The following is a 56,881-nucleotide window of genomic DNA, read 5'->3' on the forward strand; positions in this document are numbered from 1 at the left end:
TTCCTTAAAGTCCTGCAAACGCTACTACTCCACCGGAACAATTAGCCTTTTACCGCCGACCCCACTGTCATCGCCCGCTCCACCTGCTCACTAAGCAGCAGATAGACTAGCACCATCGGAACCGAAGCAATCGTCATCACCGCCCCCATCGCTCCCCAGTCCGTGCTGTAGGAGCCCTGGAAGAAGAGCAGGCCGAGCGGCAGTGTTTTCATATTTTCATCGGAAATAAGAATATAGGCCAAGGTGAACTCGTTCCAGTTGTTCAGGAATTGGAAAATCGCAATCGTAGCAATCGCCGGCAGTGCCAGCGGCAGGATGACCTGGCCGAACAGCCGGTAAATGCTCGCTCCGTCGATGCAGGCGGCCTCTTCTATTTCCCGGGGAATGCTTACCAGGAACCCATAGAACACCATTGTTGAGAACGGAAGACCGATAGCTATGTAGGGGATGATAAGCGCCCCATAGGTATTGGTAAGGTGGAAATCACGCACCAGAATGGCCAAAGGAATCATAATAACCTGCAGCGGCATGAACATTCCCACAATCATATACGTTCTTACCGCCGAGCGGAACTTCCACTGCATCCGGGCTACGGCAAAAGCGAACATCAGCGCCAGCAGCAGAATGCATAGTGTAGATATAATAGAAACGATGAAGCTGTTCATAAAATAGCGCGGAATATTAAACTGTGTCCAGGCATTAACATAGTTCTCAAACCGGAAATGGGTCGGGAACCCAAACGGGTTAGTGACGAAGATTTCGTCATTATTTTTCAGTGAATAGGAAATCATCCAGAACAGCGGGTACACCGATACGATAAAATACAGCCACAGCGGAATTTGCAGCAGAAAGCTGCCGATGGACCGGAATGTTATTGTTTTTGAATTCATGTGGTGCTCCTTTCCATTAGGCGTGCTGTCCGCGGTCGAATACTTTGTTGATTACAACCGTCGCCACAAGCGAGATCATGACGAGCAGAACCGATACGGCGCAGGCATAACCATAGTTACTCTCCATAAAAGCATACCGGTAAATCATAAAGGTCAGCGTATAGTTGGTCGTACCCGGGCCGCCGTTGGTCATGATCAGCATCTGCACGAACGCACCGATCCCGGAGGTAATAGCGATGGTGAAGCAGAATTTAAATGTCTCGCGCATCAGCGGAAGGGTTACATGCCAGTGTGCCCGCCATTTACCGCAGCCGTCAATCGTCGCAGCCTCGAAGTAATCCTCTGGTACAGCTTTAACACCCGCGTATAACAGCGAGAACTGATAGCCCATGAACTGCCAGGCGTTGACAAAAGCGATCGCAATAATCGACTGTGTCGGCGAAACCAGCCAGTTCTGCTGATACGGAATGCCCAGTACATCGAACAGCTTGTTCACAAGCCCGTTCGTCGGGTCGTACATGGCAATCCACAGCTGGCAGACAACGGTAACCGACAGGACCACGGGGATAAAATACGCCGTTTTGAGCAGCTTGCGTCCGCGAACCCGCGGATTCGCGCACACAAGCGCCAGAATGGTGCCGAGTCCGATCTGAAACACAGCCAGTACCAGGGCAAACAAAGCCCCGTTCTTAAGCGAAGTGCCAAGCAGAGGATCACTGAACAGCTCGCGGTAATTCGCCAGGCCAGCAAAGGTAGCAGTACTCAGACCGTCCCAGTCATAAAAGCTGCGGAATACGGTCTGCAGTACCGGATAGATCAGGATAACACTGTATAATAACAGGGCAGGGAGCAGAAAGAGCGCCAATGCCGGTTTATTTCCCAAGTACTTATTCATGCGGTTGGTTCCCTCCTTCTTCCGTTACAGCCAGACCCCGGGGCATGGGCCACAGGGTCGGGACTGCATAAGAATGACTAAATTACTGATTTTCTTTGCTAAGCACCCGGTTCAGGTTGGTGATAAAATCATCTGCGGTAAATCCGTCTACCAGCATATTCTGAGTGTTGTCATTAACTGCATTCTGGATTTGGGTGTTGCTCAGCAGCTTCGCATATTCTTTGGCATTTGGCAGCAGCTCATCAGCAATGCGCTGCATCATAACCGGCACATCGGACGCGATCGGCTTGTCGGTTTTCGGCGAAACGATCGGGCTGCCCAGCTGGGTATATTTATACTCTGCCGATTTGGCTGCCAGGAAGGCGGCTACCTTAACTGCGGTTTCCTTGTTTTCGCTTGCCGGAGATACCGCATAGCCCTGCGGGGATCCCGCTCCGGCAATGTTGTACTTAGAAGCCTCGTAGGTTGCTTCGTCCTTGGCCGGCCAGTACATCCAGTCTACCTGGTCACCGAGCTTCTCGGCCGAGCTGTAGATTTCCCATTGGCCGTTGACGAACATTCCCGCACGCCCCTGATAAAATTGGGAGGAAGCCTGGTCATAGTTGGTATTCGTTGCGTTAGCGTCGAATAATCCGGCCTGCTGCAGCTTTTCCATCTGCTCTGCTGCGGTTACGAATGCCTGCGGCAGCTCGGTCAGCCCCTGCTGATCCAATGCGCCAAATCCGGCCGCATCCTCACGGGTTACGAGACCGTTGTAGAACGCGGAGGTAATCCATTTTTCTTTTGCAAAAATCGACATCGGCACATAGCCCGCTGCCTTCAACTTACCGGCTGCAGCAGCCAGCTCATCGTAGGTCTTAATTGGAGTGGCAATGCCTACTTCATCAAAAATAGTTTTGTTGTAGTAGATCACCTGGAACTCGATACCTGTGTCAGGATACGCGTATACATGTCCGTCCGGGGCAATCAGGCGCGATTCTACGCCCGGGTTCAGGCTGTTTTTGTATTCGGTGGTGGCTTCGTAATCATCCAGTACTTCTACATTTTGGGATTTGGCAAAAGTCTGCAGTGTCGCCCAGTCTGTGAAGTAAATATCAGGCATGTTGCCGGTTGCCGCATACGTCTTCAGCTTCTGGTTGCCGTCCTGCACCGCCGGATCCAGCTCGATCTCAACCTCCGGCATTTCTTTCTTCAGCTCTGCTACTGCATAGTCAAACGGACCCTTTGTATCATCGTCAAAATGCTGGGCGTATACCTTCAGTTTTATTGTGCCGCCCTCAGCCGGTGTATTGGCAGCCGCACTGTCGTCGGAAGCTGCATTATTGCCGCCGCAGGCTGAAAGCACCAGTGCCATGGAAAGCGTTATCATTAGTGCACTTAAGCCTTTGCGCTGATTGTTCATTGTTGAATCCCCCTCATGCGATTATATGTCTTGAGGCTATGCTGTCCTTGCCACATTCACATTATAGCCCCGGACCCCGGCCGATCTTAAGGCACTAAACGGGCCTAACCCGTAAAAAACGGGACAAAAAAAGAAAGTCACCCCTGTGAGGGGTGACAAGATGCAAAGCTTCTAAAGGTTTGCTGCACATACACTGTCTCTCATTCCGCCCATTTGGCCGCTTCCGGCGAAATCAAAGGCATTTGTGTCTCTCATTCCGCCCATTTGCCCGTTATCGTCGAAATCAAAGACATTTTTGACTCTCATTCCGCCCACTTGCCCGTTATCGGCGAAATCAAAGGCATTTGTGCCTCTCATTCCGCCAACTTACGCGCTTCCGGCGAAATCAAGGCATTTTTGTCTCTCATTTCGCCCTTTGCCAGTGGCCACTGGCCACTGACAATACGCTCCACTATCACTTCATCCCTGTCACAGCTCCGGCAGGATTCGGAGATCCCGTTTGCCTCCCGGTTTCCGTGCCTGCTCGCCGGGCATCTGCCCTCCAGCACCCGCTAGTAGGTGCAGCCGCCGCCCCGTACCCGGCTATTTCCGCACCAGCTGCTCATATTCAGTCGGCGTCACGCCGAAGCGCTTTTTGAAGCTTTTGCTGAAATAGTTAGGGTCCGCGTAGCCGACACTCTCGGAGATATCGGCCAACCGGCGGTTGCCTTCCAGCAGCAGGGCACGTGCTTTTTTCATACGGATATGGGTAATATGGTCAACAATGGAGTGGCCCGATTCCTTGCGGAAGATGCGGCGCAGGTAGCTGGAATCGACATAGACGCCGCCCGCCACCTGTTCGGCTGATAAGTCTGCATCCGCATAATGCTGCTCGATGTACCGGATAGCGGCGCTGAACAGGCTGGACGCCTTGGTCGGTTTCACATCCTCCGTCAGCTGGATCACCCTGCGGTACAAGGCGATCAGCCACTCCTCTGCCTCGTCCCAGGTTGCACAGGCCTTCAGCCTGTCATACGGCGCCTTGTCCTCCCCGCTGTCCCACACCCGGCTGTACGCAAAGCCGCGTTCCCCCGCAAACGTCAACGCCAGCGACAGCAGCCCCATCATCATTGCATCCGCATATTCGTCTCCCCAGGCGCTGCTGCGCAGCCGGCCTACGGCTTTGCGCACCTCATCCAGCACGTCGGCGTCCTTCATGCGCAGCCCGAGCACGATCGCATCACGTACCGCACCGAGCTCCAGCGCCTCCTGTCCGGAACGGTCATCCCCCGCAGACCCGCCGTCCTGCGCCGCTTGCGGATCCGCCTCACGGCCGCCGGACAAGCGCGGCAGCTTCGGCCGGATGCGCTCCAGCATCTCGGTCATCTCCGCTTCGTTGAACGGCTTGAGCAGATAATCCTGCACGCCGGTGCGTACCGCCTTCTGCACATACTCAAACTCATTGTGCCCGGAAATGAACACAATGACGATCCGCTCAAAGCGGTCCTTCAGCTTGACCGCCAGCTCAATACCGTCCATAAACGGCATATTGATATCCACCAGCGCCAGATGCGGCTGATGCTTCTCCGCTTCCGCCAGAGCCTCCTGCCCATTCCTTGCTTCGCAGCATACGTGGAAGCCGTGGTGCTGCCAGTCCATTTTGAGCCTGAGAAAATCGCGGAACAGCGGCTCGTCATCAACAATCATCACCTTGTACATCATGCACATCCCTCTTTTCGTTTCCAAGCAGCGGCAGCGACAGCTCCACCACTGTTCCTTCACCCGCAGCGCTACGCACCGTCAGTCCGTACTCCTCGCCGAAATACAGGCTCAGCCGCTGCCTTACGCTGTAAGTTCCGATCGACCGGGTCTCTTCTTCTGGAGAATGCCCGGACATGATCGCCTCAATCCGCTCTTCATTCATGCCCACCCCGTTGTCTGTTACCTGAACTACCACTTTCCCTCCGGCAACACCGGCCTGAATCCGGATGAAGCCTTTGCTGCCTTTCTTTTTCAGCCCGTGATAGATCGCATTCTCCACCAGCGGCTGCAGCGACAGCTTCGGAACCGGCGTGCCTGACAGCTCGGGCGGAATATCGATTTCATAGCGGAATACGTCAGGGTAGCGGATCTGCATAATCGCCAGATAATCGTCAGTGATCTGGGCCTCTTTTTCCAGAATAATCAGCTCTCTGCCCTTGTTAAGCACCATCCGGTAAAAATCCGCCAGCGCCTTGGTCGTATCCCGCGCCTCCTCGTTGCGGTCCAGCTCATTCAGCACGTAGATGGTATCCAGGGTGTTATATAAAAAATGCGGCTTAATCTGCGCGCTGATCAGCGCCAGCTCATACTCCCGCTTGCGGTTCTGCTCCTCCGTCACCGTGACCAGCAGCTCGCCGACCCGGCCGACCATAAAATTAAACGCCTCGGCAATCGTCCCGATTTCATCCTCTGTTCTCGCTGCAGCAACCGGCCGCAGATCACCGCTCACCACCTGCCGCATAGCCCGGGTCAGCCGCTCCAGCGGTCCAGCCACCATCCGGGAGAGCAAATTGGCCCCGAACAGGGAGATAATCAGACAAAGGGCGCCGACCAGCGCAGTCAGCCGTACATTCTGCTGCACATCTGCCGTCAGCAGCTTCAGCGATACAACGTTGATCAGCTCCCAGTCCATCCGGCCGTAAGGACTGACTGTAACCAGATTGCCGCCCTCCTGATAGGAAAAGCTCGCTTCCCCGGCCGAACCGCCGGCTTCTGCGATTTTGGCAGCCACTGCAGGCTCTGCCGGCTGTAGCAGGCTGTCCTTTTCCGCCGCGGCCACGATGCGCCCGCGCTCATCCACGAAGTAATAGGCTTTGGGTGCTGCCGGATCACTCGACTGCAAATAGGCTGACAGCTGCTCCTCCCTGATCATTAAAAAAAGAGTGCCCAGCGTTTCGCCGCTGTCAATATTAATGACCATTTTGCCAAGGGTCAGGACCGGAGCCTCCGGGTCGGGAGTCAGATAATTCCGCTGTTCCATCCCGAACCAGCGGGACACGCCGTAGCTGCCGGAAGCCTCTACCTTCTCCAGCATACCGCTTGCGGCAATGCCTGCCTCCTCCCCTCCCGAAGCATAGGACGGGTAGATCGTACCGTTCTTGCCGACGAAGACCGCGGCATCCACCTCCCGGAAAATGGACAGGTCTGTGGACAGCCGGCTCTGCATCAGATTCGCAAAGCGCACCTCCTCCAGCGGAAGCGTCCGGTCAGCGGGATTGGATTCATACAGCCGGTTGATATTCGTGACCATAATATTGGCCGCAGTCTCTGCACTGCGCAAAATATAATCCGTACGTGAAAGGATCAGCTGGGACTCGTCCGCAACATTGCGCGTCGTCCGCTCAATCAGCGAGCGGCTGAATAAATGGCTGGACAATACGCCCAGAATAAGCAGAGACAAGATCAGCAGGGGCAGAAAAATCGCAATCACCTTACTTTTAAAGCGGAGCCGTCCAAACCAATTACCGATAAATACTGGAATTTTCAAGCCAGTTCTCCTCCGCCCTCCAATGAATATTCAACATGGTAACATAATCCCCCAGGCTTTAGAAGCTGTCCGCGTAAGCAGGCCTGTCCCCCCATTCTCCGCAAAAAGCGGGCTTGAAAGTTCATCGTCCGGGTGGTAGGATAAAAGCGTAATCATTTTAGTAAATTTATTAACTAAACTTAAAAGGCGGGAGCAGCTTGGCAACGATTAAAGATATCGCCCGTGAAGCCGGAGTATCCGCAGCTACTGTATCGCGGGTGTTAAATAACGACCTGACCCTGGCGGTCAGCGAAGATACGCGGACCCGGATCTTTGCCGTCGCGGAGCAGCTTGACTACAAGCCCGCCCGGCTGAGGCAACTGAAGAGAGAGACCGGGCTCGGCGGCAAAACCGTTTCCCTCCTGCTCTGGTGCTCCCCCGAGGAAGAACGGGATGACCCGTATTACGGCTCTATCCGCCGCGGAGTGGAGCTGCGCTGCGAGGAGCTGGGCATCCGGCTCGGCCAGACGCTGCGCGGCCGTGCGCCGCAGCATCTGCTCCAGTCCGGCGACGGCCTTATCGTTGTCGGCGGCTTCGCTCTCAAAGACATCGAAGGGCTGCATTCCGATCCTGACACTATAGTGCTTGTCGACCAGTACCAGGAACGCTCTGACTATGATTCGGTGCGGACGCATTTCCGGCAGGCAGTGGACCAGGCGCTCGGCCATCTGTTTGCCCTCGGCCACAAGGATATTGCCTTTATCGGCGGGGGTGACAGCGGGGAACGCCGGGCTCATCATTTCGAGCGGATAATGCAGCAGCAGGGCTGCTACGATCCTTCGCTGGTCCGCACCGGCAGCTGGAGCAGCGCCGACGGCTACCGGATGATGGACGAGCTGCTGGCGGGCACAAAGCGGCCGACTGCCTGCTTCGCAGCCAGCGATCCGCTTGCGGTCGGCGCCCTGCGCGCCCTGCATGAGCACGGGGTCCAGGTGCCGCAGGAAATGGCCATCGTCGGCTTCGACGATATCGAGATGGCAGCTTATGTCCAGCCGCCGCTGACCACAATCCGCGCTTATCCCGAGCAGATGGGCAAGGCTGCCGTTCAGCTGCTTGCCGAACGGTTTGAAGGTCGCGAAGCACCGTCGCATACGATTATCGGCACAAAGCTGATCGTCCGTGGAACCTGCGGAGCATCAGCGGATTAATCTTACATTGACAAGGAGAGAATTAAGGTATGAGCATGAACATTTACGTCGACGAATCGCTTGGCCTGTTCCATCTTCAATCCAAAGGTACCAGCTATATTATCCAGCTCGTCGAAGGCTATCCTTCCCACGTATACTGGGGATCACGCCTCCGCCATGACAGCACGCTGGCTGATGCGCTCCAGATCCGCGAGCGTTCATCGTTTTCCCCGAATCCGGTGCCCGGCAAACCGTCCCTTTCCCTGGATGCCCTGCCTCAGGAGTATCCGCAGTACGGCACAAGTGATTTCCGCCGTCCCGCTTACCAGGCCCAGCTTGCCGACGGCAGTCGGATCACAGAGCTGAAATATGTTGGATATGCTATTACTTCCGGCAAGCCGGTTCTTGAAGGACTTCCCGCTGTCTATACTGAGAGCGATGATGAAGCACAGACGCTGGAGCTCACACTGAAGGATGACTACGCAGGGCTTACTGTTAAGCTGCTGTACACCGTTTTCGCTGATCACAGCGCGATTACCCGCTCCGTACACTTCGAGCATGGCGGCACAGAGCCGCTTCGGCTGGAGCAGGCGCTGAGCGCCTCGGTTGATTTTGCCGACTCCGCCTATGATACCCTTCACCTCAGCGGGGCCTGGGTAAGAGAGCGCCACATCCAGCGCCGTGCGCTTGTGCCGGGTGCCGCAGTAGCACTCGAGAGCCGCCGCGGCTCAAGCAGCCATCAGGTTAACCCGTTTATGGCCCTGCTGCAGCGCGGCGCGGATGAAGACCACGGCGATGTATACGGCTTCAGCCTGGTCTACAGCGGCAGCTTTGCTGCTGTTGCCGAGGTTGAGCAGTTCGGAACAACCCGTGTGAACATCGGGATTAACCCGTTTGATTTCTCCTGGCTGCTGGAGCCGGGCCAGACCTTCCAGACTCCGGAAGCGGTACTGGTCTATTCCGGCGAAGGGCTTGGCGGTATGTCGCGCACCTATCACCGCCTGTACCGGACCCGTCTGAGCCGCGGTGTTCACCGCGACAAAGCCCGTCCGATCCTGGTCAACAACTGGGAAGCCACTTATTTTAACTTTGACGCCGACAAAATCACCGCCATCGCCAAAGAAGCCGGTCCGCTCGGCATCGAGCTGTTCGTGCTTGACGACGGCTGGTTCGGCAAGCGTGACAACGACGACAGCTCCCTCGGCGACTGGTTCGAACACAGCCGCAAGCTGCCGGGCGGTCTTGCTGACCTGGCCGGCCGCGTAAACGCTGAAGGCCTGCAGTTTGGCCTCTGGGTGGAGCCGGAGATGGTCTCGCCGGACAGCGAGCTGTACCGCAAGCACCCGGACTGGTGTCTGCATGCTGAAGGGCGCCGCCGTACCGAAGCGCGCAACCAGCTGATCCTTGATCTTTCACGTCCGGAGGTCTGCGAATACCTGTATGAAACCTTGAGCGCAGTCTTCGCCAGCGCACCGATTACGTATGTCAAGTGGGATATGAACCGCAACATGACCGAGATTGTCTCTGCTGCGGCAGCTCCTGAGCGGCAGAAGGAAACCGCCCACCGCTATATGCTCGGTCTCTATAATCTGATGGAGCGCCTGACTTCGCGCTTCCCTGATATCCTGTTCGAGAGCTGCTCCGGCGGCGGCGGCCGGTTCGATCCGGGCATGCTGTTCTACATGCCGCAGACCTGGACCAGTGACGACACCGATGCCATCGAGCGTCTGGCGATCCAGTACGGCACAAGCATTGTGTATCCGGCCAGCAGCATGGGCGCACATGTCTCCGCTGTGCCGAACCATCAGGTTGAGCGCACAACCTCGCTTGCGATCCGCGGCGACGTGGCGATGAGCGGCAACTTCGGCTACGAGCTGGATCTGACAGCCTTCACCGAAGCAGAAAAGAACCTGGCTGCCAAGCAGATCGCCCAATATAAAGAGATCCGTACACTTGTCCAACAAGGGGATATGTACCGGCTGCTAAGCCCGTTCGAGGGCAGCGGCGATACGGCCTGGATGTTTGTCAGCGAAGACAAGACAGAAGCATTCGTAGCGTACTTCCGTGTACTCGCTAAGCCTAATGCTCCAATTGCACGGCTTGTGCTCAAGGGGCTTGATCCGGCGCTCGACTATGTGCTGGAGAACGGCGCAGCCGATAATACGGACAGCGCAGCCCCGTTCCAGCCGGCCTTCGGCGGAACGCCTTACGGCGGCGACCGCCTGATGCGCATCGGACTCGTCGTCTCCGATCTGCGCGGTGATTTCGCCAGCTGCACCTACCGTCTGAGAGCGGTAAGACGCTAAGTTTGCTCCAGCACTCAGTCAGCTGATTACAGCAATAGCAATGCAGCAAAAAAGGGTATTTATCTCCGCCCGGAGATGAATACCCTTTTCTCTATTTTACCAATACAAAAGTCCCGGAATTCTCCCCTATCTGCTCAACAAACGGCTGTAATCTGTCGATATATATTTTGTTAAAATAATTGACATTATAGAGAAACAAAGGGGACATCCTGTATGAGACTGTTAAAAAACCTGGGTATTGCAAAAAAGCTTATGATTCTCATCCTGGTGAGTGCAGCTTCTCTTCTTACCATCGGAACAATCGGGCAGGTCTACACCAATATAATGGCCGATAAATCTACAGTAATGTACGAGGAGAATCTTATCCCGCTCAAAACCGTCATGCAGATGCGGATAAACGCCAGAGCAAGTGATGCCTATACGCTTGAGCTGCTGACAACCAAAAATGCCGACCGTATAAAAGAGTTAAATGAGGAAATTATTTCAGCATGGGCGGAAATTGACGACATGATCGGAGAGATTGAAGCGACACATCTCCGGGAAGAGGAACGTCAGCTTATAGCCCGGTATCATGAGCAGGCCGCTGTACTGGAAGCTTCGAGACTTCAGGTCATTGAATTGGCCTCACAGAATAAAAATGAGCTGGCCTATATAGTCTATACAGAAGAAGTGGAATCCCAGCGCAAGCTGGTCAATGACACGCTAAAAGCCCTGCAGCAATCCAAGGTTGAAGGCGCCGGGGAAATTAATTCACAGAATCAGAGCCGGGTCACCCGAATTACGATTATTGCCTCATCCGTCATGATGGCTACACTCCTGCTGCTCGTCTTCCTCGGCCTGCTGATCTCGCGCATGATTGTCCGGCCGGTCAAGGAGGTAAGAAGCCTGCTGCTGCAGGCTGAGCATGGTGACTTCACCGTGAAAAGCAGCTATGTCTCCAAAGACGAGATCGGCGGACTGTCCGCTTCCTTTAATGAAATGACCGGCAAGCTGCAGTCGATCTTCAGCACCGTCCAGGAATCCTCGCATTTCGTTGCCTCCACCTCCGAGGAGCTTAGCGCAAGCGCTGAGCAGAACAGCCATGCTAGCGGGCATATTGCCGAAACCGTACAGGAGCTTGCCACCGGGACGGAAAAGCAGGTTCATCTCGTCGAAGGCAGCTCGGCCTCCATCACGGAGATAAACGGCTATACGCAGACCATTGCCGGCAATACAGAGCGGATGAAGCAGGACGCGCTGCATGCTTCCCGGCTGTCTGCGGAAGGCAACCAGGCCATTACCGAAGTAACAGCCCAGATGAATTCAATCTCCTCCAATGTGCATAGCCTGTTTGAAGCAGTCACCAGCCTGAATCACCGCTCCGCCGAAATTGGACAGATCATCAGTGTGATCTCCGGCATTTCTGCACAGACCAACCTCCTTGCGCTGAATGCCTCTATTGAAGCAGCCAGAGCCGGGGAGCACGGGCGGGGATTTGCTGTTGTCGCCGGGGAGGTCAGAAAACTGGCAGAGCAGTCGGACCGGTCAGCAGAGCAGATCACGCAGCTGATCGGGCTGATTCAGCAGGATACGGAAGTTACCCTGTCCACAATGGACAAAACCTCACAGGAAGTGGAGTCGGGGTTAAGCATTGTCAATCACGCAGGCCGTTCCTTCCATAACATTGAAGAAGCCGTGAGCCGTTTTGTGGATCAGATTGCAGACATTGCCGAAGCTATACAGATGCTGGCCGAAGGGACATCGGGCATCGATGATTCAATCGGCGCGGTCAGCGCTGTAGCCCGGGATTCCGCCTCCATCACCCAGAATATTTCTGCCGCAACCGAAGAGCAGCTGGCCTCCATGCAGGAAATCTCCTCTTCCGCCCAGGCGCTGGCCAGCCTTGCTGATGATCTTCAGAAAATTTTGAACCAGTTCAAAATCTGAACTACAGCCTACAGATATATGAAAAAAAGGAGCTCCGCTTTTGCAGCGGGGCTCCTTATCCATTCAGGGTCCGTACTATTCCAGCTCAACCGTCTGATTGAGGTTCGAATCTTCTGTGTCCTGATTAGTTATTCTTTTGAACATATAGCTCGCCTTCTCGGCCAGGTTGCCGCTCTTCCAGTATTCCGCTGCTTCGGCATGGACCTGGATCAGGATGACTTCCGGATCATCATAGCTGGTCTTCAAAAAGGCTTCATAGCCCGGATTCCAGTATTCCTTCTTCTTGGCCACATCATCCACAATTCTCGCCACACCGCGGATCGAGACATAGGATTTATCGGCATAAACCACATTCACCCGCGGGTCGTGCAGGATCTCGTCGAACTTGCTGGTATCCTTTTTGGTCAAAAACCACAAGTCTCCGTCAAATTCAACCTCCTGCGTCTTCATCGGCCGGGACACCAGACCTTCAGGTGAAATCGTGGTGAACATCGCCGTATCAATGCCCTTGATCAGCTTGCGGACCGTCTCGACGGCCTCCTGGTGGCTATTGTTCAAAGTTGACATGCTTATCGCCTCATTTCTTCCATGTTAGGGTAATAGGTTATCCAAACGCCTATCTTTTATTTACCCTAAATCGCGGGCGATTATCGGCGGGCATTGTTCCGGGTTGCTATTCCTTACGGTAATAAGGCAGCCGGCCGTTATGACGGAACCGCGATGCCGCAGAAGCCAGGCCTGTTTCGCTGGTCTATATACTGTATAAATATGGAATAATATCCACTGGGAGTCGATGATATACATCGCTGCGCTGACGGGAATCGATCAGGAGCAGTATGAAGCCTCCCGGATCGACGGGGCCAGCAAGCTGAAGCAGATGCTGTATACCACGCGCCAGCTCTGACCTGTTCAGTTAAAAAAAGCCCCCGGGACAAATCCCGGGGGCTTACATACCTACACTTTAGAATTTGATAATTCCCGACGTGTGCAGCAGCACCAGGAATACAAGCACTGGAGCCACATAACGCAGGGTGAACAGCCAGATGCGGAACCAGCGGGCATTCAGTCCTGCCGCATCAGCTGCACCTTTCCAGAAGTAGCCCGCAAATATGGTAATCAGCAGGCCGCCGAGCGGCAGCATGATGTTGGAGGTGATAAAGTCCATCCAGTCAAACAGCGCTTTTCCGCCGAACGTAAGCTCAGGGAACATGCCCAGCGACATGGCTGACGGAATACCGACCAGGAAGCAGGCTAGTGACAGAATCCAGACGGCACGCGGACGGCTCCAGTTCCAGCGCTCCATAGCGTAGGATACCGGAACTTCTAGCAGCGATACCGCCGATGTCAGAGCGGCAATCGCCAGCAGAATGAAGAACAGTCCGCCGAAGAAGGCGCCGAAAGGCATCGCCGAGAAAGCCGCCGGCAGCGCGATAAAGATCAGCGAAGGCCCCTGGTCAGGAGCAATGCCGAACGAGAACGTGGTCGGGAAAATAATCAGACCGGCGATGAACGCATAGAGCAGATCGCCTGCGCCGATAGCCAGTGTGGCAGTGCCGAGTGACTGGTTTTTGTCCACATAGGAACCGTAAGTCAGCAAGATCCCCATCCCGAGTGACAGGGAGAAGAAGGCATGTCCCAGAGCGACCAGCGCGGATTCCGCTGTCAGCACCGAGAAGTCCGGTTTAAGGAAAAAGGATACGCCGGCAGAAGAACCGGGCAGTGTAACGGCACGGATCATCAGTACGATCAGCAGCACGACCAGACCGGGAATCAGCACCTTGTTGAATTTTTCGATCCCGCCGGATACGCCGAGAATTACGACCGCAGCCGTGATCAGCATGGCTACGCCCTGCCAGACAATCGGCATATAACCGGAGATAAAGGAACCGAACTCACCTGCATAATCGGTATTGCTGAACAGCTGTCCGTTAAAAGAAACCACCGCGTATTGCAGTGTCCAGCCGGCAACGATGACGTAGAACGAGAGGATCAGAAAGGGTGCAATGACCTGGAGGATACCGGCAGCCTTCCAGCCTTTACCGCCTCCTGCACGGATGAATGAGGTTGCGGCGCTTCCGCGTCCGCTCCGTCCGATAGCCAGCTCAGCCAGTAAGACCGGCAACCCAATCAGCACCAGGCAGACAATAAAGAGCAGGAAAAAGGCCGCTCCCCCGTTTTCCCCTGTAATATAAGGGAACTTCCACATATTCCCCAGACCCACCGAGCTCCCGATGGCTGCAAGAATGAAGCCGCTATTCGAGAAACGTTCCTTTTTCTCCGTCAGCAGGCTTTGTTGACCTTTGTTTTGATTCATGTACTGACCCCATTTATTTGTTTTTTATGCCCCATTATAGCTTATGTAACGCATTTGTGTCATATATTTTTTTAATTCATTGACGCGTTAAAATCTGGCAGAGTGAATTCATTCCATTAATGATTTAAAATTTATTTATAACATTTTTAGGTTAATGGTCCGATAAATGCTTTATATCTTTAATACATACCCTCGCTAAAGGAGGCAGGCGAGCTTAACCTTTAAATAAAGTGCTTCCAACAACTAAAACCAACATCAAGGGAGATGAACTCACTGAAGACCAAATCATTATTCTCCAAGCTTTCTGTACTGTTTTTGGCTGCAGCAATGCTTATCAATCTTACCGGACTTACAGCCTATACTTCGGCAGCCGAAGCGCCCGATCTGCTCCATAAGGCTTATATTACCAGCTTTAACACAGGCGTAGTGGATGTTGTCAATCTGGAAAACAATACAGTGGAAAAAGGGAAGATAAAGGTCGGGAGCTCGCCTAACAGCGCAGGCTTCAATCCTAACGGCAAACAGATTTATGTTACAAACCGCAGCAGCTCAAGTGTATCCGTTATTGATCCGGCTACCGACACTGTAATCAGCACAATTCCCGTAGGTGCATCACCGCATGGTGTTGCTTTTAATGCCAGCGGCAGTAAGGCGTATGTCGCTAACCGCAGCAGCGGAACAATCAGTGTCATTGATACCGCAACGCTGGAAGTGACGAATACCATTAATGTAGCGGCCACACCGACTGTTATTGTCGTTGTGGGGAGTAAGCTGTTCGTCACCACCCAAACCGCTAACTCGGTTACGGTTGTAGATCTGGCCCAGGAAAAGATGGTATCCAGCATCGCTGTTCCTAACGGTCCATATGGACTATCCGTCAACCCGGCAGGTACCAAGCTGTATACGGCAAATCAGAATGGCAGCTCAGTAACAGTCATCAATGTTGCTGACAACACAGTTGAAGCAACTATTACAGTCGGCAGTGCTCCTCATGCTACAGAGTCTTCTCCCGATGGCAGCCGTGTTTATGTTGCGAATGCCTCGTCCAACAATGTGTCCGTTATTGACACTGCGACGAACACAGTAATCAAGACCGTACCTGTCGGCGGCAGTCCTTATGTTGTCGGGGCCTCTGCGGACGGAAAACATGCATATACCATTAACTACACAGGCAGCAGCATGAGTGTCATCGATACGGACACCCTGACTGTAACGGCTACGATTTCGCTCAGCAACGGGCCGTTTATGGTCGGTACATTCATGGTATCTACGGCCGCTGCAGCCAACCCGGTCACTCCACAAGTTGCGGCTCCTGAGGCTAACCCTGCAGCAGGCGCTGTTCCTTCCGGCACAGAAGTCACTTTAACAACAGCAACGGAAGATGCGTCGATCTACTACACAACGGATGGCAGCAATCCTACTTCCGGCAGCCAGCTCTATACCGGACCGGTCGCCATAACGCAGGCGTTGACGCTGAAAGCCATTGCCGTTAAGGCAGACATGAAGGACAGTGAAATTTTGAGTCAGGACTACACACTGACTGCTCCTGAGAACAGCATCATCGAGCCGGACACAGCTGTCTTTGACAAACGCACCGGTGCGCAGGCTGATATAGCTGTAAGCATGAATCTGAAGGGCAACACCCTGACAAGCATTGAATACGCAGGTACACCGCTGGCGGAGGGAACCGACTACACCGTTTCCGGTACTACAGTCACCCTCTCTGCTGCTTATCTGGCGAAACAGCCGCTCGGAACGCTGCAGCTCACCTTTATTTTCAGTGCCGGAGCACCGCAGGCTCTGACAGTTGCAGTGTCCGATACGACGCAGATCCCGGGCGCTCCGGTTCTGCAATCGGCTGTTCCCGGCAATGGGCAGGTTCAATTGTCCTGGACTCCTGTTGAAGAGGCTGCCGCCTACAAGATCTATCAGAGTGTAAGCTCGGCAACCTACGGGGAGGAATTGGCTACAGTCTCTTCTTCCGTATACACCTACACTGCTTCAGGCCTGACTAACGGCACAGCCTATTATTATGCAGTCCAGGCCGTCAACTCTGCGGGAGACAGTCCGATATCCAACCAGGCAAGCGCAACGCCAATTACAGTACCGGGTGCACCGCTGGCAGTAAGTGCAGCTGCAGGTGACAAAACAGCTGTCATTCAGTTCGCCGCGCCGGCAGACAACGGAGGCAGTCCGGTTACAGGCTATGAGATCAGCTCGGCTGAGGGCGGCATCAAGGTAAGCGCCGCTTCAAGTCCGGTAGTCATCACAGGACTGCAGAACGGAACCACCTATACGTTCACTATAAAAGCCATTAATGCCGCAGGTACAGGTGCCGCCGCTACTACAAATGCTGTAACTCCTGCCCCTGCTGTGATTACAGCTCCGGCTCCGACAGCAACCCCGGCGCCAGCTGCTACAGGCACAGCAGTGCTTGTCAACGGACAGCTGCAGACGATCGGACAGTCTACGGTAACACAGTCCGGCGGCCAGAAGGTTACCACTCTGACCCTTGATGAAACCAAGCTTCAGGAACAGCTGAATGCCGCAGGCAACGGTGCCGTCATTACACTGCCATTCACAGAAGCTTCCGATGTATTCGTAGGTGAGCTGAACGGGCAGATGGTGAGCAGCCTGGAACAGAAGCAGGGTGTGATCAAAATCCAGACCCCGCAGGCCAGCTACACACTGCCTGCCGGCCTTCTGCGGATAAGCAGCCTCTCGCAGCAGCTGGAGCAGACTTCAGCGCTGCAGCAGATTGCACTGCAAATCCGGATTGCAGCACCGGCCGCAACCCAGCTGCAAATTATTAACAATGCTGCGACTTCCGGCAACTTCACCCTGGCAGCCGCACCGCTGGAATTCACGATTACAGCAACAAGCGGCGGTAAAACAATCGATGTAAATACCTTCAACACCTACGTTGAAAGAAGTATCAAGCTGCCAAGCGGCACAGATGCAAGCAGAATCACAACCGCGCTTGTTATTGAACCTGACGGTTCCGTCCGCCATGTACCGACTAAGGTTATTACCGAGGACGGCGGACAGGTTGCCCGGATCAACAGCTTGACCAACAGCACTTATGCCCTTGTGTATCACCCGGTTACTTTTACAGATGTGGCGGGCAACTGGTCCCAGTCTGTAGCTAATGATCTCGCATCACGTATGGTCTTAAACGGAACCGAGGATGGTGCATTCCATCCCGGCCAGGATATGACCCGCGCCGAATTCGCTGCAACGCTCGTAAGAGCGCTGGGACTTAAGCTGGAAAGCGGCACATCCTCCTTCACGGATGTCCAGTCTTCCGCATGGTACAGCCAGGCTGTCCAGACAGCAGTAAGCCATAATCTGATTCAAGGCTTTGAAGATCAGACCTTCCGGCCGCTGGAGCAGATCACCCGTGAGCAGGCGATGACCATCATTGCCAAAGCTCTTGCCTACAGTCCTGCTGTACAGGCAGACGGAAGCCAGGCCGCCGCACTCAGCTCCTTCAAAGATGCCGGACAGGTATCCGCCTGGGCAGCTGCAGGTGTCAGTGAAGCACTGAAATCCGGTATTGTTTCCGGCCGTAATGAGAGCACGCTGGCTCCAAAAGCCAACGTCACCCGTGCTGAGGTAGCCGCCTTGATCCACCGCTTCCTCGAAAAATCCGGTCTGATCTAAATCATCCACGCAACAAAAAAACTCCCCGGTCGGCGGGATTTTTTGTTGCATTACATCATCTACTATGATCCGGTTACCAGCTCATACACATCGCTGCAGACCCTCATTTTCAGCTATAACCCTGTATTATTGCACTGTCAATGTCTTCGTCTGCGTTCCGGAGAATGGCACCGGGATGTAGGCTACGCGTGAAACCTGAGTCAGCTTCGCCTTCATCACTCAGCATCTCACATGCCGGCGCTTGAACCCGAGCTTCTGCCCTTTTTCCATCGCCTTCTCAATATTCGCATAGGCATGAATGTGCTTGCTCTTTCCCTTGCCGTCCCCGACTTCTACCGGTCCTACCTCTTTGGCTGTTGCGACAGCCTGCTCATGAAGCGGCACATAAGATATGCTCACTGTGTAGAGGAAGTTATTCATCGAATATCGGGTCCGTTCGGGCGCATCGTGAATGGTATTCTTCACCAGCTCCAGCATGCCGGCCAGCTTGTCTGCATCGAATTCCGCGTCCTTCCGGTTGCCGAGCAGCCAGCAGTAACAGCTCCAGCCCGCCGACATCCGCAGGTCCTCACCGCTGGCAATCCATTTATCAGCCACCTGCTGGGCAATATCCGCCTCCGCAAGCGTCACCGCCACCACAAAATCGGACAGCATATAAAAGTAGGCATCATCCATCCACCGGTCATAATCAGCTTCGGTCATGCCATTCGGATCAGCAATAATCCCGGCAAAATACATCGCGTCATAGTTGCCTGTAGCATACAGCTGTTCAGCCAGCTCCTGATTAATCCCGGTCTGCTTGAAAATTGGCTTCATCGCTCCGGTCGCCACGCCGAACAGAGGCTCCTGTGCACCGTTCGAGCAGTACATTTTCTTCGTGCGTTCCTTGCCGAGGGCTTCGAGCTCCTGCATTACCGTTTCTGCATTCATCCATAACACGTCCTTAGCTTTAGATACTGAAAGTGTACTTCACAGCTGCCCTTGCCGCAAGTGAGGCTGTTAGCGGAGCGGCCGTTGTCTGTTGTCTGCTGGCGGAGGAATTCCTACGTGGGCCCACCTACAATTAGTTGGATTTTCGGCACCTAATTCCGTCATTCTCCATGATTTTTGATATTTAGTTGGAAAATCGCCACTTAGTTTTGGTTAAAAGGCTCCTTTGGAGCAAATACGGCAAGATTAAGTTACCTTTTTCCACCTGATTATCTTTTCCCGGTAATTTGTCCGGAAATAGATGGCTATTTTCCACTTAGTTTAGCTTTCGCTTAGTTGCACAAGACACATCCAGCACTCTCAGTACTCCAGCACTTTCAGCAACCTCACCCCTCAAGCTGCACACGGATTACAATATCCTGGTCGTGATTGCCGAACCCGGCTCCATACAGTGTCAGTCCGCCGACATGGGCGGCCTGTTCTTCAACCGCAAAACGCAGCGTCCAGAACGGCTCCTGCAGCCTGACGTCATGAACGGTCACCGCCGACATCTGCTCCCCGTCGATCCAGGTGCCTGAAGCATCGATGCGGATCGTCTTGAGCAGCCCGTACTGGTTCACATTGCGGTGCCACCAGGATGGCGTGTATTTGCCGCGGGCGGCCCGGCCGAAGTCGGCCGGGCTGGTCCAGATGCCGAGCTGGATACCGTTGAAGGTGAAGCTGATATCAGACGGCCAGTCATCCTTCAGTCCGGGTGCCTCCGAAGCCAGCTCCACCGAAATTTCAAGCGCTTCGACCTTCTGGCCGGGGAGCAGATAATTCGGCGTTTTATACTCCACATACCCTTTGCCGAACCACAGGATTGCCGCATTCACCCGCTCGGGATCATAGAAGTAACGTGGATCATCCCACACTCCGATCTCCATCTCACGGGTGCCCAGCCCGCAGGTCGGATGTACCTCAAAGGAGGTATAGTGGCCGACGGAAATACTCTGCTCCCTGATTCTCGCATTACGGTATGCCGACGGCAATTCAACCTCGATGTGCTTTTCCATGAGAAAACACAGCTTGTGTGTTCCCCCGTTCAGCCGTACTCTGCGGCTCCCCAGCAGCCCGGCCTGCTCCAGCTTGCGGATATGCATCGTAACAATCGACGGGCTGAGCTCCAGCCTGGAAGCAATCTCCTTCATGTTCATCTCCTGCCCGGCAAGCAGGCTCATAATCCGCCATCTCACCTCGCTTGCCAGCGCTTCATACAGCGGCAGATATTTCGGTTCCCCATTTGCCCTGATCATTGGTGTTATCCATCCTCTGCAACTGAATTCATATATATATTAATTTAATTGATTTAATATTTCTGAGCAACCTCAATCCATTGCAAGTTTACTAGTGATATTGTTTAATTTCATTAGTTAGCGCTTATCCTAGATTCATATATATAAGAATTCATAAACGAGGTGGAAATTATGATATACAACAATCCGGTTATCAAAGGCTTTTATCCGGATCCCAGCGTCTGCAGGGCAGGAGATACATATTATCTCGTCTGCAGCTCCTTTCAATTTTTCCCGGGTGTTCCGCTGTTTGAGAGCAAGGATCTGATCAACTGGACGCAAATCGGCCACTGCCTGACCCGGAACAGCCAGGTGCAGCTGGGCGAAGTAGGCAGCTCCGGCGGGGTATTCGCCCCTACGATCCGCTACAACGACGGACGGTTCTATATGACGACAACCAATGATTCACTGCGCCAAAACTTTTATGTATGGACTGACGATATTTACGGGGAATGGTCGGAGCCGATCTTTGTTGATCAGGGCGGGATCGATCCGGATCTGTATTTTGAAGACGGCCGGGCTTACTTTATGAGCAACGGCCAGGACGACAACGGTGTTGGCGGAGTTGTCCAATGCGAGATTGACATCACTACCGGACAGAAGCTCTCCCCGAGCCGGACGATCTGGCAGGGTACCGGCGGCCGTTATCTGGAAAGTCCGCACATGTACCATATCAACGGACGGTATTATCTTATGACGGCTGAAGGCGGCACCGAGTACGGCCACATGGTCATTTATGCCCGGAGTGAGCAGCTGTCCGGCCCGTTCGAGTCCTACCCGCACAACCCGGTGCTGACCAACCGCAATCTCGGCGGCTATGAGCTGCAGGGCGTCGGGCACGGCGACCTGATCCAGGACCCTAAAGGTAACTGGTGGATGCTGCATCTGGGCTTCCGCCAGACCGGACGCTGGCTGACCTTCCACCACCTGGGGCGCGAGGTATTTCTCACCCCTGTAACATTTGATGAGGATGGCTGGTTCACCGCAGGGCATAACGGCACTACACTGAGCAGCTTTGAGACTGACCGTTTTCCGGAAAGCACAGTCCAGGAGGACAAGAAACGCTATACCTTCGGCAACACGGACTGGAACCTCGACTGGTGTTATCTGCGTCATCCGGCAACGGAGAATTACAAGCTGGATACTGAAAAAGCAGTTTTGACAGGAACCGGGGTTACCCTCGATGTGCCGGCTTCCCCGACCTTTATCGGCATCCGGCAGAGAGACTTCGATGCGGTCATTTCCTGCAAGGTGAAGCTCACCGGCAACGGCGAGGCAGGCCTCACACTCTACATGGATGAGCTGCATCACTATGATCTGGCGGTTGTAAAAGATCAGGACGGTTACCGGGTGATTGAGCGGCTGAACATCGGGGATGTCAAATCGGTTGAGCATACCGCTGCGCTGAATGACCAGCAGGAAGCGACGCTGCTTATCAAATCCGCATCTGAACGCTACAGCTTCTTCCTTCAGCAGGCGGACGGCACAGAGCTGCCGCTCGGAACAGCGCATACCAAATACCTCTCCTCCGAGGTGGCCGGCGGCTTTACCGGCGTGTTGATCGGACTGTATGCCTGCGGCGGGGGCTCATCCGCTGAATTTACTGACTTCGTATGCGAGTATAAGTAGAACGATGCAATGTACGGCATAAAATCCCTCTCGCCACAGTGGCGCCTTAGCATGGACGCTGACTGCAGTCCTTTGCGGGGATCCCAAAAACATATACTTTTTAGCCTTATTAGAGAAGCCCCGACTTCAGCAGCGTGCTGACTGACGGGGCTTCTTATAATAGAAAGTAGTTTAATCTGATTCAACTGCTGATTAACTGCTAATCTATTGCTACTCTACTGCTAATCAACGGCTACTCAACGGCTAATTCACTGTTACTCAACTGCTAATCCAACTTACATAATTTAATAGTTTCGCTTATCTTATTTCGCACATCGCTCAGCAATTAACAATCGCCCCTCGGGTAACAATTAGCGAAGTGAATCAAAGGCACTTTTGCCCTCCATCCGGCATATTTAGTCGGGCCGGGCAAAATCAGAGGCACTTTTGCCCTTCATTCGGCCGATTCAGCCGGGCAGGGCAAATTCAAAGGCACTTTTGCCCTTCATTCAGCTTTTGCCCTTCATTCGGCTTTTGCCCTTCATTCGGCTTTCACCCTTCATTCAGCTTTTGCCCTTCATTCGGCTTTCACCCTTCATTCATCCGGCACATTCAGCCGGACAGCGCATTGCTTCACCCTCTCCCGCAGCAGCCGCTACTCCTCCACATCTCCCCCGGAAGCTGCCGTGCCTGCCTGAAGCTCCCGGTACTGGCCCGGCGAGATGCCGGTGATTTTTTTGAACACGCGGATGAAGGAGGTCGCACCCGCATAGCCGAGCAGATGGGAAATGTCCTGCACAGTGGCTTCCGTTTCGCGCAGCAGCTGCTTGGCATGCTCAATCCGCAGGCCGATCAGGAAGTCGCTGAAGTTCTGGCCGATGCTCTCTTTGAACAGCTGGCTCAAATACTTGGGGCTGATCTGAAACTTGTCGCTAAGCAGTGTAAGCGACAGATCGGGGTCCAGAAAATGCGCAGCAACATAATCGCGGATCTCCTTCATCTGCGTGTTGTACCGCCGGTTCTGGGACAGCTCCCCCATCACGCCCGATAACCGGGTAATGACGTCTGCGAAATCCCGCTCCAGCTGGGCCAGCGTATCGGATTGCTCCACAGAAGCCAGCAGCCCCGGCTTGGCCTCCTCCTGCCAGCTTCCGCTGATTTCCGGCAGCGTGCGTTCCAGCTCATATTCCAGATGGAAAATGAAATAATGCAGCAGCCGCTCTACATCCTCCTTACGCAGACGGTTGACGCCCATTTCACCAAACAGCCGGTTCAGCTCATGTAACCAGCCGGATTCGGCCATCCGCAGCTGGCGGACCACCGAGCGGATCATTTCCAGGTACATAAACCATTCGCCGTCCTTGTTCTCTTTGACCTCAACGGAGTCGATGACCCGGTTCAGCCCAAGCGACACTTTACGGCTGACGGCGGCAGATGCTTCCTCGAACGATACGGCTATCTCAGGCTCATTATCCACCGCCGTACCGATTCCGATCGTGACGGTAAAATCCAGATGGTTCTCCACCCAGGCCCGGATCTGCTCCGCTATCTGCAGCATCGCCTGTTCCAGCATACCGCCTGTCTCCTCAGCCAGCAGCAGGACCAGCTGGTTCTTGGTAATCCATTCGACAACAATCCGCCGGCCGCTCTGTCCTGACACCTCTGCCGCTACACTGCTCGTAATAAATTTGAACAGGGACTGGTCATTCTGACTGTATTTCAGGCAGAAGTCTACATAATGGTCCAGCTCCAGCAGCCCGACGATATAATGGCCTCCGGTCAGGCCGAAATGCTGCCGCTCCTGCTCCCAGGCTTCCCGGTCGTCCTCGTACTCCCCTTTTAACAGCGTCTGCAGGAATTGCTGCCGGCGGATCACCAGATGCTCCTGCTGCTGCTCCTGAAAAGCCATATTGTTCGTAATCAGCCGTTCAATCGCCTGGTCAATGAAGGCGAACTCGTTCGCGCCGCCCTTGGAATCAGATGTTTTAACCGCCTGTGAAAACCGCTCGATCCGGTGCAGAATCATTTCAATCGGCCTGTAATTCCTCCGGGTTACATAGAAAGTCGTGCCGATGGCAAAAGCGATTGCCCCCAAGCCAAGCAGCACCCAAACCGTACTCCCGTGGAACAGCGCATCCAGCAGCTGGCCGCCGCGGATGCCGACCCGGTAGGTCCAGCCAGTATAATCCGATTCAATATCCACACTCAGCCTGTTCTTCCCTGGGAGCGTCTCCTCTTCCCCGAAAAAGGCACGGCCCGCCGCATCATACAGCTCCGCCTCCGTAATGGAATAGTCAACCGCCTGGCCGATGTATGAGCGGAGCGATGAGGTTTTGACGTTGATGACCAGGTAGCCGAGGCTGCCGGAATTACGGGGGATTTTGAAGCCGAGAGAGGTTACCTTATCCTGCGCAGCTCCCCGGATGCCTGCACTCTCTTTCATACGCGGCGAAGACCAGACTCCGGTGTAGGCCTGCTCCAGCGCGGTGCGGACATAAGCCTGGTCGGGAAACTGCTCCAGAGGGCGGATTGTGCTCTGGTCAAGCACGGATCCATCCCTCGCCCGGTACAGATAGACCGAATCAATCAGGCCGTAGCGGACCATCATGCTGCTCAGAATATTCGAGGCATCGAAATCCAGCGCCCCGTCGGATGGGGCATCCAGAAACTGCTGCAGCGTACCGCCTGTATCGATAGCCTGCTGGGCCTCGAACGAAATGCCCTTGAGCGTCGTATCGGTCATGTTAACCACATATTTAGCCGTCAGCCGGTTGGCCTGTAGCGCATTGTTCACATTGAACTGATTCATGATCGAGAAGAAAATGAAAGTCAGAATGCTCACGGTGATAAACAGAATAGGCAGGTAGGTTAATAGCATTCTTATAATGTAGTTGTTGCTTACCTTCACTTTCTTCCCCATCCTTTATACGTGAAAATACCGGCAGGCAGCCCCCTTAAATCAAAATGGGGCCTGCTGCTGCCGGAAACCGTATTATTTTTTCATTTCGGCATAGGCCGCCTTGCGTTCATCATGCACCTGCTGTCCGCCGATTTTGAGGAATTCCTTAACATAAGCGTCATAGGTTTCACTGAACTTCTCCGGCTTGGCTACGATTGATTTTACAATCGCCTCTGTTGCTTTAGCCTTGATGGTATCCCCGTATTTGATCTCGGATTCAATCGGCCGTTCAAACCGGACCAGCGTGTAGCCGTCCTTCAGCGCATTAAGAATCGTCTGCTTGGAGAGCTCTTTATAGTCCGGCGTCTGGAGCGCGGCTGCTTCAATATTTTTCTCCTCCGAGCCGAAATCCTTGCCGTTCGAGATAATGGCGATATCGCTGTTATTATAGAAGGTCTTTTTTGCTTCATCCGTTGTGATAGCTACAGGGAAGCCGTTCTCAAGATTATAATGCTCACCTTCGTTGCCATTCTGCAGCGTAAAGAGCACATCTGACTGGGACATCCAGTCCAGATATTTCACGGCTTCAGCCGCGTGCTTGCTTGTCTTCGGAATCAGAATATGCATACCTACCGGGTCATACAGCGATTTTGGCGTTTTGCCTTCTTCGTCCGTGAACGGGTCCATAGCCACATATTCCGCACCGGGAACATTCTGCTTCAGGGTATCGAACACCTTGCCCGGCCCCATCAAGCTGGCATGCGCAGCCAGTGCGGTGAAGGCGCCGACATAACCGTTGGCCACATCGCTTTCGAACTGCTTGCCGTCTTTATCCAGCGCAAAGTCCGGGTTGATCAGGCCTTCCGCATTCATCTTGTTCAGGAACTGGACGCCGTCCTTGTAGCCGGGCTTAGAGATTTCCGGGATGTAGCTCGTTGAAGTGTACATGTATTCTTCTTCTTCAGACAGCTTTTTGACAAAAGAGTTGACCAGTACCATCGGGCTGGTATAGGTAGTCCCGTCGATGGCACTGAAATCGTAGGCGATCAGCTTGCTGCCCACCTGTCCGGGATCCTGCTCTTTAAACGCTTTCATAGTTTCGTAAAATTGTTCGGTAGTCGCTGGAACCGGCAAGCCCAGCTTATCCAGCCAATCCTTGCGGATGTATGAGGACTGGGTATACTGCAGCGGCCGTTTGGCCGGAATCGTATATTGCTTGCCGTCGAACACGCCGTAAGCCAGCACATCGTCACCGAGGAAGGTTTTAAGGTTCGGGCCGTATTCGTCGATCAGGGCACCGACCTCTGTTAAGCCGCCGTCTTTGACATAGTTGTAGATCGTATTCATGTCATAGGTAAAGACCAGGTCCGGGGCATCACCGGTCGCCATCAGTACATTCAGCTTATCGACCTCCTGATTGCGCGGAACCGGTACAAATTCCATCTTGATGTTGTTCGGATCGCCGAAATTCTTCTGGATCCACTGCGTCCAGTAGTTGTCGGTAACCGGACCTGCACCGGCTGGCGCATTACCGCGGTCAAATACTTCGACTCTCAGCGTAACGGGATCTTTGGACTTGGTGCTGCCGGCTTCTCCCCCTGAAGCCGGTGAAGAAGCGGCGGAGGAAGCGCCCTCATTATTGTTCGCATTGCCGGAGCAGCCTGACAGGACACCTGCCAGAACCAGAGCCGCCGCTGATGCCGTGAACCATTTCTTTTGCTTTGTTTTCACGTATATACTCCCCTTTGTCTTGATATTGTGCAATATGTCTTTCAATTCCGCAAGCACGGAATGATCAACCTACTCTTTGACCGCTCCGATCATCGTCCCGGATACGAAGTACCGCTGCAGCCACGGATACACGATCAGAATCGGCACGGTTGCGAACATAATGCTGGCCGCCTTGATTCCTTCAGCTACGACCTCGGTCTGAATAGCACCTTCCTGCGCCGTCAGGTCCGTAACCATACTGTTCATAACCACCTGATAGAGCTTCAGCTGTATCGGATACAGCTCCGAATTGGTAATGTAGAAAAGCGCGTCCATGTAAGTGTTCCATCTCGATACCGCATAGAACAGGCTAAGCGTCGCCAGGACCGGCAATGACAGCGGCAGCACAATCCGCAGCAGGGTGCCGATATGGGAGCTGCCGTCCAGATAGGCGGACTCCTCCAGGCTTTTGGGGATAGAGGTAAAGAAGGTACGCAGAATAATCAGATTGAAGGCGCTGATCATGCCCGGAACAATGAGCGAGGTCAGACTGTCCAGCATGCCGAGCTGCTTCACCAGCAGATACTCAGGAATCATCCCGCCGCTGAAGAACATGGTGAAGATGATCAGCATCGAGAAAAAGGATCTGCCCTTCAGATGCTCCTTGGTAAGCGGGTAAGCCGCACAAATACTCATCACCATACTGAGCAGGGTATAGACCAGCGTGAGAAAGATGGTAATGCCCATCGACTTCAGCATCCGCACATCCTCAAACACCAGCTTGTAGGATTCCAGATTGAAGCCGACCGGAAAAATCGTCACTTTATCGGAAATAATCGCTTCCTTCGAGCTAAAAGATACCGCAATGATATTCAGAAACGGCAGGATGCTGAGCAGAACGGTCAGTCCGATGAAGATCATGATGAGTACGTCCGACACCTTGGTCGTCCGCTGAATTTTGTTGTTTACTGCCAGGCTTCTTACCATAGTCCCTGTTCCCCCATCCTCTTCGCAATCGCATTGGACCCGACAACAAAGACCAGCCCGACCAGTGCCTGGAACAGTCCCATCGCGGTTGCCAGCGAGAACTGCGCCGACTGCAGCCCCACCTTGTAGACAAAGGTACTGATAACCTCCGCATAATCCATGACGAGCGCATTGCCCATTACAAACGGCCGTTCAAACCCGATCGTCATAATTTTGCCGAGCGCCATAATCAGCATGACTACAATGGTTGGCCGGATGCCCGGCAGCGTGATATTCCACATTTTCCGCCATCTTCCGGCTCCGTCCACCTCCGCCGCTTCGTACAGCTCTTTATTAATTCCTGTCAGCGCCGCAAGATAGATAATGGTCCCCCAGCCGGCACTCTGCCACACCCCGGTTCCCAGGTAGACGAGCAGCCAGTGATTTTTCTCCGTCAGAAAAGGTACGGATTCGAACCCAAGTGAAGTAATCAGATTATTCACCAGACCGCCGTTGTTCGAAAAAATCTGATAAACCAGCCCCCCGATAATAACCCAGGAGATAAAATGCGGCAGATAGAGAATCGTCTGCGACAGCTTCTTGAACCAGACCGTACTTAGCTCATGCAGCAGCAGGGCCAGAATAATCGGCGCCGGAAACGACACGATCAGATCCAGCAGATTCAGCAGCAGCGTGTTGCGCACTACCGTATAAAACTGGCTCATGGCAAACAGCTCCCTGAAGTTCTCGAAACCGATCCATTCGCTTCCGCCCACCCCTTTAAAAATGCTGTAGTCCTGAAAGGCAATTGCTGCGCCGTACATCGGCACGTACTTGAAAATAATGAAATAGGCGATCGGAAGAAACAGCAGCAGGTATAACTGATAATCCTTCCAAAAGCCCCTGGCCATCCGCTTCTGCTTAACGGGCCGCGGTATTGCCTGTGTTCTGCGTTCTGCAAAACTCCGGTCCATGTGTACATCCCTTCCCTTACAAATAGGCTTGACAGATCTGTCTGCGCTCTTCCCGGTAAGCCGCTGATGGCCCCGGGTTGAATACCCACACTATACCCGGCCGCCATTTAAGGGCACAATAGACTCATTTCTGCGGCATTATCCTCATTCCGATCCCTTATGCGGCGGGCTTTTTCCGCTGTTAAAGGGCATGCGAAAAGAACACCGCCCTTGACAGGGCAGCGTTCTCGGAAAGCAGTAAATACAGAATCAGGTTCATCAACGGAATAAAGTCAATCCCATGGAAGCATGCATACCTAATTGGTATTATGGAATTGATATGCCTCATCCAGCCGTGACAGCACGGATACATTGTTCATGATCAAACCTTCAATATTGTAGGCTTTCAGTCCGTATTTCCCGATAGCCGATACATTCTCCAATACGATATTCTGCAGCGGCTGTTCAGGCAGCCCGGCCATAAATACGGCATTGCCGGCATGCGTGTCGAGCACGATGTTGCGGAAGGTAATATTGCGGATGATTCCGGTCCCTTCAGTCACTTCCTCCGCGCGGTCAGGGTCGTACTCCTTATGGCTGTAGAATTGGTCAATATTGACCGCTCCTCTGAACCACTGGCAATCTTCATGCTCCAGGCTGTAATTGCGCAGTGTGCAGTCCTCATACACGATGTTCTCGATAACCGCTCCCCGGCCTCTGGGGGCCTTAACCGTTCCGATACTGTATACGTCCTCGAAAGTACAGTCACTGACACGGACATTTCTGACGCCGCCGGACATTTCGCTGCCGACGGCTACGCCGAACCCGCTTTTAAACCGGCAGTTCGTGATCCGGATGTTCTCGGAAGGAATCCCGACGGCTCTGCCCTCCTCATCCCGGCCGGACTTGATGGCAATGCAGTCATCCTGGCTGGCGATCATGGAGTTGAAAATATAAATTTCGCTGGAGGAGTCGGGATTCAGCCCGTCGCCGTTAAAAACATCTGCATATCTGCGCCCATGCTCATCATTCTTCGTATATATGCTGACGTTGTTTGCAGTCACCTTATTACAGTAGATCAGATGCACGCACCACGCAGGTGACTGGCGGACGGTAATGTCCTTCAGATACACATAATCCGCGCTCCGCAGGCAGACCGCCCGGCCCCGGAAGCCCTTCTTCTCAGCCATTTCCGCCTTGAATAGGGCTGTACCGTTCGCGTCGATCGTGCCTCCACCGGCAATGGTGATATGCTCAAGCCGCTCGCCGCCGGCGCAATCCTGCGTATTTACCAGGCTCGCATAGCAGAGCTGCTCCCGGCCCTCCCAGCGGTAGGTCATCAGCGGATAATCCGCCGGCTGCGGACTACCCAGTAGCACCCCGCCCTTCTCAATGAGCAGCGTCATGTTGCTCTTCAAGAAGATGGCGCCGCTTAAGAATGTGCCTGCAGGCACGTATACCGTACCGCCGGGGGTGCAGGCATCAATTGCCGCCTGGATCGCTGCTGTGTTAAGCACCTCACCGCCCTCTACCGCACCAAACCCGGTAATATTGAACAGCTCCCCTTCCAGCTTTGTAGAAACCATAATTAAATTACTTGGAGGTGACACTTTTCCGGCTGCAGTTACCGCACACACATGCACTTTATATTCCTGTGCAGGCGCAAGCCCAGTTACAGTATAGTCCGCTGCCGTGCATATGCCGTGAATGACATCATTCACATATACCCGGTAACAGCCGACATCTCCGGATGCTTCCGGTTTATCCCAGACCACCGCAATGCTTCCGGACGTCCGGGCGGCCGGCGGAGATACAAGATTAAGAGGTGTTAACAGGTTAGTGTCTGTTGTTTGCATTGCCATTCCCCCCGTTTTCCTTCATTAATTCCAGCAGTCTGGCCGTCTCCATATAATTCAGGCTCCACTGCGAAATCCCATTGGTGTTGGCATACGGAACTTCACGGACCGGGCGGATGTATTCCGCTTCTGCCACATTTACATACACCGGATTGCCGTCCGGATCTATCTGGCCGGGAGTATTGGAGCTGTGGTCCGCTGCTGCGCTCAGCATGTCCAGCGCCTGCTGCATCCGTTCAGGCTTCCCTAAGCGGTAACCCGTATAAGCCGGCATGCGGATACCGAACCGCAGGCCATCCCAGGCCTTGTCGTTACTCTCATTAAACAAGCCGCCGGACGCAAGCTTCCGCTCTTCCGGTGTCATGGCGAAATAGTCTCCGAACTGGGCCAGCATATCCCTCAGCTCTTCATCGCCAGTCAGCTCCGCCAGCTCAAACCAGATTTCCGGCCCGCCGAAGCAGATGACCATATGATACTGGTAATTGCCCTCGCTTAAATATCCCATCTCTCCGGTATCCGGGTTATACCGGAAATGGGAGCCGGAGGCCAGCCGGTTAGGCGCCTGTTTGATCGAATCAAGGCCGGTCAGGATCTTGTCCCTGTACTTTGTATCCTGGAATCTCTCCCACCGGGTCATCCAGTTGGAGACATACGAGGACCAGTCCGGACCGGTCCGCACCTGATAGCACCCGTCTGCGTCCGCGCTCTGACCAATCCGCGGGGCATAGTCGGCGTCTTTTACAAAATCCATAATATCGCCGATCCGCTCATCCCCCGTCAGATAATAGAAGAACCGGTGATGACCGGCCATGGAAATCCGCGGCTCCTTCCATTTGCAGCCCCAGTGACGCACATTGTGGCGGCTGCCCAGCATCGCATATTCACCGAGATGGTACATATCCACCTCGCTCGTATGCCGCGTCATCGCCCGGGCGAACCGGAAGATATCATAATCCCCGGTGCGCAGGAACAGCAGCCAGTTCACGTAAGTGTTGCACAGCTCTGTATTTTGCCAGGCAAAGCCGCCGACATCATAACGCCAGTTGTGACGCACAGGGTCATAGGTATGCATCACATCCCCGTAGTCCCAGAAGCCGTACCATCTCCGCTGCTCTACCTCTTTAATGTAAAAATCCATAAAGCCAAGCAGCGCCCGCTCATGCGCAGCCGTCCGGTACTGCTCCTGCCCCGGCGGATGCCAGTAGGTACCGAACACCCTGGTGTCCGCGTATACTTCCGGGGCGGCAACCAGCAGCGCATCACTCTGCACATCCGCGGCAAAATCCAGCACCGCCTGCTTGCCCGGCATACGGTCGAACAGCTTGAGCGTAATCTCGTTGGTGTTAGCAATCCCCTGCGGATGGTTATTCATATCCCCGTAGGAGAAGGCATGCGATTCCGTATCATACGCCCGGAAATCATAGGCTTCAGCGTACCTGCTATAGAGCCAGACGCTCAGGCAGGGTTTGTCTTCCCTGGCGCCGGTAATTTCCAGTGCCATCGGGCTTTTCTGCCAGAAATCCTTGACCGCTGCCGCCAGGATTCCGCTCTCACTCCCGAAAAAGACGGCGCCGCCGGCACGGTTCCCCTGCGCCGCCGGGATGCAGGCGCAGCGGCGGGCGGTGCTTTTGACAATGCTGTAGTGGTCGCAGGAATCCTGCTGCAGCCGGAAGTTGCTCCAGGCCGCGTTATCCCGCACATTTTCCAGCAGCTCCGGTTCGGCATCCGGGTCGATGTGGACAAACTGGCCTTCCGTCTGCTGCCGCTCATACAGCGGATGGATGCCATTATAGGTATAAAGCGGCTGCACAGCTTCGTAGAACATACCCGTATCGCCGGTAAATCCGGCATGGCGGTTCCACAGCTCCCCCGCAGCCTGCATGTTAAAATGCACGGCCAACCCCTTCAAATAATCGCGGTTCTCATCGGCATCGAACACAAAGCTATGCACCATCCGGATCTCGTCACTTTCCGCATAGAAATAGAGCCGGATGACGAACGGAAAACGCCGCTCACTGCTGTTCATATAACGGTGGCCGCCTTCCAGCTTGACGACAGCCCGCAGCGGGCCTGCTTCCTCTAGTGTTATAGCGTTTGTATACCCGATCAGCTTGTGGATGGAAACGGTCTCAAGACCTTCCTGCTCCACCCGGTTCTCAATCAGTGCAGTTAACTGTGCGGAAACGGGCTGCTGGCCGCTCTGCCTGCGCAGCAGGGAAGAAATCAGCTGGCCGCCCGTGCGGAGCGTACAGGTGAGCAGCCCGCTTTCGATCTGGACAGAGCCGTCTGCCGCCTGGGCTGCGGTAATGCGGGCTCCAGAAGCAGCTCCTTCCCCTTTACGCATAACATAAGCTGCCCTAGTATCCAGCACTCCGCTGTGCAGCAGCCACTTCACTGAGCCGTCCGGCCAGTAAGCGTTAATCTTCGTCTGAACGGGGACTCCATTCCCGGCCTCGTCCTGCAGCGACACAGGTTCTCCGGGCTGCAGCGCCCCCTGGCTCCACGGCGTACCGAAGCTTACCGGGGTACGCCCGGCCCGTTGTGCTGTCAGCCAGTTTAAACGCAGTATAGACATGATTTTTACACCTCCAGATAATGTTATTCCATTAACAGTGATGAACCAGTGCTTCGCTGAAGAGCATCAGCGCAATTCCGGTATTGTACGGTCTGGGAGCGTAAGGCACCAACAGATAACCCGCCTTATCCTGGCAGTCTGTGCCGCCGGAGGCATGCAGCACCGTCCCGTCCTCCGCCAGATGCTCAGCCAGAATATTTCCCGTAACCTGCTTGCCCCAGTCTCTGAAGCGTTCATCCAGCAGGCCGAGCCGGAAGCCTTTGAGTGCGGCATAGGCGAACAACGCGGAGGCGCTTGTCTCCATATAAGCTTTCTCCACATCCAGCAGCGTCCGCAGCATGCCGTCTTCCATGCGCAGTTCATACGCTTTTTCCATATGCCGCTTGAACAGTTTCCCGAACCGTGCAGTGTCATACGGCTGTCCCTGCAGCAGATCCAGCAGTTCCACCACACTTACAGCTGCCCAGCCGTTGCCGCGTCCCCAATGCTCGCCAAGCCTGATTTCCTGCAAACAGTGGTAGCCGTGGGAATACAGGCCGCTCTCATGGTCAAACTGGCAGCCGGCATGAATATCGAACTGGCGCAGGGCCTCCGTAATACAAGCCTCATTGTCTTCAGCGGTGCCAAACCGCAGCATAAACAGACCCGCCATAAACAGCGTGTCAATCCACAGCTGGTTTTTGTAATCCTCCAAGCCACCCGCTCCCGGGCCCCATACATGCGCGAAGCCGCCGTTCGACGTCCGCAGTGCCCCGTTCACGCACCAGTCTGCCACCTCCCGGCAGCTTTCCAGATAACGCGCATTCCCCGTCTCCCTGTATACACTAAGCAGTGCACCCGCAGGCGCAACCCAGTTCACTGAGCCGTGCCTCAGTTTCCGCCGTTGTCCTCACACCACTTTTGCAAAAAGCTGAAATACCGCTCCTGCCCTGTCTCCTCATAAGCCTTGATGACTCCGTACAGCGCTACCCCCTGCACCCATTCCCACACATCCAGATTGTCATGTTCCTCCCGGCCGTGCAGCTTGTTCCAGAGCTTATCCAGGCCCTGCACTAGCTCATCCCTTTGTATAATCACATCAGTCCCCATATCGTCCTCCCGCATGGAATGCTTAAGAATCGTAATCAGACTAACACAATAAAAATGGGATTACTCCGCATTTAAGCACATAAAACTTCTTTATTCCATTTATTTTGCTATAATTAAAAAATCATTTTGCCTGAGGAAAGGAGTTCCGCATGTCTGCCCCGATCTATCCCGATATCATGCGTTTCGGTACTGACCACGACCTCTTTAAACTGGAATTCGACCGGCGCACCGGCCCTTATTCAATGAATAACAATCACTACCACTTTCAATATGAGGTCTTCTATCTGTTCCAGGGTGAACGGAATTATTTCGTCAAAGACACCGCCTACCATATCCGGCCCGGCGACCTTGTAATGGTCGATTCCAACGCCCTGCACAAAACCTCCGAGTCAGGCAGGCCGAACCATGAACGGATTGTCGTCTATTATTCACCCGGCTTTTTCGATACGCTGCGGCCGGACGAGCAGGAGCTGCTGCTTGCCCCGTTTACCCGGAACACTCCGGTAATCCGGCTGAATCTGCAGGAGCAAATGCAGGTAGAGCAGCTGCTGTATGCCATAATGGATGAAATGAAGGAGCAGGCTCCAGGCCATGCGCTCCAGCTGCAGAGTGTGACGGCCGAGCTCCTGATCTACATTGCCCGTACCGTCCAGAAGCGCGGCATCCAGCCGGATCATCCGGCCTCCCCCTCCCAGCGCAAGGTGACCGAGATCGTCCGGCATATCAATCAGCATTACGGGGAATCTCTGCAGCTGGACGATATAGCGGAAGCCTTTTATATCAGCAAAAGCCACCTGAGCCGCAGCTTCAAAAAAGTCACCGGCTTCGGATATACAGAATACGTCAATCTGATCCGTGTCCGGGAAGCCGAGCGGCTGCTGCGGGAGACCGGCTGGAGTGTCACCCTGATCGCGGAGCACTGCGGGTTCGACAGCCTTACCCATTTCGGCAAGGTGTTCAAGAGCATATCCGGGGTCCCGCCGCGGGACTACCGGAAGCTGCACAGCTCCTGACGGACAAATGCAAAAAGAGCAGCTTCTCCTTAGAAAAGCTGCTCCCTTTTACCCTATAAAGTTGTAACTCCCACGTCAGCCGATAACATCCCTGATATGCACGAGGCTCGTTTTACTCAAATCTATGAACTCATTTTGCGCCAGGGCAATGAGCGGGCGTGTCGGATAGTTCGAATTAGTCAGCACAATGGTGCCCGTCCGCCCATCCGACAGATGGACCTCGCAGCCAACCTGGCTGGCCAGCAGCGAATCGAGAAACGTCATGCCTATATAAGAGTCAAAGCGATTATGTATGATACCTTCATGAATATTGTTGATGACTTCAAAAAATGAAACCGCAGGCCTGTGCGGCCGGTCGGAAATCATGGCCATGTAGATGTCTGCCAGGGTAACAATTTTGCTCAGCCGGTCGATCTGGTCCCCTTTAATCCCGTGGGGATAGCCGCTGCCGTCTTCTCGCTCATGATGCTGCAGGGCGACCAGGGCAATACGGGGATCAACACCCGAATTGGACAGCAGCTCATACCCGAGAACCGTATGCTGCTTCATGATCTCGTACTCATGCTTGTCCAGCCTGCCAGGTTTGGCGATCAGCGAGGACGGCAGTCTGACTAGACCGATATCATAGACACAGGCGGCGGTTGCCAGCAGCTCCATTTCCTCGTCATCCAGTCCAAGCCGCCGGCCAAGGGATGTAGCAATAACCGCAACCCCTATGCTCTGCTTGTAGCGGTAATCCTCCTGCTCCTTAAGCTCCGAGAACACCTGGAACAGATTGAACCGCTTCGCAGTATCTTTAATGAAAGGAAGAATCTTCTCCTCTACATCGTCAATCGGAACAATCCCGTTGGCCCGTACGAGCCGGTCTATTTCCTGCAGATGCTTCTCCGTGCGCTTGGCCAGTCTGCGTGATTCAATGCTTGAAGGGCGAAGCCTGGCTTCTGCTGCAGCATCCGCTGCTTCAGGGTGCTTCTGCTCCTCACCCCCGGTCTCTTCGACAGCCTCCTCCACAATTCTGAGCTTGATTTTGAAATTCGCCAGCTTGTCGATGTGATTCTGATGCAGAACGGTATCCTTCGAAATTAACAGGATTCCGTCCGTGCTGTAGATATTGCTGCCCAGCTTTTTTCCGATAAAAATATCATATGCCTCCAGCGACATTTATGGACTCACCCCCGCCTTCCTTCCCTTAATTGCACAGACGTGCCGGATCGCGATGATCATCCATCTGATAGATAGTATTCTAAGCCCTGTTCGGGCAGGTTCAAAGCATTTATTAGCGTTGTTTCCGGAAAATGAATCCTAAGTATGAGCTGTTGAACAGTCGGGCCCCCGGAAGTGCATTTAGGACTACGATACACGTTTTTTTTCTTGGGTCATTGGAAGGATTGCTGCAGGGTAACGGATGCGCTCATTTGCACGCTTCTGCACACAAAAATCTTCGGAAACACAAGCCGCAGCAGCTGCCGGTTTTTTTATGTATTTTCATTTGCAGCAATATAATTTTTAAGCGTTGTCATTTTGAAAATATAATTTTTTAGCTTAAATCTATGAAAAAGCTTCCGATTTTAATTAAAATACTATATTATAGTTTTCTATATGTATATTAAATGTATTTTATGCATATTAATTCGTCACACGCAATGTGAATATTACATATTCATGGGAGATTTGCCGTACGAATCTACAGGAGGGATGCATAAATCTGCATAAGCGGAATCTGCTGCCGTCCGGGCAGCGATCTATCAAACAAGACACTGGGAGGTATATGATGACTAAGAAATTTTTATCCTTATTAATCGCGTTAACTCTGACCCTATCCGGAATTATTCCGTCAGCCTATGCCGGAGCTGCCGTTACCGAGGTCCAGCCTCAGGTACAGACTCAGGTTCAATCCACAACGGTATCTGAAGAAGTCTATCAGACCCCTCCGGCCACCGTATCGGAAGAAGTCTACCAGGCCTCGATGACCGAAGCCAGAACCATGCCGGTTACACTTACCCTGCCTGAAGGCGTTACAGCAGACCAGCTTACCTGGACATTCGGCAGAACCGCGGAAGAGATGAAGCCGCTCACTGAGTGGAAGAAATGGAATAACGCTTCGAACGTTAGAGCTTATACGGGAGATCCTTTTGTAAAAGTATCCTATGAGCCTGCTGCAGCTTCTACAGTAACCGCTCTGGTATACTTCGATATGCCATACGGTGTGAACCTGGCCGTCAGCGGCATCCGGGCCGAATATGTGAAGCTTGCCGGGGTATACAACCTGACTGCAAAAACGCCTGCAGGTGATGTGCTGGTAGAGCAGCAGGTGGATCTGAACCCGTATGATACCTATCATACATATGATGAAATCAAGCCGGCGATTGATAGAATCACCGCTGACAGCAATAACAAATACGGCCGTTATGTGGAGTACCAGCAGATTGGAACGTCCACACAGGGACGGGCAATCCACTTCTCCATCGTCGCCAAGGACAAAGCGTCCGTAGACCAATATCTGAACGAAACGCTGCCGCTGATGAACAACGACCCTGCCAAGCTGCAGGAAATGATCAAGAACGGCCAGCTTCAGGATTATAAAGTGCCGATCTGGCTGAACAACATCCACGCGGATGAAGCCAACGGCGTAGACGTTATCATCAAGTTCCTGGAAACTCTGATGACCGAAAAGATCGTCAACTATGATACAACCGATGCCAATGGCAATGTAGTTCCGGTAGCCCTCGATATTGACAAGGCGCTGGACAATGTGATTTTCCTGCTGGACTATGTAGAGAATCCGGACGGCCGTGCGCTTAATACACGTGCGACTTCCACCCTGCTTGACCCGAACCGTGACAACTCTTACCAGACACAACCTGAAACTCAGGCTGTTACTGCACAGATTGCCAAATGGACTCCGCTGAGCTTCCTGGATATGCACGGCTTCGTGAGCGGCTTCCTGATTGAGCCTTGTACGCCGCCGCATGACCCGAACATCGAATACGATCTGGTCATGGACAGCATGCTTGAACAGGCCAACGCTATGGGTAATGCCGGTATCGCCAACACCAAGTATGATGCATACCACATTCCATATCTGGAAGCTGAGAAGCTGAAAAATGATCCAAACTATGCTGATCCTTACGGCAATGCAACCGGCTGGGACGATGCTTCCCCGGCATACACTGCTGTATATGCGATGCATCAGGGTGCGCTTGGACATACAATCGAGGTACCTGAGCTGAACGAGGATTCCCTGGATGCCTTCTACTATGCAACCCTGGCAGCCACCAACTATGTACAGGACAACAAAGAAGAGCTGTTCCTGAACCAGCTTGAAATCTTCAAACGCGGTATTAACAATGAAGACCACAAAGAAGTTGATCCTTACCTGGTTAACGCCAACTACGAGTCTATCGGCCGTGAGCGTGAAACCGAAGACACGAACTTCTTCCCTGAATATTATGTGCTTCCTGTAGCTAAGGATCTGCAGAAGAACGCGCTGGAAACGTACAAAATGGTGCAATACCTGCTCCGTAACGGTGTAAAAGTGGAACAGACCACTGCAGCGGTAACGGTAGACGGCAAGACTTATCCTGCCGGAACTTATGTCGTAAACATGCATCAGGCTAAACGGGGTTATGCCAACCTTGTCCTGTATGATGGACTGGATGTATCCGACTTCGACGCCATGTATTCCGATACTGTACAAAACTTCGCAGATATGCGCGGATTTGACCGTTACATCAGCCGCAGCGTTGGTGCCTTCACCGGCAAAACTTCGCAAGTCAGCAGTATCGTAATTCCGGCAACGAACCTGGATCAGTATCCGTTCTCGCAAAATTACGTTATCCGCAACAGCAACAATGATGCAATCAAAGCGGTTAACGAGCTGCTCACGAACAAAAAAGCAGTAACACTGCTCGAAAACGGCGGTGCCGGCTATGAAAAAGGCAGCTTCCTGGTATCCAGATCCAATCTGCGGACCGTAGCTTCCAAATACCTGCTGGACATTGTACCGTTCTATGCAACAGGCGACAAAACAGGCAAGCTGCTGAAGCCGGCTAATGTAGCCATTGCCGGAGCACCTTCCTATATCCTGGCCGATCTTGGATTCAAGGTGACTACCGACACAGTTGCAGCGGACGTACTGGTTAACTCTGGTACTAACCTGATCACCAGCGGCAAGCCGTTTATTGGCTATGGCCGTACGATCCTGAGCAGCGTTAAAGCTTTGAACGTCCTGCCGGGCCTGAATTTCGCCAATCCGGTGAATCAATCGAACAGAGCAGCCGCGCATGAGGGCTTGTTCAAAGCAACCATTTCACAGGATAGCCTGATTACTGCTCCTTATGAAGAAAGTGAATACCTGTACACTGTATCTGCAGCTTATATCACAGCTGTTCCGGAAGGCGCTGAAATCCTGGCGAAATACGGAACCGGCGACGACTTCTTCAAAGCCGGCTGGTGGCCGAACAATGATGCTGCCAAAGATCAGGTGCTGGCTCTGGATTACCAGACGGACAGCATGCATGTAACCCTGTTCGCCAACGATCTGCTTAACAAGTATCACCCGCAGAACCAGTTCAGATTACTGGCTAATGCAATCTACGCATCGTCTCCGGCAGCTACAGAAGCTGACGCATGGATCCTGGCGTGCTGGAATCCGAGCCTGTAACGGGGGGACCAGCTCCAGCTGCAACTCCGGCACCGACTGCAACACCAGCTCCAACGGCAACACCACAGCCGACAGCAACACCTGCTCCGGCAGGCAGCTTTACAGATCTGGGTAATGTAACCTGGGCCGCATCTGCAATTGCAGAATTAAGCGCCAAAGGCATTATTAACGGCGTAGGCAACGGCAGCTTCGCACCGCTCAAGGAAGTTACCCGTGCCGAATTCATCACCATGATCGTCCGTGCTTTCGCTCTCCCGCTGGAGAATGCATCGGCCAGCTTCACTGATGTGGCAGCTACAAACTGGGCTTACAGCTATGTTGCTGCCGGTGTAGAGAACGGTCTGGTTAACGGTGTAGGCAACGGCAAATTCGAGCCTAACCGTTCCATCACACGTGAAGAGATGGCTATCATTGCTGCCAATGCCCTGACGAAGTTCAAAGGTAAATCGGTAAGCAATGCCGATGCTGCCCTTGCAGGCTTCAAGGACAAAGCAAGCATCGCTTCATACGGTAAAGACGCTGTAGCGCTGCTCACCCAGGAAGGAATTGTGAAAGGGATGACCGCCGACACCTTTGCGCCAAAAGGCATCGCCAACCGCGCTCAGGCTGCTGTCATCATCAGCAACATCCTCAATCTGCAATAATCCGCTTATAAAAGCTTACACAGGGATGCCCCCGGCCGTAACGGCTGAGGGGCATCCCTGTTTTAATCTATATAGTTGGATTTTGGCTACTTAATTCTTGTATTTATCGGAGTTTGCGGCCATTAGGTGGAAAAAAGACATCTATTTCGGGCTACTCATCGCAATAAGGGCATTTAGGGCGAATTTAGGTGGCGTTTTTCCAATTAGTTTCCCGATAACCGGGTTTAGCGTAAAAATAGATGCCGAATTTCCAATTAGTCTGGATTAACCCCCTCCCCGACAAGCTATACCCGTAAATTTGATAGATAATCGGAACTGTAACGAAATAAACCGTATCACACCGATGGGTTCCCCCGGCATGATACGGTTCATTCGTTTATTTAGAGCTGCAGTTCTTTGCCGTCCGGTACCGGCAGGCCGAATACCGGCTGCCCCTGCTCATCCCACCCTACCGGCTGGACACGGGCATGACGGTTCGGATCAAACAGGGGATCGCCTGTAATCTCCTTATAGTTTCTGGCATGATAGACGATCAGCTCTTGCGATCCGTCAGCCGATACCGTAAAGCTGTTATGCCCGGGTCCATACTGGCCGGTCTCCTCGCTTGAGGTGAAGACAGGAACCGCGGATTTGGTCCATGAGCCGGCATCCAGCAAATCACTGTCAGCTGCTGCCGTGAGCATTCCCATGCAGTAATTATGGTTAGTGGCGCTGGCAGAATACGTCAGAAAGATTTTACCGTTCTTTTTGAGGACCGCTGCCCCTTCATTAACCCGATAGCCGATTACTTCCCAGTCATACTCCGGCCGGGTAAGCACCGTCTGTCCGCCTTCCAGCGTCCACGGGTTAGCCATCTTCGAGATGAACAGGCTGGAGTTGCCCTGGACCGAAGGGTCCTCCTGGGCCCACACCAGATACCGCACTCCCGCATGCTCAAAGGTTGTTGCATCCAGCGAGAAGGTATCCCAGGCGGTATAAATCCGGCCCTTCTCTTCCCAGCTTCCTGTAAGCGGATTGTCCGATCCGTTCTCCAGTACATACAGACGCTGTGCAAAAGGCGCATCGTCGCTGCCTGCGGAGAAGTACACATACCATTTGCCGCCGATAAAATGAATCTCAGGCGCCCATACATAACCGCTCATAATGCCGGTGACATGCTTGCTCCAAATGACTACCGGCTCGCTGCCGGCAAGCTCCCCGAGGGTCCGCGCTCTGCGCAGCTCAATCCGGTCGTACTCGGGAACTGAAGCGGTGAAATAATAGTAGCCGTCACTGTGCCGGTAGATGCAGGGATCCGCCCGCTGCAGGACTAATGGATTGGTAATGATTTCTTTCATCTCTATTCAACCTCCTGATTATCTGAAGCTTCTACAGGTTCACCGGCTGCATCAGCCCGTTCTCGCCGAAGCTTAACGGATCTATGCAGGTTTCGCGGTGTATTCCCTTGTAATCGTTGAACCGGGTCAGCGGTGTAACGAACCGGTGGTAGGCAATCCAGTACTTCCCGGTATCCGGGTCTTGCAGGATAGAGTGGTGGGCGGTGCCGAGCATATCCTTGTCTTTGTTTTTGCTGAGAACCGTATACTGATAAGATACCGGCCCGTACAGCTGCTCCGCTGTTCCATAGTTCACATGATAATCTTCGCTGCCTGTGTCGTCACAGGACCAGGTGAAATGATACAGCCCGTCCCGTTTGAGCACGGTGACTGCTTCCCGGAAGTCATACAGTCCTTCCAGATTCCGCATGGTGTCTTCAACCACCGAAATCATATCTGCGCCCAGCTCAACAACCGCAGCGTGACTGTTTCCGAACAGCAGATATACCTTGCCGTCATCCTCGGCATAAATGGACGGGTCAATCGCCTGTCCCATGACGATTCCCAGCCGCTTCAGCTGCTCCATGGTAATGAGCGGCTCCGGCTGTGCAGTGAACGGTCCGGCAGGAGCATCGGCAACCGCTACGCCGATCGCACTCTCACCGTCCGGTTTTTTGCCGCAGAAATAATAGAAGTAGCGGCCTTCCTTGCTGGCGATACACGGAGCCCAGGCGCTGCTGACTGCCCACGGCACATCATCGGTTGCCAGATCCAGAATGACGCCTTCGTCCTTCCACAGCTTCAGATCATCCGAAGAGAAGACATGGAACTGCGTTCCCGACCAGCCGGTAAAGCCGTCTGTTGTCGGGTACAGATAGTAACGGTCACCGAACTTGGCCAGATCCGGATCAGCGAATTGGCCCGGCAGTACCTGGTGGCCGTCCCCGAAGGCCTGCAGCAGCAGGCTGGACTCTTCAAAGGTGATTGGCAGCACGCCGCCATGGCGCTTTTTGTTTCTGCCCAGGTCAAACTCGCTGTCTTCCAGCACCCGGAACTCGCCGCTGCCGGGGTCAGAAGTTAGGAGCGGCAGATAGCCCTTACCCTCCGCATAGCGGTCCACGATCAGGCACCATTCCTCACGCCCGTTCAGCTTGAAGATTTCCGGGCCTTCCACACCCATGATGGCTTCGAGAACAGGAGCGTCTACATAGCTGAAGGCATCCTTGTCCAGCGACGCGCCTTCCTCTACCCGGATATTCTTTGTTGTCTCATCCTTGGAATAGCGGTAATACTTGCCGCCTGCCTCAATAATTGTAGTATCAATAATATGGTTGTCGCGCTCGATATATTTCTCAGCCGGCGTGAAGGTACGGAAGTCCTTCGTGCGCGAGCTGTAGATTTTGTGCTTCCGGGCGATTTCCTGCGGCTCCTGTGTAGCGGAAGCCCAAAATACCAGGAATTCGTCCGCAGCCTCGTCATATATGGCTTCAGGAGCCCATACACAGCCGGCTCCTTCTACCCCGACAGTAACCGGCCAAGGCTCTGACCAGTTCACCAGATCGGCGGATTCCCAGACGATAATATCACGGCTTCCTTCCTCAACGGCCGCACCCCAGCCCTTGCCGCTGGCAATGCGCAGATCGGTGGCGATCAGATAGAATTTCCCTTCCTTAGGCGAACGGACAATAAAGGGATCTCTGGCCCCCTTTTCCCCCAGCTCTGACCGCAGAACCGGCAGGCCTCCATTCAGATCCTTCCAATGCAGGCCGTTCTCGCTGTAAGAGAAATAGACCTGTTCACCATCAGGCTGCTCCCCGATAAAATGGACTAACAGATAACCGGAATAAGTTGGTTTTTCGGACAAGATGAACCCTCCCTGCGGGATTAATAGATAGTGTAATAGCTAAAAGCGGGCCTTCCGTTTTGCTTAAGCCTTCTGTACTCTGAATACAGTAACCGAATGTGCCGGGAACTCATAATCAAAGCTGCTTGCTTCAAAGGCGATCGTCCGGCTGGACGGGCTGACCTTCAGCGGCTCGGCAAAGCTGTTCTCTGCATCCAGCTCCACTCCCGACAGCTCATGGACCTCAGCCTGGTAAGTAGCTGCGGCCAATTCCTGCAGTTCGACTGTAACTGGAAGCGGAGTGTCCAGCACGTTGACCGCCTTGACGATCACATCGCCGGTTGCCTCCTCCACACTTGCCGTATAATACAGCGGCTGAATGTCCGGCACACGGTCTTCTGCCGAGTTGATAACAGCCCCGTTTATTGAAGCCGTAATCACGCGGCCGCTGACATGCAGCTCCAGCTCATAATCGGTATCATTCTCCACAGTGAACAGGCTTTGAGTCATGCAGGAGCCCCGGCCGTCAGTTACCGCACTCAGCGTGCTGTCCTGGTTCTGCCAGCCGCCAAGCTCCCAGTTCAGCCGGTTCTTGCAATCCTGCATGCCGAAGAAGATCAGGAAGGCGCGGACGCCGCCTGTTTTGCGGGCAGTCAATCTGAGCGTATAATCACTCCAGTCCGTTTCCCCCAGCAGGAATGAACGCTGTTCTTCCTCTTTGCTCGCAGTGCCTTCCGTATCATTAAGCTCGACAGGCGCTTCGATCATCTTCTGTTCACCTGTAAGATTGTTGATCAGCGTAATGTTGCTGTACGTAACGGCAGATTTCTCTGCAGCCAGGACAATGCTGCCCTTCACCGGCTCCTGAACAGGCTCCGGCTTCTCCGGAAGATTCTCGGCAGCAATTCTCAGCAGCCGGTCCCCCTGATGGTTCATAAACAGCTTCTGTACATAATAATTCGGCGTACCGAACACCTCATGGTTATTGAACCAGATCATATCCGGCTTCCAGTTAACATAGTCGACATTGCACAGCATCGGCGCGTAGCAGGCCAGGCCGACGGCATGGGCATTGCTCTCCAGCCGGGTCATGAATGCGGCTTCCACCAGGGCGTTATAGTAGGTATTGCCCCAGGAAGCATATTCACCAAGGAATACCTTAGGCTCATCCGCCTTGAAGCTGTCGTACCGGTCCATGTTGGCCAGGAACCACTCCGGGGACTGGTAGTAATGCTCGTCAACCAGATCCGAGCCGTGTTCTCTGGCCGAGGCCCAGCCCCGCTCATATTCGCCGCCGGCAGCAAACGGACCGCTGCTGTTGATTACCTGAATATGAGGATACCGCTCCTTGATCGCCTTGTGGAAATACGGATACCGCTCAAAGAACGGCTCGCCGACCTCCTCGTTGCCGATCGCGATGTATTCCAGCCCGAAGGGCTCAGGATGGCCGAGTGAGCTGCGGATTCCGCCCCACTCCGTCGTTGCGTCGCCTGTGGCGAATTCAATCAGGTCCAGTGCATCCTGAATCCATGGTCCGAGCTCGTCAAGGGGAACGATCCGCTTGTGGTGGGGATCATAGCCGCCCGGCAGAACAGGAATGGCCTTGGCCCCGATGTCTTCGCAGAACTGGAAGTATTCGTAGTAGCCCAGACCCAGCGTCTGATTGTACTGCCAGTTATTCCGTCTCGCCGGGCGTGCAGCAAGCTCCCCGATTGTATTCTTCCAGCGGTACATCGAATTCCGGTCATCCGGGTTCAGTGACCCGTCATGAACAAGGCAGCCGCCGGGAAAACGCATAAATTTCGGCTTCATGTCAGCCAGCAGGACGGCAATATCCTCACGCAGTCCGTTACGGCGTCCGAGATAGGTCTTCTGAGGGAACAACGATACCAGATCAACCTCGAGTCTTCCCTGCCCGCCGGTCAGTATGACCAGCCTGCAGGCATTGTCGGTGCAGCCAGCCGTGAGAACCGCTTCATATTTCTGCCACTGATCCGACTCTACGGTCAGCTCAGCTGAAGCACATACCGCCCCGTTGCTGTCTTCAATGAGGACACGCAACGGGGTGCTGAAGCTGTCACTGCGCCGTGCATAGAGCGAGAACAGGTAATGCTCGCCTTCCTTTACCGGAATACCTGTATTGAAGCCGGCATTGGACAGGCCCACACCGTCTCCAGGCTCAGTGATTTCAATCACCGCATAGTGCGGGTTTTTGGGATGGAATGGGGATTCACTCGCAATGCTCAGCTCCGCACGCCCGCCTCCGCGCTCTGCCTTTTCCCAGGCTGTCAAAGCGTGGTAGGTGGGATGATCAATTGGATCGAATTCAAACGAGCGGTTCTGGACCAGCTCCGCATACAATCCCCCGTCGGCTGCATGGTTGAGATCTTCAAAGAAAATGCCGAACAAATCGCCCAGCGGGGCTCCCGTTTGTTGCGCATACACCTTCAGCTTGGTCTGTTTATCCATTAGTTTGGGTCCTCTCTGCATAAACTTATTTAGTTAATATATTTATTAATACATTTATAATTATAAAAGTATTATAGACAGATGAACTGGAAGGAGTCAATCCATTATTATTGAAGCAGATGACTTAATATCATTTCAATGAATCAGGTTACGGTTTTTAATTAATAAATATATTAATCACACTCGCAACCTCAATACAAAACAGTTCCGCCCGGCCGCTTCATATCTGCTTCATATATAACAAAAAGACCCGCCTCCCTGCAGGTCCTTTCTGCATTCTTATACTCACATAGCTTATGATACATTTCCCTCCATACAAGCAGCATAATCGCTGACCCACGGCAGGCTGACCTTCACACTCGTTCCCACCATTATTTCCGAATTCACCTGGATCTGTCCGCCGTACATTTCGATTAATTGTTTGCAGATGGACAACCCGATACCGGTTCCTTTTTGCTTCGTGGTAAAAAACGGGTCAAAAATCCGGTTTAGCTTATCCTTCGGAATACCTGCTCCGTTATCGGTAAAAACCAGGATGATTTCGTCTGTCTCATCCTGCGTCGTAATAGTAACATCAATTCTGCCGCTGAAGGCTGTGAAGGCGTCGATGCTGTTCTTCAAAATATTCAGGAAGACCTGCTCCAGCTGCGAGGCGCTTCCCAGCGTCCACACCTGTTCTGCAGAATAATCCACATTAAGAACAATATTATCGCTGAGGATGAGCTGATTCACGATATTTACAACCCGGTGTATAACTTCAATTACATTGAAAATTTCACCATCTCTTTGCAGGCTGTCCCCCTTCCGGGAGAGCACTAGAAAATCCGTGACCAGTCTGTTCAGGTTATCAATCTCCTTAATCGTGATATCCAGATAGCTTCGCAATTCTGCCGCCTTGATCTCGGGTTCATTCAGCCGGTTATTGATCAGTTGGGCGAAGCCCTTGATAGAAGCCAGCGGATTGCGGATTTCATGTGCCATTCCTGCAGCCATCTGCCCCATTACTGCTATTTTTTGCTCATGCAGGCTGTCAATTTCCTCATTTCTATTAGACAGATAGCCCCTGGCAAAACCGGTAAACCGGACCCAGTTGCATTCCATCAGACGGCCGTTAAAAAACAGCCGGTTCACGGAGTCATCCACCTTCTCCTCAATAATTCCGAACATGATGTTCTGGGCTGTCAGGTTCAGATCCTTGCTCATCTCCATCATAATATCAAAGTGTTCGCCGAAGATGTCTGCGAGGAATATCCCTTGCTGGACACCCTCCCTGTGCGAATTATCCAGAAACCGCCCATAATCGGCAGCGTTCATGTACAGGGCTTCTATCATATGTAATAAAATCGCAGTGAAGCTGGAATCCAGCAGTTCCTTATGTGATTCTATAAACCCGGCAAGACCGTTTTCCTTCCTCATTAAGGACTGATAATGACTGTCCAGAATAACCGGAACCGATAACGTTAATGATGTGCGCAACTCAACTTCACTGTATGCCATTACTGTCCTCCCTTTACCTTAGCAGCTATATATATATTCAAGGATCACCCTAAGCACTTAGCCCAAATAAATATTCCCTATTTGAACTGTACGCTGACCCGTGCACTTTGTAAATATTGGATTACGGAAAGTTTCAGAGCCCCGGGATAACCGTCAGATATTGGCCGGATTCCGGCATTGCATGCTAAAATCATCTAAGAGAATTCTTGATGTCCACTGCTTACGGATCGGAGAGTATGAATGTGAACAATCAGCAATTAACCCGGATGTATATGGAGAATCTTGAGGTACGCGTAACGGCTGCAGGATACAATCAGGTGTGGACCGACTGGCGGGAGCTGGATTACACACCCGACTACAACAAGTTTTACCTGATATGTGAAGGGGAGGGCTGGCTGAAAATCGGCGATGCCGAGTTCAGTCCGCAGCCCGGGGAATGGTTCCTGATGCCGCAGGGCATCAAGCAGTCCTTTTCTTATACCTCCGGCCCCAGGTACACAAAGTACTGGTGTCATTTTACCGCGCGGATCGGGGAACGCAATCTGTTTGATCTGCTGCAGACGCCGCTCTGGATCGACACGGAGCAGGACAGCGGGCCGATTGAGCTTTTCCGTGAGCTGCTGAAGCACCATAAAGATCCTGCCATCACTGGTCCGCTGCTCGTCAAATCCGCCATGCTCAAGCTTATAGCCCACTATCTGGAACACAGTGCCGTAACCCCGCAAGGCCTCAGGCCGGCAGCGGTATCTGAGCCGCTTCAGCAGGTCATCTCGCATATTCAGCGCTGCTATCACCGGAATCTGACCATTGAAGAGCTGGCTGAGCTGGCGCACCTGCAGCCCAATTATTTTATCCGTGTGTTTAAACGGCAGTTCGGGACCTCCCCGATTCAATACATTAATAAAAAAAGACTCGAGGAAGCCAAGCTGCTGCTTGCAACCACTAATCTTCTGCTGTCGGAAATCGGTGACAAGGTCGGCATACCCGACATCTCCTATTTATCGAGAATATTCAAGGCATCCACCGGGTTCTCGCCCTCAGCTTACCGGCTGACCTTCAGCCGGGAGCTGTTGCAGGTAAACGCAAAAAACCTCAGCAATGAGGTTTTTTGGGCTGAACAGGCTATTTCTGTACGGTGAGCGTATACCGCTTGCCGGCTTCAACCGGAAACTCGGCAATCCCATCCGTTACCGTAACATTCTCTACTCTGGTTCCGGCTTCGCTAATCTGAATCAGTTGACCGGCCAGTACCCGGCAGGTTTGTGTATGGGAGGCCGTAATAACCGCCCCGGACAAGCTTCCATTGCTCCAGTCCAGCTCTACTTCATAGCCGCCTCTGGCGCGCAGTCCTTTCACATATCCGTCCGGCCAGGAGTCCGGCAGCGCCGGCAGCAGCGCAAGGAATCCCTGATGGGACTGCAGCAGCATCTCGGCAATGCCCGAAGTGGCGGCAAAGTTGCCGTCAATCTGAAACGGCGGATGGGCATCGAACAGATTCGCGTATACGCCGCCCTCTGCAGCCCGGTTACGCTCTGTCTCATTTTCCCTGACAAGGGTGAGCAGGTTGGAAATCAGCCGCTCTGCCCGGTTGCCGTCCCTGAAGCGGGCCCACAGGCTGATTTTCCAGCCCAGGCTCCAGCCTGTTCCGCCGTCTCCCCGGATCTCCAGCGCGGTTCTGGCTGCCCGGAACAGCTCAGGCGCTGACTGCTCCGAGATCAGCCGGCCCGGATATACACCAACCAGATGGGAGACGTGACGGTGATGGACGTCCTCCTCCGGATAATCCTCAGACCATTCCTGCAGCCTGCCCTGCTGGTCAACGCGCAGAGGCAGCATGCGCGCCTTCGCACGCGCCAGGGTACCAGCGAACTCTTCATCCATCTGCAGCAATTCCGCTGACTCCATACAGTTGCTGAACAATTCGGCGATCAGCGACAGATCCATCGTTGCTGCTTCACTGACAGCATGCAGTCCGCCTCCGGCTTCAAACTTATGCTCCGGAGAGGTGGAAGGTGACGTAATCAGCTCTCCATCCTCATTCTCAATCAGCCAGTCCAGGCAGAACAGCGCCGCATCCTTCATCACCGGATACGCGGTCTCACGCAGATAATCCATATCTCCGCTGAAAAGATAATGCTCCCACAAATGCTGGGTCAGCCACACCGCGCCCATGGGCCAGAGCGTCCACACCGGATCACCGTCACCGTAAGCGCCTGCCGGGCCTGTCTGGGCCCACAGGTCGGAATTGTGATGGGCAACCCAGCCTCTGGCGCCATAGTTTACCTCGGCAGTCTTCCGGCCATTGACCGCCAGACTGCCGATATAATCAATGAACGGCTCATGCAGCTCGGCCAGATTGCACACCTCCGCCGGCCAGTAATTCATTTCGGCATTGATGTTCAGCGTATAGTTGGAGCTCCACGGAGCACGGGTCTCCTGGTTCCAGATCCCCTGCAGGTTCGCAGGCTGGGTTCCCGGCCGGGAGCTGGCGATCAGCAGATATCTGCCGTAATGAAACAGCAGCTCCACCAGCCCCGGATCACTGCTTCCGTATTCGGCGATCCGCTGGTCGGTCGGCAGATCGGCAGGAGCCTTGCCTGGCCCGAGATGCAGCTTCACTCTGTCAAAAAGCGCACGGTGATCCCGCAGGTGATCCTGCAGAACCGCAGCGTAGTCCCTGCTGCCGGCCGCCTGAATAATCCGGGCGGTCACCTCCCCGGGAATACGTTCCGGGCTGCTTGCCCTGAGCAGCGGATCGAAGCTTGTCGCTGCGCTGAAGTACAGCGTGGCCGAGGTCGCCCCGCTAAGATGCAGTCCTTCCACTCCCGCATGCAGGCTTCCGCCCTCATGTATTACTGCGAGCCTTCCCTGGAATTGCAAACCCCGGGATGCTCCGGAGGTTCCGTAACGGACCGGCTCGGCAGACGCATAATAATTCGGGTCCACATGCTCGGGAGCATGGCCGGAGATCGTAAAGTGCTCCTGCTCAAGCCGGATACTGTGGCGAAGCGGGCTGTCCAGTGCGGCAAGGAAGCTCAGCGCACCTTCCCGGCTGGCCGTCAGCCTGACGGCTATAACCTGATCCGGATGCGAGACAAGCACCTCACGCTTATACTGCACACCGCCGATCCTGTATTGTACGCTGACCAGACCGGCTGAAAGATCCAGCTTCCGACTGTAGCTTCCCCGCTCTATGGATTGTCCGTGCTCCATCGTAATATTCAGGTCCCCCAGCGGCAGGTAGGACTGCGTGTATGGGCCCATCATTTGCTTGCTGAGCTGATCCGCCTCCCCATAGCGGCCCTGAGCAATCAGGGATCTTACCTCCGGCAATACCTCCCTGGCTCCCGGATTGTTCCATTCGCGGGGATAACCTGACCAGAGGGTATCTTCATTCAAAGCAATCCGTTCACGCTCAATACCGCCAAATACCATTGCGCCAAGATTACCGTTCCCTGCAGGCAGCGCTTCTGTCCAATAAACAGCAGGGGCAGAAAATTGTATATTCACCAGGGTAGAACCTCCATTTATCCGGTTGATGATGTTTCCATCTAATCCTACCAACCCCGGGCAGCCGGATGAATGTCCGATCCTATCTTTCTTTTGGAGAAAATTATCATTCAATCAGAAAAATGCGGGAATCCGAAAATCCAGATCAGCACACCGAGAATCATCAGGGCTATACCGGCGATTCTGGATAAAATCAGCGGAACGCCTTTCGTATACTTTTTGGTCTCCACTTTATTAGGCGTGGTTATGTTCACGGTCACTTTGCTCTGTACAAGATACAGAAGCCCAAGAATAAACAGCGCCAAGCCTGCCAGCACCCTAAGGATCAGCATTGTGTAACCCCCTCGTTCATAGTCATCTCTGCCGCATACCGTTCATTACCCTATAAGCTGTGCATTTAATGATACGCCCGTTTCTTTTTCCTGTGTTATTATGAATCAAAATGCTCACAGGGGGATTTAGATGAAGCTGATCATTCTATTCGGGCCGCAGGCTCCGGCAAAATGACCATCGGACATGAGCTGGAAAAGATCACAGAGCTGAAGCTGTTCCACAACCATATGACGATTGAGCTGCTTGTACCTTTTTTCGGCTTCAGTCCGGAGATGTGGGAGCTCGTCAACAAATTCCGCCAGGACATATTCGAAACGGCTGCCGGCAGCGGGCTGTATGGAATGATTTTCACCTACGTATGGGCCTTTGATCTGCAGAATGACTGGGATTACATCGAATCCGTCTGTACCATAATCGAAGAACGGGGCGGTGAAGTATACCTGGTTGAGCTTGAGACCGCTCTTGAGGAACGGCTGGAACGGAACAAAACACCCCACCGGCTTGAGCATAAGCCCACCAAACGGGATGTCACCCGCTCTGAGCAGAACCTGCTGCAGACGATGGAACAGCACCGGCTGAATTCTCATGAGGGGGAAATCACCAGGGAGCGTTATTTAAGAATCAACAATACGAACCTGTCTGCCGCTGAGGTCGCACAGAGAATTAAGGAGAGCTTTCAGCTGTAGTGTTTAAACGTGAAGAGGAGAATTGGAAATGAATAACGGATTGGTCAACGCTATAATCGCTTATATCATGTGGGGAATTCTCCCGCTGTATTGGAAGTTATTTAATGATGTGCCGGCAGGTGAGATTCTGTCGCACCGGGTAGTCTGGTCGTTCGTTTTCATGGCTGTTTTCGTCGCCGTCCAGCGCCGCTGGGGTGATATCAGGCGGATTGCGGCCAGCCGCTCACAGCTGTTATCGCTCACAGCCAGCGGACTTCTGATCGCTGTGAATTGGCTCATCTTTATCTGGGCGGTGAATAACGGGCATGTCGTCGAGACCAGTCTCGGCTATTATCTGAACCCGCTGTTTAATGTGCTCCTTGCAGTCGTCTTTCTCCATGAGAAGCCAAACCGCGGCCAATGGCTTGCGATTGCCATCGCCAGCGCCGCGGTGCTTATTATCGCCATCAACTATGGACGTTTCCCGTGGATCGCGATCTCGCTGGCCGTGTCGTTCGGCCTGTACGGCCTGGCCAAGAAGAAGACCATACAGGATGCTTCTGTGGGCTTGCTGTCAGAGACAGCCGTAGTTTTGCCCATCGCGCTCGGCTATTGGATCTATTTGGCGGTCACAGGAGAGTCTACAGCCTGGGCGCTGTCCCCGTCGATGTTTGCCGGGTTGCTTCTCTCCGGCGCGGTAACGGCCTTGCCCCTGCTCTTTTTTGCCCGGGCAGCTGCCCGGATGTCACTGTCCGCACTCGGCTTTGTACAATACATCGGGCCGACCATTATGCTGTTATTGAGCATATTTGTGTTTAAGGAAACGGTCTCGCCTGTTCTGCTCCTCGGCTTCGCACTTATCTGGACAGCGCTTGTCGTATACGCCGCCTCCTCGGTCCGCAGCACAAAGCTTGCCAAGGCAAATTAATCATTCCCGTTAAGCCAATCAAAAAGCGGCAGTCTAAAGACACTGTATTCCCGTCTATAGCTGCCACTTTTTTTGCAATTATCGTTTTAAGCAATCGTGAACCGGTAATTCCCCGATCCTATGGTCAGCTTCCGGACACCGGCGTTCTCTTCTGCGGATAGAACCCCGCTTACATGATCCAGCGCTTCCCCGCTCTCCAAAATCCTCCCCCGCTGCCCGGACGGCAGTACGAGCTCAGCCGTAGTATTGGCCGGGACCGTTATCTTCAGCTCCAGTGAACCATCTGCCAGCTTGCTCCATGCTGACCGGATTGGTCCGTATACGGAACTGTAGGAAGCTTCCGCCCAAGTGAGCTGACCGCCCGGCTGGGGCTGGATGCGGATTTTTTTGTAGCCCGGCTCGATAAGCTCGATCCCCCCGGCAATACGGTAGAGCCAGTCCCCGACAGCGCCGTAAGCATAATGGTTGTAAGAGTTCATATTGTCGCTCCAGAAGGAGCCGTCCGGCTTGATTCCATCCCAGTGCTCCCAGATCGTCGTCGCCCCCTGAAGGACGGAATACAGCCAGGAAGGGTATTCCTTCTGCAGCACCAGCTCATAGGCCAGGTCGGTGTACCCGAAGCGGGAGAGGACCAGGCACAGATACGGCGTCCCCACAAAGCCGGTCGTCAGATGGGTTCCGTTTTCTTTTACATGATCAGCAAGCATCGCAGCCGTACGCGGACGGTCTTTTTCCTCCAAAAGATCGAACATCAGCACAACTGCATAAGCCGTTTGTGTGGGAGAGGCCACCCGGCCGCTTGGCGTTACGAATCCTCACGGAAAGCGCGGATGATATTGCCGTGCAGCTGACGGTATTTCTCAGCCTCCTCCTGTTGCCCGGTTACCTCTGCGGTTTTGGCCAAAAGCTCTGTTGAATAGGCAAAAAAAGCGGTGGCGATCAAATCCTTCGGCGTTGCCCCAATGTAGCTGTTCTCCTTCGCATCCAGCCCCAGCCAGTCTCCAAAGTGGTGGCCGGTGTTCCACAGGAATTCATGCTCGCCCTGGGCACGGATATATTCCACCCAAGCCTTCATGCTGGGATACTGCTGCTTCAGTATACGGACGTCCCCGTAGCACTGGTAAAGTGTCCACGGACAAATGACGGCGGCATCCCCCCAGGCAGAAGATCCATAACCTGCTGTCGGGATGTCAGGAATGACATGCGGCACTCTTCCGTCCGCCTCCTGGTCGGCAGCGAGATCCTTTAACCATTTTTCAAAAAAAGGCACCACATTCATATTAAAGGCCGCCGTACGGATGAACACCTGCGCATCGCCCGTCCAGCCGAGTCTTTCGTCACGCTGCGGGCAGTCGGTCGGCACATCGAGGAAATTCCCTTTTTGGCCCCACAGAATATTATGCTGCAGCTGGTTCACCAGCTCATCCGAGCAGCTGAAGCTGCCGGTCTGCTCCAGATCAGAATGGATCACACAGCCGGTGAACTGTTCCAGCAGCTGATCGTGCGGCACACCCGTCACTTGGACATAACGGAAGCCCTGGAATGTAAAATGCGGCTCAAATGTCTCCGGCTCTCCGCCCCGGCAGATATAAGTCACGGTCTGCTTGGCGGAACGCAGGTTACCGGTATAAAAATTACCGTCCCGGTCCAGCACCTCGGCATGCTGCAGCGTAACCACTGTACCGGCTTCAGCATCTACTCTAAATCTGACCCAGCCGACCATATTCTGGCCCATATCCAGCACAGTTGCTCCTGCCGGTGTAGTTATGACCGCGATAGGCTTAATGGTTTCAACAATCCGGGCCGGCTCGTTCTCCTGGGCTACCAGCAGCGGAGGCGGAGCGTCCGTTAGTGCCGCTTGCTTCCAATGGTGGCCCGCAAAGTTGGGAGAAGCCCATCCTTCAGGCTCAAGCCGCGCATCATAGGTTTCACCGTGATACAGCTCTGACATCAGCAGCGGTCCGGTTGAAGTGCGCCAGCTGCCGTCTGTGACAATGATTTGTTCCGAGCCGTCGGCTAATGTAATATGCAGTTGAACGAGTAACGCACGCTGTTTGCCGTAATGGTCTTTGCCTCCGTCCCAGGCCAAATAGCCTTTGTACCAGCCGTTCCCTACGATACAGCCAAGTGTATTCCCGCCCGCCGTGAGCATCCGGGTCACATCATAGGTCTGATACTGCAGCCGTTTGTTGTAGCTCGTCCAGCCGGGGTTGAACAGTGTATCATCCGCCGGGGAACCGTTTACATATAATCTGTACAAGCCAAGTGATGTTGCGTAAATGCGCGCAGAGACAGCACCGGCAGGAAGCTCGAATTGTGTGCGGAAATAATCGCACGGGTCTTCGCTTTTCTCAGTGAGCTGCCCGGGAACGGGTGCCGTTATCCAGCTCGCCTGCCAGTTTTGCGTTGAGAGCAATCCCGTTTCCCAGTATGCCGGTGCGCTCCAGGCTGAGCCGTTACCTTCGGAATCCCATGCCCGGATTCTGAAGTAATAACGGGTGCGCGGCTGTAAGGTTTTCCCCTGGTATTCTATGTGCACACTGGAATCGGATACGACCTTTCCGGTATCCCACACGAGCTCTGCTTCTGCTTCAAAAGACGGATCACAGCCCGCCTGAATCTGATATGCGGATTGGATGAAGCCTCTTGTCTCCGCCTGGATCTGCCAGCTGAGCCGAGGGTTAAGATCATCCATTCCTAAGGGATTTCTTCTGTAATCCACCATTAGGTTTAACACTTTACACTGGGTCATTTAAGCCGCTCCTTTAAGTAAGATGTAGTCCTCAGGCCGTTCACGGTTTCCTGTCTCCCTTCCGTTTCCGGCATTTCTACGTCTATTGTATGGGGCAGATTCGTTGTATATGGGGGCTGTTCCGGACATTCTTATAGGCTGATCTGGACATTCCCAGCCTGATTGCTTAGGATGAAGTCAGTATATTATCCAACGCTGAAAAGGAGTAATCCGCATGACCGTCAGACGCAGCAGCTTCGTGATGTCGGGCCAGGCGTTTTTTGGACCGGATATTCCCGTCTATGTTAACCGTGCCTACGAAAATTTCGAGCTGCATGAGCATTCTCATGAATTCGTCGAAATTACATATGTCAGTGAAGGCTCAGGGGTTCATTACATTGACGATGAGGCACTGCCGGTGGAGCATGGAACCCTGTTCTTTATCCCCGTCGGGCGCAGCCATGTGTTCCGGCCCAGAACAACCAAGAAGGACCGGCCGCTGATCGTATATAACTGCCTTTTTCCGGTGGACTATTTGACCGGGCTCCGGGGGGCTTTTCCGCAGGCTGCGGATATTTGTGATTATTTCGCAGATGAGCATATGCCCTGGTTCTCCATAAAAGACACAACCGGAGCCTACCATTCGCATTTCCAGGAGCTGTACAGCGAGTTCTCGGCCAGGCTGCCGGGGTATTTGGCCGTTATAGCCGCGCTCATTGTGCGGCTGCTGACCGGCCTGTACAGACAGCAGCTGCAGACCGGCACATCTATAGGGGCGAGACCGCAATGGATGGCGGTCGAAGAAGCCATCGCCAGCATGAAAATCCATTATGCCGGCGGTCTGACGCTCAGCGGGATGGCCGCTGCAGCCAACCTCAGTGAGCGGCAGTTCAGCCGGCTCTTCCGGCAGCAGACCGGCATGAGCTTCACCGCTTACCTGCACAATATCCGCATGGACGCTGCCTGCCGGCTGCTTGCGGGCACCAGCCACAGCGTTGCCGAGATTGCTGCAGCCGTCGGCTATGCCGATCTGAAATTTTTCTACCAGCTGTTCAGGCGGAAGATAGGCATGGCCCCCCGGCAGTACCGGCTTAGTGTGCGGGCTGAGGAGTAACTAGGAACAGGGGCGGCTGTTTCGAGGCGCGGGGCGGGGTAGCTTTTGTGTGGGGATTAGTGGAGGAAGGGGATTTTTCCCCTTAATGGTGGGCTCGGGACGGGGGGTTGGCCTATTTAATGGGATTTTTCCCTTTAATGGCGGGCTTAGGACGGGGATATGGCT

General features: G+C 53.6%; 38 protein-coding genes and 2 pseudogenes. 13 read left to right on the forward strand and 27 right to left on the reverse strand.

Translation table 11 applies throughout. The features are described 5' to 3' along the window. Positions 1–41: 41 nt before the first annotated feature. The 6 genes from AWJ19_RS25000 to AWJ19_RS25025 form a co-directional block, all read right to left on the reverse strand. Positions 42–890, reverse strand: a complete 849-nt coding sequence (locus AWJ19_RS25000; RefSeq protein ID WP_068727965.1) for a carbohydrate ABC transporter permease — start codon at positions 888–890, stop codon at positions 42–44. Between the two features lie 16 nt (positions 891–906). Next, positions 907–1,785, reverse strand: coding sequence for a sugar ABC transporter permease (locus AWJ19_RS25005; RefSeq protein WP_068727966.1), 879 nt, complete (start codon positions 1,783–1,785; stop codon positions 907–909). Positions 1,786–1,867: 82 nt separating this feature from the next. Next, positions 1,868–3,187 carry an extracellular solute-binding protein gene (locus AWJ19_RS25010; RefSeq protein WP_068727967.1) on the reverse strand — a complete coding sequence of 440 codons (1,320 nt, stop codon included), beginning with the start codon at positions 3,185–3,187 and terminating at the stop codon, positions 1,868–1,870. Positions 3,188–3,358: 171 nt separating this feature from the next. Beyond that, complete coding sequence (locus AWJ19_RS25015) at positions 3,359–3,544, reverse strand: hypothetical protein (RefSeq protein ID WP_068727968.1); 186 nt, start codon at positions 3,542–3,544, stop codon at positions 3,359–3,361. A gap of 225 nt (positions 3,545–3,769) precedes the next feature. After that, positions 3,770–4,888 (reverse strand): response regulator, encoded by a 1,119-nt coding sequence (locus AWJ19_RS25020; protein ID WP_241781879.1) that lies wholly within the window; start codon positions 4,886–4,888, stop codon positions 3,770–3,772. Next, positions 4,863–6,695, reverse strand: a complete 1,833-nt coding sequence (locus AWJ19_RS25025; RefSeq protein ID WP_068727969.1) for a sensor histidine kinase — start codon at positions 6,693–6,695, stop codon at positions 4,863–4,865. The genes AWJ19_RS25020 and AWJ19_RS25025 overlap by 26 nt, the downstream gene beginning before the upstream one ends. A 197-nt stretch (positions 6,696–6,892) precedes the next feature. Here AWJ19_RS25025 and AWJ19_RS25030 point away from each other — a divergent pair, with 197 nt between their 5' ends. From AWJ19_RS25030 to AWJ19_RS25040, 3 genes are all read left to right on the forward strand, one after another. Continuing rightward, positions 6,893–7,882, forward strand: coding sequence for a substrate-binding domain-containing protein (locus tag AWJ19_RS25030; protein WP_068727970.1), 990 nt, complete (start codon positions 6,893–6,895; stop codon positions 7,880–7,882). A gap of 35 nt (positions 7,883–7,917) precedes the next feature. Continuing rightward, positions 7,918–10,167, forward strand: a complete 2,250-nt coding sequence (locus AWJ19_RS25035) for an alpha-galactosidase (RefSeq protein WP_068727999.1) — start codon at positions 7,918–7,920, stop codon at positions 10,165–10,167. Positions 10,168–10,380: 213 nt separating this feature from the next. Beyond that, positions 10,381–12,093, forward strand: coding sequence for a methyl-accepting chemotaxis protein (locus tag AWJ19_RS25040; protein ID WP_068727971.1), 1,713 nt, complete (start codon positions 10,381–10,383; stop codon positions 12,091–12,093). Between the two features lie 75 nt (positions 12,094–12,168). On the opposite strand, the gene AWJ19_RS25045 is transcribed toward AWJ19_RS25040, so the two are convergent. Further along, a complete protein-coding gene (locus tag AWJ19_RS25045) occupies positions 12,169–12,660 on the reverse strand; it encodes a pyridoxamine 5'-phosphate oxidase family protein (protein WP_068727972.1) in 492 nt (163 codons plus the stop codon). Positions 12,661–12,877: 217 nt separating this feature from the next. On the opposite strand from AWJ19_RS25045, the pseudogene AWJ19_RS36880 reads away from it, so the two are divergent. Continuing rightward, positions 12,878–12,985 (forward strand): annotated as a pseudogene (locus AWJ19_RS36880) (sugar ABC transporter permease); the annotation flags it as partial. A gap of 69 nt (positions 12,986–13,054) precedes the next feature. On the opposite strand, the gene AWJ19_RS25050 reads toward AWJ19_RS36880, so the two are convergent. Continuing rightward, on the reverse strand, positions 13,055–14,407 hold the full coding sequence (locus tag AWJ19_RS25050; RefSeq protein WP_068727973.1) for a sodium-dependent transporter: 1,353 nt from the start codon (positions 14,405–14,407) through the stop codon (positions 13,055–13,057). Between the two features lie 264 nt (positions 14,408–14,671). Between AWJ19_RS25050 and AWJ19_RS25055 the strand changes: the two genes are divergently transcribed. Beyond that, positions 14,672–18,070 carry an S-layer homology domain-containing protein gene (locus AWJ19_RS25055; RefSeq protein ID WP_068727974.1) on the forward strand — a complete coding sequence of 1,133 codons (3,399 nt, stop codon included), beginning with the start codon at positions 14,672–14,674 and terminating at the stop codon, positions 18,068–18,070. 219 nt (positions 18,071–18,289) lie between these two features. On the opposite strand, the gene AWJ19_RS25060 is transcribed toward AWJ19_RS25055, so the two are convergent. Together AWJ19_RS25060 and AWJ19_RS25065 are read right to left on the reverse strand one after the other, a co-directional pair. After that, positions 18,290–19,000, reverse strand: coding sequence for a DNA alkylation repair protein (locus AWJ19_RS25060; RefSeq protein WP_068727975.1), 711 nt, complete (start codon positions 18,998–19,000; stop codon positions 18,290–18,292). A gap of 386 nt (positions 19,001–19,386) precedes the next feature. Continuing rightward, positions 19,387–20,295, reverse strand: coding sequence for an ArsR family transcriptional regulator (locus tag AWJ19_RS25065; protein WP_068727976.1), 909 nt, complete (start codon positions 20,293–20,295; stop codon positions 19,387–19,389). A 171-nt stretch (positions 20,296–20,466) separates the two neighbouring features. On the opposite strand from AWJ19_RS25065, the gene AWJ19_RS25070 reads away from it, so the two are divergent. After that, entirely contained in the window at positions 20,467–21,963 is a 1,497-nt protein-coding gene (locus tag AWJ19_RS25070; protein ID WP_068727977.1) for a glycoside hydrolase family 43 protein, read from the forward strand. Between the two features lie 634 nt (positions 21,964–22,597). On the opposite strand, the gene AWJ19_RS25075 is transcribed toward AWJ19_RS25070, so the two are convergent. The 8 genes from AWJ19_RS25075 to AWJ19_RS37405 all read right to left on the reverse strand — a co-directional run bounded on the left by AWJ19_RS25075 (position 22,598) and on the right by AWJ19_RS37405 (position 33,990). Beyond that, complete coding sequence (locus tag AWJ19_RS25075; RefSeq protein ID WP_241781880.1) at positions 22,598–24,850, reverse strand: helix-turn-helix domain-containing protein; 2,253 nt, start codon at positions 24,848–24,850, stop codon at positions 22,598–22,600. Between the two features lie 84 nt (positions 24,851–24,934). Continuing rightward, positions 24,935–26,572 carry an extracellular solute-binding protein gene (locus AWJ19_RS25080; protein ID WP_068727979.1) on the reverse strand — a complete coding sequence of 546 codons (1,638 nt, stop codon included), beginning with the start codon at positions 26,570–26,572 and terminating at the stop codon, positions 24,935–24,937. 69 nt (positions 26,573–26,641) lie between these two features. Continuing rightward, a complete protein-coding gene (locus tag AWJ19_RS25085; RefSeq protein ID WP_241781882.1) occupies positions 26,642–27,472 on the reverse strand; it encodes a carbohydrate ABC transporter permease in 831 nt (276 codons plus the stop codon). 59 nt (positions 27,473–27,531) lie between these two features. Beyond that, the gene (locus tag AWJ19_RS25090) at positions 27,532–28,491 is read right to left on the reverse strand and encodes an ABC transporter permease subunit (RefSeq protein WP_068727981.1); all 960 of its coding nucleotides are present in this window, start codon (positions 28,489–28,491) and stop codon (positions 27,532–27,534) included. Positions 28,492–28,787: 296 nt separating this feature from the next. Further along, entirely contained in the window at positions 28,788–30,326 is a 1,539-nt protein-coding gene (locus tag AWJ19_RS25095; protein ID WP_068727982.1) for a glycoside hydrolase family 28 protein, read from the reverse strand. Further along, positions 30,307–32,901, reverse strand: coding sequence for a hypothetical protein (locus tag AWJ19_RS25100; protein ID WP_068727983.1), 2,595 nt, complete (start codon positions 32,899–32,901; stop codon positions 30,307–30,309). Before AWJ19_RS25100 ends, AWJ19_RS25095 begins: the two co-directional genes overlap by 20 nt. Before the next feature lie 31 nt (positions 32,902–32,932). Beyond that, positions 32,933–33,760, reverse strand: a complete 828-nt coding sequence (locus AWJ19_RS25105) for a glycoside hydrolase family 88 protein (protein ID WP_068727984.1) — start codon at positions 33,758–33,760, stop codon at positions 32,933–32,935. An 11-nt stretch (positions 33,761–33,771) separates the two neighbouring features. Continuing rightward, on the reverse strand, positions 33,772–33,990 hold the full coding sequence (locus tag AWJ19_RS37405; protein WP_068727985.1) for a glycoside hydrolase family 88 protein: 219 nt from the start codon (positions 33,988–33,990) through the stop codon (positions 33,772–33,774). A 149-nt stretch (positions 33,991–34,139) separates the two neighbouring features. On the opposite strand from AWJ19_RS37405, the gene AWJ19_RS25115 reads away from it, so the two are divergent. Beyond that, positions 34,140–35,003, forward strand: a complete 864-nt coding sequence (locus AWJ19_RS25115; protein WP_068727986.1) for an AraC family transcriptional regulator — start codon at positions 34,140–34,142, stop codon at positions 35,001–35,003. A gap of 75 nt (positions 35,004–35,078) precedes the next feature. On the opposite strand, the gene AWJ19_RS25120 is transcribed toward AWJ19_RS25115, so the two are convergent. Next, the gene (locus AWJ19_RS25120) at positions 35,079–36,164 is read right to left on the reverse strand and encodes an HD domain-containing phosphohydrolase (RefSeq protein ID WP_068727987.1); all 1,086 of its coding nucleotides are present in this window, start codon (positions 36,162–36,164) and stop codon (positions 35,079–35,081) included. A 610-nt stretch (positions 36,165–36,774) separates the two neighbouring features. Here AWJ19_RS25120 and AWJ19_RS25125 point away from each other — a divergent pair. Continuing rightward, complete coding sequence (locus AWJ19_RS25125; RefSeq protein ID WP_157890088.1) at positions 36,775–39,666, forward strand: M14 family metallopeptidase; 2,892 nt, start codon at positions 36,775–36,777, stop codon at positions 39,664–39,666. After that, complete coding sequence (locus tag AWJ19_RS25130) at positions 39,633–40,310, forward strand: S-layer homology domain-containing protein (RefSeq protein WP_068727989.1); 678 nt, start codon at positions 39,633–39,635, stop codon at positions 40,308–40,310. The genes AWJ19_RS25125 and AWJ19_RS25130 overlap by 34 nt, the downstream gene beginning before the upstream one ends. A gap of 380 nt (positions 40,311–40,690) precedes the next feature. Here AWJ19_RS25130 and AWJ19_RS25135 read toward each other — a convergent pair whose 3' ends face one another. The 4 genes from AWJ19_RS25135 to AWJ19_RS25150 all read right to left on the reverse strand — a co-directional run bounded on the left by AWJ19_RS25135 (position 40,691) and on the right by AWJ19_RS25150 (position 47,435). Continuing rightward, positions 40,691–41,647 (reverse strand): glycoside hydrolase family 43 protein, encoded by a 957-nt coding sequence (locus AWJ19_RS25135; protein WP_068727990.1) that lies wholly within the window; start codon positions 41,645–41,647, stop codon positions 40,691–40,693. A 31-nt stretch (positions 41,648–41,678) separates the two neighbouring features. Continuing rightward, the gene (locus tag AWJ19_RS25140; protein ID WP_241781881.1) at positions 41,679–43,490 is read right to left on the reverse strand and encodes a family 43 glycosylhydrolase; all 1,812 of its coding nucleotides are present in this window, start codon (positions 43,488–43,490) and stop codon (positions 41,679–41,681) included. A 63-nt stretch (positions 43,491–43,553) separates the two neighbouring features. Then, positions 43,554–45,938 carry an alpha-L-arabinofuranosidase C-terminal domain-containing protein gene (locus AWJ19_RS25145; RefSeq protein ID WP_068727992.1) on the reverse strand — a complete coding sequence of 795 codons (2,385 nt, stop codon included), beginning with the start codon at positions 45,936–45,938 and terminating at the stop codon, positions 43,554–43,556. Positions 45,939–46,232: 294 nt separating this feature from the next. Next, positions 46,233–47,435, reverse strand: a complete 1,203-nt coding sequence (locus AWJ19_RS25150; RefSeq protein WP_068727993.1) for an ATP-binding protein — start codon at positions 47,433–47,435, stop codon at positions 46,233–46,235. Between the two features lie 242 nt (positions 47,436–47,677). Between AWJ19_RS25150 and AWJ19_RS25155 the strand changes: the two genes are divergently transcribed. Continuing rightward, positions 47,678–48,574, forward strand: coding sequence for an AraC family transcriptional regulator (locus tag AWJ19_RS25155; RefSeq protein ID WP_198536635.1), 897 nt, complete (start codon positions 47,678–47,680; stop codon positions 48,572–48,574). Here the strand turns inward: AWJ19_RS25155 and AWJ19_RS25160 are convergent. Beyond that, entirely contained in the window at positions 48,558–50,945 is a 2,388-nt protein-coding gene (locus AWJ19_RS25160; RefSeq protein ID WP_068727994.1) for a glycoside hydrolase family 95 protein, read from the reverse strand. The two genes, AWJ19_RS25155 and AWJ19_RS25160, sit on opposite strands and share 17 nt — an antisense overlap. 110 nt (positions 50,946–51,055) lie before the next feature. Continuing rightward, complete coding sequence (locus AWJ19_RS25165; protein WP_068727995.1) at positions 51,056–51,277, reverse strand: hypothetical protein; 222 nt, start codon at positions 51,275–51,277, stop codon at positions 51,056–51,058. A 130-nt stretch (positions 51,278–51,407) separates the two neighbouring features. Between AWJ19_RS25165 and AWJ19_RS25170 the strand changes: the two are divergent. Together AWJ19_RS25170 and rarD are read left to right on the forward strand one after the other, a co-directional pair. Then, positions 51,408–51,964: pseudogene (locus AWJ19_RS25170) on the forward strand (shikimate kinase). Between the two features lie 28 nt (positions 51,965–51,992). Beyond that, positions 51,993–52,871: an EamA family transporter RarD gene (gene rarD / locus AWJ19_RS25175; protein ID WP_068727996.1), complete on the forward strand. Its 879-nt coding sequence runs from the start codon at positions 51,993–51,995 to the stop codon at positions 52,869–52,871. A gap of 86 nt (positions 52,872–52,957) precedes the next feature. Here the strand turns inward: rarD and AWJ19_RS37705 are convergent, their stop codons facing one another. Together AWJ19_RS37705 and AWJ19_RS25180 are read right to left on the reverse strand one after the other, a co-directional pair. Next, entirely contained in the window at positions 52,958–53,623 is a 666-nt protein-coding gene (locus AWJ19_RS37705) for an alpha-L-rhamnosidase C-terminal domain-containing protein (protein ID WP_347231151.1), read from the reverse strand. 53 nt (positions 53,624–53,676) lie between these two features. Beyond that, complete coding sequence (locus AWJ19_RS25180) at positions 53,677–55,623, reverse strand: family 78 glycoside hydrolase catalytic domain (RefSeq protein WP_347231152.1); 1,947 nt, start codon at positions 55,621–55,623, stop codon at positions 53,677–53,679. A gap of 214 nt (positions 55,624–55,837) precedes the next feature. Between AWJ19_RS25180 and AWJ19_RS25185 the strand changes: the two genes are divergently transcribed. After that, the gene (locus AWJ19_RS25185; RefSeq protein ID WP_068727997.1) at positions 55,838–56,716 is read left to right on the forward strand and encodes an AraC family transcriptional regulator; all 879 of its coding nucleotides are present in this window, start codon (positions 55,838–55,840) and stop codon (positions 56,714–56,716) included. Positions 56,717–56,881 lie beyond the last annotated feature (165 nt).

Source organism: Paenibacillus sp. DMB5 (assembly GCF_001517085.1).
Taxonomy (GTDB): domain Bacteria; phylum Bacillota; class Bacilli; order Paenibacillales; family Paenibacillaceae; genus Paenibacillus_AQ.

Coding starts and splice junctions, on each gene's coding strand:
- AWJ19_RS25150 (WP_068727993.1), bottom strand. CDS start 47,435: ATGGCATACAGTGAAGTTGAGTTGCGCACATCATTAACGTTATCGGTT.
- AWJ19_RS25100 (WP_068727983.1), bottom strand. CDS start 32,901: ATGTCTATACTGCGTTTAAACTGGCTGACAGCACAACGGGCCGGGCGT.
- AWJ19_RS25035 (WP_068727999.1), top strand. CDS start 7,918: ATGAACATTTACGTCGACGAATCGCTTGGCCTGTTCCATCTTCAATCC.
- AWJ19_RS25020 (WP_241781879.1), bottom strand. CDS start 4,888: ATGATGTACAAGGTGATGATTGTTGATGACGAGCCGCTGTTCCGCGAT.
- AWJ19_RS25000 (WP_068727965.1), bottom strand. CDS start 890: ATGAATTCAAAAACAATAACATTCCGGTCCATCGGCAGCTTTCTGCTG.
- AWJ19_RS25065 (WP_068727976.1), bottom strand. CDS start 20,295: ATGATCAGGGCAAATGGGGAACCGAAATATCTGCCGCTGTATGAAGCG.
- AWJ19_RS25130 (WP_068727989.1), top strand. CDS start 39,633: ATGGATCCTGGCGTGCTGGAATCCGAGCCTGTAACGGGGGGACCAGCT.
- AWJ19_RS25070 (WP_068727977.1), top strand. CDS start 20,467: ATGATATACAACAATCCGGTTATCAAAGGCTTTTATCCGGATCCCAGC.
- AWJ19_RS25165 (WP_068727995.1), bottom strand. CDS start 51,277: ATGCTGATCCTTAGGGTGCTGGCAGGCTTGGCGCTGTTTATTCTTGGG.
- AWJ19_RS25145 (WP_068727992.1), bottom strand. CDS start 45,938: ATGGATAAACAGACCAAGCTGAAGGTGTATGCGCAACAAACGGGAGCC.
- AWJ19_RS25060 (WP_068727975.1), bottom strand. CDS start 19,000: ATGAATGCAGAAACGGTAATGCAGGAGCTCGAAGCCCTCGGCAAGGAA.
- AWJ19_RS25050 (WP_068727973.1), bottom strand. CDS start 14,407: ATGAATCAAAACAAAGGTCAACAAAGCCTGCTGACGGAGAAAAAGGAA.
- AWJ19_RS25090 (WP_068727981.1), bottom strand. CDS start 28,491: ATGGACCGGAGTTTTGCAGAACGCAGAACACAGGCAATACCGCGGCCC.
- AWJ19_RS25120 (WP_068727987.1), bottom strand. CDS start 36,164: ATGTCGCTGGAGGCATATGATATTTTTATCGGAAAAAAGCTGGGCAGC.
- AWJ19_RS37405 (WP_068727985.1), bottom strand. CDS start 33,990: ATGGGGACTGATGTGATTATACAAAGGGATGAGCTAGTGCAGGGCCTG.
- AWJ19_RS25135 (WP_068727990.1), bottom strand. CDS start 41,647: ATGAAAGAAATCATTACCAATCCATTAGTCCTGCAGCGGGCGGATCCC.
- AWJ19_RS25010 (WP_068727967.1), bottom strand. CDS start 3,187: ATGAACAATCAGCGCAAAGGCTTAAGTGCACTAATGATAACGCTTTCC.
- AWJ19_RS25180 (WP_347231152.1), bottom strand. CDS start 55,623: ATGACCCAGTGTAAAGTGTTAAACCTAATGGTGGATTACAGAAGAAAT.
- AWJ19_RS25005 (WP_068727966.1), bottom strand. CDS start 1,785: ATGAATAAGTACTTGGGAAATAAACCGGCATTGGCGCTCTTTCTGCTC.
- AWJ19_RS25095 (WP_068727982.1), bottom strand. CDS start 30,326: ATGCAAACAACAGACACTAACCTGTTAACACCTCTTAATCTTGTATCT.
- AWJ19_RS25115 (WP_068727986.1), top strand. CDS start 34,140: ATGTCTGCCCCGATCTATCCCGATATCATGCGTTTCGGTACTGACCAC.
- AWJ19_RS25185 (WP_068727997.1), top strand. CDS start 55,838: ATGACCGTCAGACGCAGCAGCTTCGTGATGTCGGGCCAGGCGTTTTTT.
- AWJ19_RS25055 (WP_068727974.1), top strand. CDS start 14,672: ATGAACTCACTGAAGACCAAATCATTATTCTCCAAGCTTTCTGTACTG.
- AWJ19_RS25015 (WP_068727968.1), bottom strand. CDS start 3,544: ATGAGAGGCACAAATGCCTTTGATTTCGCCGATAACGGGCAAGTGGGC.
- rarD (WP_068727996.1), top strand. CDS start 51,993: ATGAATAACGGATTGGTCAACGCTATAATCGCTTATATCATGTGGGGA.
- AWJ19_RS25085 (WP_241781882.1), bottom strand. CDS start 27,472: ATGATCTTCATCGGACTGACCGTTCTGCTCAGCATCCTGCCGTTTCTG.
- AWJ19_RS37705 (WP_347231151.1), bottom strand. CDS start 53,623: ATGTTCGATCTTTTGGAGGAAAAAGACCGTCCGCGTACGGCTGCGATG.
- AWJ19_RS25040 (WP_068727971.1), top strand. CDS start 10,381: ATGAGACTGTTAAAAAACCTGGGTATTGCAAAAAAGCTTATGATTCTC.
- AWJ19_RS25125 (WP_157890088.1), top strand. CDS start 36,775: ATGACTAAGAAATTTTTATCCTTATTAATCGCGTTAACTCTGACCCTA.
- AWJ19_RS25045 (WP_068727972.1), bottom strand. CDS start 12,660: ATGTCAACTTTGAACAATAGCCACCAGGAGGCCGTCGAGACGGTCCGC.